This window comes from Pseudomonas sp. Van50 (assembly GCF_055390755.1).
On record NZ_AP024343.1, the window covers coordinates 6,009,766 to 6,067,436 of the forward strand.

42 protein-coding genes, 2 tRNA genes, 3 rRNA genes and 3 pseudogenes (1 of these 50 running past the window's edge) are annotated in these 57,671 nt (G+C 60.4%); 25 read left to right on the forward strand and 25 right to left on the reverse strand.

Features of this window, described 5'->3' with window-relative positions; genetic code table 11:
- The first annotated feature begins 92 nt into the window (after positions 1-92).
- The 3 genes from mksB to mksF are packed head-to-tail and all read left to right on the forward strand — an operon-like array spanning position 93 to position 4,901.
- Positions 93-1,373, forward strand: a complete 1,281-nt coding sequence (mksB, locus tag ACZ5M5_RS25950) for an Mks condensin complex protein MksB (RefSeq protein ID WP_060743131.1) — start codon at positions 93-95, stop codon at positions 1,371-1,373.
- Positions 1,363-2,064: an Mks condensin complex protein MksE gene (mksE, locus tag ACZ5M5_RS25955; RefSeq protein ID WP_003205590.1), complete on the forward strand. Its 702-nt coding sequence runs from the start codon at positions 1,363-1,365 to the stop codon at positions 2,062-2,064. Before mksB ends, mksE begins: the two co-directional genes overlap by 11 nt.
- Positions 2,061-4,901, forward strand: a complete 2,841-nt coding sequence (mksF, locus tag ACZ5M5_RS25960) for an Mks condensin complex protein MksF (RefSeq protein WP_060740612.1) — start codon at positions 2,061-2,063, stop codon at positions 4,899-4,901. The genes mksE and mksF overlap by 4 nt, the downstream gene beginning before the upstream one ends.
- A 190-nt stretch (positions 4,902-5,091) precedes the next feature.
- Here the strand turns inward: mksF and ACZ5M5_RS25965 are convergent, their stop codons facing one another.
- The 11 genes and pseudogenes from ACZ5M5_RS25965 to pssA form a co-directional block, all read right to left on the reverse strand.
- Positions 5,092-7,395, reverse strand: a complete 2,304-nt coding sequence (locus ACZ5M5_RS25965) for a PqiB family protein (RefSeq protein ID WP_464738172.1) — start codon at positions 7,393-7,395, stop codon at positions 5,092-5,094.
- Positions 7,388-8,011 carry a paraquat-inducible protein A gene (locus ACZ5M5_RS25970; protein ID WP_060740610.1) on the reverse strand — a complete coding sequence of 208 codons (624 nt, stop codon included), beginning with the start codon at positions 8,009-8,011 and terminating at the stop codon, positions 7,388-7,390. Before ACZ5M5_RS25970 ends, ACZ5M5_RS25965 begins: the two co-directional genes overlap by 8 nt.
- Positions 7,998-8,657 carry a paraquat-inducible protein A gene (locus ACZ5M5_RS25975; RefSeq protein WP_060740609.1) on the reverse strand — a complete coding sequence of 220 codons (660 nt, stop codon included), beginning with the start codon at positions 8,655-8,657 and terminating at the stop codon, positions 7,998-8,000. The genes ACZ5M5_RS25970 and ACZ5M5_RS25975 overlap by 14 nt, the downstream gene beginning before the upstream one ends.
- A 148-nt stretch (positions 8,658-8,805) precedes the next feature.
- Positions 8,806-8,921 (reverse strand): 5S ribosomal RNA (gene rrf, locus ACZ5M5_RS25980).
- A gap of 170 nt (positions 8,922-9,091) precedes the next feature.
- Positions 9,092-11,982: ribosomal RNA gene (locus ACZ5M5_RS25985) — 23S ribosomal RNA — on the reverse strand.
- Positions 11,983-12,223: 241 nt separating this feature from the next.
- Positions 12,224-12,299, reverse strand: a tRNA-Ala gene (locus ACZ5M5_RS25990).
- A 10-nt stretch (positions 12,300-12,309) separates the two neighbouring features.
- Positions 12,310-12,386 (reverse strand) — tRNA-Ile (locus tag ACZ5M5_RS25995).
- Positions 12,387-12,509: 123 nt separating this feature from the next.
- Positions 12,510-14,046 (reverse strand): 16S ribosomal RNA (locus ACZ5M5_RS26000).
- Together the 16S, 23S and 5S rRNA genes with 2 tRNA genes alongside form the textbook arrangement of a ribosomal RNA operon.
- Positions 14,047-14,588: 542 nt before the next feature.
- On the reverse strand, positions 14,589-15,209 hold the full coding sequence (msrQ, locus tag ACZ5M5_RS26005; RefSeq protein WP_464738173.1) for a protein-methionine-sulfoxide reductase heme-binding subunit MsrQ: 621 nt from the start codon (positions 15,207-15,209) through the stop codon (positions 14,589-14,591).
- Positions 15,209-16,222 carry a protein-methionine-sulfoxide reductase catalytic subunit MsrP gene (gene msrP, locus ACZ5M5_RS26010; RefSeq protein WP_060740607.1) on the reverse strand — a complete coding sequence of 338 codons (1,014 nt, stop codon included), beginning with the start codon at positions 16,220-16,222 and terminating at the stop codon, positions 15,209-15,211. The genes msrQ and msrP overlap by 1 nt, the downstream gene beginning before the upstream one ends.
- 75 nt (positions 16,223-16,297) lie before the next feature.
- A pseudogene (gene pssA / locus ACZ5M5_RS26015) lies at positions 16,298-17,091 on the reverse strand (CDP-diacylglycerol--serine O-phosphatidyltransferase).
- Between pssA and ACZ5M5_RS26020 the strand changes: the two are divergent.
- Complete coding sequence (locus tag ACZ5M5_RS26020; RefSeq protein WP_464739480.1) at positions 17,032-17,166, forward strand: hypothetical protein; 135 nt, start codon at positions 17,032-17,034, stop codon at positions 17,164-17,166. The pseudogene pssA and the gene ACZ5M5_RS26020 overlap by 60 nt on opposite strands.
- A 121-nt stretch (positions 17,167-17,287) precedes the next feature.
- Here ACZ5M5_RS26020 and ilvC read toward each other — a convergent pair whose 3' ends face one another.
- From ilvC to ACZ5M5_RS26035, 3 genes are read right to left on the reverse strand one after another with little or no spacing between them, the layout of a single operon-like run.
- The gene (gene ilvC, locus ACZ5M5_RS26025) at positions 17,288-18,304 is read right to left on the reverse strand and encodes a ketol-acid reductoisomerase (protein ID WP_003185459.1); all 1,017 of its coding nucleotides are present in this window, start codon (positions 18,302-18,304) and stop codon (positions 17,288-17,290) included.
- A gap of 45 nt (positions 18,305-18,349) precedes the next feature.
- Positions 18,350-18,841, reverse strand: coding sequence for an acetolactate synthase small subunit (ilvN, locus tag ACZ5M5_RS26030; protein ID WP_003176102.1), 492 nt, complete (start codon positions 18,839-18,841; stop codon positions 18,350-18,352).
- 2 nt (positions 18,842-18,843) lie between these two features.
- Entirely contained in the window at positions 18,844-20,568 is a 1,725-nt protein-coding gene (locus tag ACZ5M5_RS26035) for an acetolactate synthase 3 large subunit (RefSeq protein ID WP_464738174.1), read from the reverse strand.
- Between the two features lie 401 nt (positions 20,569-20,969).
- On the opposite strand from ACZ5M5_RS26035, the gene ACZ5M5_RS26040 reads away from it, so the two are divergent.
- The gene (locus ACZ5M5_RS26040; RefSeq protein WP_464738175.1) at positions 20,970-21,392 is read left to right on the forward strand and encodes a DUF4124 domain-containing protein; all 423 of its coding nucleotides are present in this window, start codon (positions 20,970-20,972) and stop codon (positions 21,390-21,392) included.
- 6 nt (positions 21,393-21,398) lie between these two features.
- On the opposite strand, the gene ACZ5M5_RS26045 is transcribed toward ACZ5M5_RS26040, so the two are convergent.
- Genes ACZ5M5_RS26045 through mrcB form a run of 3 tightly spaced genes read right to left on the reverse strand, consistent with a single transcriptional unit; the run spans position 21,399 to position 24,782 of the window.
- Positions 21,399-21,728 carry a YqcC family protein gene (locus tag ACZ5M5_RS26045; protein ID WP_464738176.1) on the reverse strand — a complete coding sequence of 110 codons (330 nt, stop codon included), beginning with the start codon at positions 21,726-21,728 and terminating at the stop codon, positions 21,399-21,401.
- On the reverse strand, positions 21,728-22,447 hold the full coding sequence (locus tag ACZ5M5_RS26050; protein ID WP_060740603.1) for a tetratricopeptide repeat protein: 720 nt from the start codon (positions 22,445-22,447) through the stop codon (positions 21,728-21,730). The genes ACZ5M5_RS26045 and ACZ5M5_RS26050 overlap by 1 nt, the downstream gene beginning before the upstream one ends.
- A gap of 16 nt (positions 22,448-22,463) precedes the next feature.
- Positions 22,464-24,782, reverse strand: coding sequence for a penicillin-binding protein 1B (mrcB, locus tag ACZ5M5_RS26055; RefSeq protein WP_060740602.1), 2,319 nt, complete (start codon positions 24,780-24,782; stop codon positions 22,464-22,466).
- A 119-nt stretch (positions 24,783-24,901) separates the two neighbouring features.
- On the opposite strand from mrcB, the gene ACZ5M5_RS26060 reads away from it, so the two are divergent.
- The 3 genes from ACZ5M5_RS26060 (at position 24,902) to ACZ5M5_RS26070 (ending at position 27,387) form a co-directional block, all read left to right on the forward strand.
- A complete protein-coding gene (locus tag ACZ5M5_RS26060) occupies positions 24,902-26,458 on the forward strand; it encodes a bifunctional aminoglycoside phosphotransferase/ATP-binding protein (RefSeq protein WP_464738177.1) in 1,557 nt (518 codons plus the stop codon).
- A 91-nt stretch (positions 26,459-26,549) separates the two neighbouring features.
- The gene (locus ACZ5M5_RS26065) at positions 26,550-26,891 is read left to right on the forward strand and encodes a pentapeptide repeat-containing protein (RefSeq protein WP_060740600.1); all 342 of its coding nucleotides are present in this window, start codon (positions 26,550-26,552) and stop codon (positions 26,889-26,891) included.
- Between the two features lie 223 nt (positions 26,892-27,114).
- On the forward strand, positions 27,115-27,387 hold the full coding sequence (locus ACZ5M5_RS26070) for a TfoX/Sxy family protein (RefSeq protein WP_003205623.1): 273 nt from the start codon (positions 27,115-27,117) through the stop codon (positions 27,385-27,387).
- Between the two features lie 221 nt (positions 27,388-27,608).
- On the opposite strand, the gene ACZ5M5_RS26075 is transcribed toward ACZ5M5_RS26070, so the two are convergent.
- Genes ACZ5M5_RS26075 through ACZ5M5_RS26090 form a run of 4 tightly spaced genes read right to left on the reverse strand, consistent with a single transcriptional unit; the run spans position 27,609 to position 31,159 of the window.
- Positions 27,609-28,457: a ChaN family lipoprotein gene (locus tag ACZ5M5_RS26075; RefSeq protein ID WP_103310733.1), complete on the reverse strand. Its 849-nt coding sequence runs from the start codon at positions 28,455-28,457 to the stop codon at positions 27,609-27,611.
- A gap of 22 nt (positions 28,458-28,479) precedes the next feature.
- A complete protein-coding gene (locus ACZ5M5_RS26080) occupies positions 28,480-29,247 on the reverse strand; it encodes a heme ABC transporter ATP-binding protein (RefSeq protein ID WP_464738178.1) in 768 nt (255 codons plus the stop codon).
- The gene (locus tag ACZ5M5_RS26085) at positions 29,247-30,230 is read right to left on the reverse strand and encodes a FecCD family ABC transporter permease (protein WP_170842354.1); all 984 of its coding nucleotides are present in this window, start codon (positions 30,228-30,230) and stop codon (positions 29,247-29,249) included. Before ACZ5M5_RS26085 ends, ACZ5M5_RS26080 begins: the two co-directional genes overlap by 1 nt.
- A 50-nt stretch (positions 30,231-30,280) precedes the next feature.
- A complete protein-coding gene (locus ACZ5M5_RS26090) occupies positions 30,281-31,159 on the reverse strand; it encodes a heme/hemin ABC transporter substrate-binding protein (RefSeq protein ID WP_060740596.1) in 879 nt (292 codons plus the stop codon).
- Positions 31,160-31,416: 257 nt separating this feature from the next.
- On the opposite strand from ACZ5M5_RS26090, the gene ACZ5M5_RS26095 reads away from it, so the two are divergent.
- On the forward strand, positions 31,417-31,734 hold the full coding sequence (locus ACZ5M5_RS26095) for a Rieske (2Fe-2S) protein (protein ID WP_060740595.1): 318 nt from the start codon (positions 31,417-31,419) through the stop codon (positions 31,732-31,734).
- Here ACZ5M5_RS26095 and sfsA read toward each other — a convergent pair.
- On the reverse strand, positions 31,690-32,445 hold the full coding sequence (gene sfsA, locus ACZ5M5_RS26100) for a DNA/RNA nuclease SfsA (RefSeq protein ID WP_060740594.1): 756 nt from the start codon (positions 32,443-32,445) through the stop codon (positions 31,690-31,692). The genes ACZ5M5_RS26095 and sfsA overlap by 45 nt on opposite strands.
- The gene (locus ACZ5M5_RS26105; RefSeq protein ID WP_060740593.1) at positions 32,445-33,617 is read right to left on the reverse strand and encodes a pyridoxal phosphate-dependent aminotransferase; all 1,173 of its coding nucleotides are present in this window, start codon (positions 33,615-33,617) and stop codon (positions 32,445-32,447) included. Before ACZ5M5_RS26105 ends, sfsA begins: the two co-directional genes overlap by 1 nt.
- A gap of 338 nt (positions 33,618-33,955) precedes the next feature.
- Here ACZ5M5_RS26105 and dksA point away from each other — a divergent pair, with 338 nt between their 5' ends.
- The 14 genes and pseudogenes from dksA to ACZ5M5_RS26175 all read left to right on the forward strand — a co-directional run bounded on the left by dksA (position 33,956) and on the right by ACZ5M5_RS26175 (position 53,517).
- On the forward strand, positions 33,956-34,399 hold the full coding sequence (gene dksA, locus ACZ5M5_RS26110; protein ID WP_003205639.1) for an RNA polymerase-binding protein DksA: 444 nt from the start codon (positions 33,956-33,958) through the stop codon (positions 34,397-34,399).
- A 233-nt stretch (positions 34,400-34,632) separates the two neighbouring features.
- A complete protein-coding gene (gene gluQRS / locus ACZ5M5_RS26115) occupies positions 34,633-35,514 on the forward strand; it encodes a tRNA glutamyl-Q(34) synthetase GluQRS (RefSeq protein ID WP_060740592.1) in 882 nt (293 codons plus the stop codon).
- Positions 35,515-35,591: 77 nt separating this feature from the next.
- Positions 35,592-35,768, forward strand: coding sequence for a hypothetical protein (locus tag ACZ5M5_RS26120; protein ID WP_003176118.1), 177 nt, complete (start codon positions 35,592-35,594; stop codon positions 35,766-35,768).
- The gene (locus ACZ5M5_RS26125; protein ID WP_162491245.1) at positions 35,752-38,706 is read left to right on the forward strand and encodes a sensor histidine kinase; all 2,955 of its coding nucleotides are present in this window, start codon (positions 35,752-35,754) and stop codon (positions 38,704-38,706) included. Before ACZ5M5_RS26120 ends, ACZ5M5_RS26125 begins: the two co-directional genes overlap by 17 nt.
- A gap of 22 nt (positions 38,707-38,728) precedes the next feature.
- Complete coding sequence (locus ACZ5M5_RS26130; RefSeq protein ID WP_092172359.1) at positions 38,729-40,162, forward strand: sigma-54-dependent transcriptional regulator; 1,434 nt, start codon at positions 38,729-38,731, stop codon at positions 40,160-40,162.
- 789 nt (positions 40,163-40,951) lie between these two features.
- Positions 40,952-42,349 carry a polynucleotide adenylyltransferase PcnB gene (locus tag ACZ5M5_RS26135; RefSeq protein ID WP_464738179.1) on the forward strand — a complete coding sequence of 466 codons (1,398 nt, stop codon included), beginning with the start codon at positions 40,952-40,954 and terminating at the stop codon, positions 42,347-42,349.
- Between the two features lie 3 nt (positions 42,350-42,352).
- On the forward strand, positions 42,353-42,838 hold the full coding sequence (gene folK / locus ACZ5M5_RS26140; RefSeq protein WP_060740588.1) for a 2-amino-4-hydroxy-6-hydroxymethyldihydropteridine diphosphokinase: 486 nt from the start codon (positions 42,353-42,355) through the stop codon (positions 42,836-42,838).
- 365 nt (positions 42,839-43,203) lie between these two features.
- Entirely contained in the window at positions 43,204-44,004 is an 801-nt protein-coding gene (panB, locus tag ACZ5M5_RS26145; RefSeq protein ID WP_060740587.1) for a 3-methyl-2-oxobutanoate hydroxymethyltransferase, read from the forward strand.
- On the forward strand, positions 44,001-44,861 hold the full coding sequence (panC, locus tag ACZ5M5_RS26150; RefSeq protein WP_060740586.1) for a pantoate--beta-alanine ligase: 861 nt from the start codon (positions 44,001-44,003) through the stop codon (positions 44,859-44,861). Before panB ends, panC begins: the two co-directional genes overlap by 4 nt.
- Positions 44,862-45,188: 327 nt before the next feature.
- Positions 45,189-46,853 (forward strand): glucose-6-phosphate isomerase, encoded by a 1,665-nt coding sequence (gene pgi / locus ACZ5M5_RS26155; protein ID WP_060740585.1) that lies wholly within the window; start codon positions 45,189-45,191, stop codon positions 46,851-46,853.
- Between the two features lie 200 nt (positions 46,854-47,053).
- Entirely contained in the window at positions 47,054-48,991 is a 1,938-nt protein-coding gene (gene acs, locus ACZ5M5_RS26160; protein WP_464738180.1) for an acetate--CoA ligase, read from the forward strand.
- A gap of 158 nt (positions 48,992-49,149) precedes the next feature.
- Positions 49,150-50,166 carry a class I SAM-dependent rRNA methyltransferase gene (locus ACZ5M5_RS26165; RefSeq protein WP_060740583.1) on the forward strand — a complete coding sequence of 339 codons (1,017 nt, stop codon included), beginning with the start codon at positions 49,150-49,152 and terminating at the stop codon, positions 50,164-50,166.
- 120 nt (positions 50,167-50,286) lie between these two features.
- Positions 50,287-53,219, forward strand: a pseudogene (locus ACZ5M5_RS26170) (DUF748 domain-containing protein).
- 1 nt (position 53,220) lies between these two features.
- On the forward strand, positions 53,221-53,517 hold the full coding sequence (locus tag ACZ5M5_RS26175) for a DUF2845 domain-containing protein (protein WP_060740581.1): 297 nt from the start codon (positions 53,221-53,223) through the stop codon (positions 53,515-53,517).
- A gap of 330 nt (positions 53,518-53,847) precedes the next feature.
- Here the strand turns inward: ACZ5M5_RS26175 and ACZ5M5_RS26180 are convergent, their stop codons facing one another.
- Together ACZ5M5_RS26180 and ACZ5M5_RS26185 are read right to left on the reverse strand one after the other, a co-directional pair.
- Positions 53,848-54,201, reverse strand: coding sequence for a BON domain-containing protein (locus tag ACZ5M5_RS26180; protein WP_103310593.1), 354 nt, complete (start codon positions 54,199-54,201; stop codon positions 53,848-53,850).
- 269 nt (positions 54,202-54,470) lie between these two features.
- Positions 54,471-54,881 (reverse strand): pilin, encoded by a 411-nt coding sequence (locus tag ACZ5M5_RS26185; RefSeq protein ID WP_060743129.1) that lies wholly within the window; start codon positions 54,879-54,881, stop codon positions 54,471-54,473.
- A 223-nt stretch (positions 54,882-55,104) separates the two neighbouring features.
- On the opposite strand from ACZ5M5_RS26185, the pseudogene pilB reads away from it, so the two are divergent.
- Both pilB and ACZ5M5_RS26195 read left to right on the forward strand, forming a co-directional pair.
- A pseudogene (pilB, locus tag ACZ5M5_RS26190) lies at positions 55,105-56,813 on the forward strand (type IV-A pilus assembly ATPase PilB).
- 2 nt (positions 56,814-56,815) lie between these two features.
- On the forward strand, positions 56,816-57,671 hold the 5' portion of the coding sequence (locus ACZ5M5_RS26195; RefSeq protein ID WP_060740579.1) for a type II secretion system F family protein. The gene runs 362 nt beyond the window's last position; only the first 856 of its 1,218 coding nucleotides appear in the window; its start codon is at positions 56,816-56,818; its stop codon lies beyond the right edge, outside the window.

Sequence of the window (57,671 nt, forward strand, 5' to 3'; positions counted from 1 at the left end):
ATAGCGAACGACAGTCCGTCCAAGGGGTGAATCGCAACCGGCTCGATGCAGTACAATCGCCGCTTTTAATTGCCAACCCGACGGCCATTGCGATGATCGAACCCAAGCGCGTCTTGCGCGCCCTCGCTGAACACTGGGCATTGCTGGAACCTTTGTGCGAGCACTTCGACCAGGGCACCCTGAGCCTCAACGAATTGCGTTCACAGCTGGCCGCCCAACAACTGGACAGCACGCCCCAGGACATCACCAACCTGCTGGACGTGTGGATCCGCCTGGACATCCTCGTACCGGTGGCGAAAAGCCCGAACCGCTTCGAGCTCAACGCCCAGATCCACGACTTCCTCGCCTACCTGCGCCGCGAACACCGCCTGGGCCTGTGCCTGGAAATCGAAGCCTACCTGCGCCACCTCGAGCGCCTGGCCGGTTATATCCAGGACGCCTTCGACATTCGCGACGGCAACGACCTGGCACGCCAGTTGCGCCTGCTGGACATGCGCGTGCGCGACGTCCTCAAGAAACTCGCCAACGACGAACAGGCCCTGGTGGCCGTGGCCGAACGGGCCAAGACCAGCGACCGACAGATCCCGCTACGTCAACGCTACGCCGAAGTGTTGGCGACCTGGGACGAATACGTCGAGCCGATGATCCAATTGGTGAACGCCGACGGCGCCTTCGAGCAAGGCGTACGCAAGGTCGAGAACGTGCTGTTGCGCATGCTCACCGAACAGCAGCGCCTCGGGCACCTGGTGGACGATGACATGCTGCTGCGCACCCACGCGCGCATCCTCGAGATGCAGACCAGCGCCCAGCTGACCTTGCGCCATGCCCGCGAACTGCTGCTGCCATTGCGCGAAGAAGCCCGCCGCCACAACGCCGTGACCCGTGGCGCCGCACTGGCCCTGGCCGCCATTCGCCGCAAAGGCATCGATGCCGTGCCGCAAGCCGCCATGCCGCTGTTCACCCGGCCGCAAAGCACCTTCCTGGGCAGTGCCAGCCAGGTCGAAGCCTATGTCTATGCCCTGGCCCGCTTCGAACCGAAACCGGCGCGCTTCCCCAAGTCCCACAAGACCCACAAGGGTGGCGAAGCACCACGCGCGCCACGCACCGTGCGCGAGATGGTCGAGCGTTGCGAAGACGCCCTGCCGATGCCGGACCTGATGACCTGGTTGCTGGAACAGGAACCGGACGGCGCCACCGACGAATTGCTGTACTGGTTCTCGCGCCTGTCGCGGGAAAAACGCTTCAAGCGCGAGCGCCTGGAGCGCCGCGACTACCACACTCACGAGCATCAGGTCAGCCTGCGCTCCTTCGCCCTGCTCTCGGCCGGCGACACCGCCGCCGAGGATTCTGCGAGCATCCCCCATGCATCTTGATCTATCCGAACTGTCCCAGCTGGCGCCGATCTTCCGCGAGCTGTTCAAGGGTTACCACGTCAGCCGCCGCGACCCGGAGCTGTACGCCCAGCTGTCGAACTTCCAGGACCAGTACCGCACGCTGTTCAAGGCCCTGGGCTTCGAGCTGGTGTGCGACACCCGTGGCTTCTACTACTTCGTGCCGGACCTGGCCGCCGCGGCGGTGAACAAGACCGCCCAGCGCCTGGCCCTGTTCACCTTCATCCTGGTCGAGCACCTGGCCGACCAGGGCCGCGACCCGATTGCCGTGCTCGACGGCGGCAGCCTGGGCCGCGATGAGCTGCCTTCGCTGCTGGAAAAATACCGCGACCTGTTCATCCAGGCCGAAGTACAGACCCAGGAAGAGCTGGAAGAAAAAATCATGCGCCGCATGACCCAACTGGGTTTTGCCAGCGAAGAAAACGGCGTGTACCGCTTCCTGCCGCCGATGCACCGCTTCCTCGACGTCTGCCTTTCGGTCCAGCAGGACCGCGACCTGGCCGCCAGCCTGCACAGCGTGCTGCCGTTGCCAGTACCGGTATTGATCGACGAAGACAGCGACGAAAAACTGCTGCAGACCGATGATCCGCTGGACCTCAGCGAATTCGAAGGTGAAAGCGAAGAAGACGCCCTGGCCCGCGCCATTGCCGAAGAACAGGAGACCGACGCATGAGCAAGGAACGCTACGGCATCCGCCGCTTTGCCCTTTTGAACACCGCCGGCTACAGCCTTGGCTTGTTCCCGCTGGAAGAACCGCTGTCGGTTTACGGTGCGAACAACCTGGGTAAATCCGCCTCGATCAACGCCTTGCAGTTCCCGATCCTGGCGCGCATGTCGGACATGAGCTTCGGCAAGTACAGCCTGGAGCAGTCCCGGCGTTTCTACTTCGCCTCGGACACCAGCTACATCCTGGTGGAAGTCGCCCTGCCCCACGGCCCGCACGTCATTGGCGTGGTCGGTCGAGGTCCCGGCGGCGGTTTCGGGCACCAGTTCTTTGCCTATGCCGGTAAACTGGACCTGGCCCACTATCAGAAAAATGACACCTGCCTGCGGCAGAAAGAGCTGTTCACCAACCTGGAGCGCGAAGGCCTGAAAGCCTACGAACTCAAGCCGGATGAACTGCGACGCCTGCTGGTGGGTGGTCACACCTCGATCCCGCTGGACCTGACGCTGATCCCGCTGCGTTCCACCAGCGAACAAAGCCTCAAGACCTTCCGCGCCCTGTTCATCAACCTGCTGCACATGCGGGAAATCACCGCGGCCAAGCTCAAGCAATTGTTCCTCGATGCGTTCGAGCACAGCCTGCGTTCCGGCAGCGTGGACTACATCGCCGCGTGCGAAGAAGCCTTCCGCGACGTACGCCGCATGGAACAGGACTACAACTCCCTCGTGGCCGCCGGCCCGCTGGTGGAAGCCCTGGCCAATGGCGTGAAGCAGCGCGATGTCCTGCGCGGCAAATTGCATCGCCTCTCGCCATTGCTCGATTCGTTGCTGGGCACCTGGTCGGACTACGCCAGTGCGCGCAAGGAAGAGCTGACTATCCAGGCCGAACACTACCGCAACGAGCAGGACTCGCTGCAGAACGATCAGCGCGGTGGCACCCAGGAGCTGATGCGCCTGGAACGGGAAATCAGCGGCATCCAGCGCTGGCTCGGCGAGCTGTCGGTGCTCAAGCATCGCTTTGCCCTGGTGGATGACGTCAAGGTCCTGGAACAGCAACTACTCGCCGCCAAGGACGCCCACGACGAACTGGCCGGCGCCCTGGCCCAGTCCCGGCAATTCAGCGCCGAAGACCTGGAAGAGCGCCTGCGGGACCTGGAAAAACGCCTGAAGTCGGTCAAGCAGCAACTCGATCACGCCGACAACAACAGCTATGCCCGCCTGCGTGAAGAATTCTCCCAGCAGGATGTCGAACGCCTGATGCGCTTGTTCAACAGCGCCCTGTTCAGCCTGCCCCTGGGCGAACACGGCATCGCGCTGGACGAGAACGGCGATTGGGTCAAATCCATGGAGCTGATCCTCGACGGCTTCAAGGGTGAGCGCTTCGAAGTGCCGGGGCTGTCCATCGACCTGTCCCACATCGAGCCACCCGCCCTGCAAGCCCTGGCCGACCGTGCCGCGCTGCGGGACCAGAAGGAGCGTCTGGAAAAAGAACTCAAGCAGCTCAAGACCCAACAAGCCGTGGCCGCCGACCGCGCCGCGAGCAAGACCCAGACCGAGGCGCTGTACCAGCAGGTACTGGATGCGCAAAAAGCCTTGGAAGACTTCCGTCGCAGCCAGACCCTGAGCGCCGAGGAAGGCGAGAAGCTCGAGCAACTGGCGCAAATGGAAGCCGCCCAGGACGAACTCAAGCGCTCCAGCGATGCCTTCACCGAACGCGTCCAGCAATTGTCCGCCAAGTTGCAACTGGTGGGCCGACAGATCGCCGACATGGAAGCCAAGCAACGCACCCTCGACGACGCCCTGCGCCGTCGTCAATTGCTCCCGGCGGACCTGCCGTTCGGCACGCCGTTCATGGACCCGGTCGACGATTCCATGGACAACCTGCTGCCGCTGCTCAACGACTACCAGGACAGCTGGCAAGGGCTGCTGCGGGTCGATGGCCAGATCGAAGCGTTGTATGCCCAGGTGCGCCTCAAGGGCGTGGCCAAGTTCGACAGCGAAGATGACATGGAGCGGCGCCTGCAACTGCTGATCAACGCCTATGCCCACCGCACCGACGAGGCCCTGACCCTGGGCAAGGCACGCCGTGCGGCCGTGACCGACATCGCCCGGACCCTGCGCAACATCCGCAGCGACTACGATAGCCTTGAGCATCAACTGGCGCTGTTCAACCGCGAGATCAACAAGCGCCAGGTGTCCAACCTGCAGAGCTTCCGCATCGTCCTGGCGCCGAACAAGGAAGCGCTCAAGCACATCGACCAGATCATCCACAGCGCCGGTCAGTACGAGGAAGGCGAGACGCTGTCGGTGTTCGACCTCAGCCAGAGCGCCGAGCAGGACAACAAGAACGAAGAAGCCAAGGAGTACCTGGCGCGGCTGGTGGCGGCGAATCACAACCAGCTCGGCCTCAAGGACCTGTTCGAACTGGCGTTCGAGATCACCAAGGTCAACGGCCAGCCTGTGATCCACACCGACATCGACGGCGCGGCGTCCAACGGCACCACCATGACCATCAAGGCACTGACCAACATGTACTTGTTGCTGCACCTGATGGACCGCGAACAAGCCGGCCGCGTGCGCCTGCCTTACTACCTGGACGAAGCGGCGGACATCGACGAGAAAAACCAGGCGGCACTGCTGGAAACCAGCCTGCAACTGGGCTTCGTGCCGATCCTCGCCAGTGTGAAACCGCAAGTCTGCGCCAGTGTCGCCATCGACCTGGAAGGCGGCAGCGGCCCGAACGGCATCTACATCGACGAAGCGGACTGGAAATACATCCGTCGTCACGATGCGGTGAAGGCCACGGTGAATGTGCAGGCCGACGAGCCGGAGCTGGATCCGGTGTGAAGTGAATAGCCGGGCATGAAAAAGGCCGCGGTCCATTTGGACCGCGGCCTTTTTTATTGCGCCAGTTTTTAGTCTTCAGTGCAACGGATGGCCTCATCGCGAGCAAGCTCGCTCCCACATTGGACTGCTGCTTCTGGATGAACGATCCTGCATCCCTGTGGGAGCGAGCTTGCTCGCGATAGCGCCACAACTACTTGCCAAGACTGATCTTCGGCGCCCAGGTCAGCCATTCGTCTTCAAACTTATCGAACAACGGGAAGGTCTGCTCCGCTCGGGCCGGATTGCCCATACGTTCACCGTCCGGCGTTGCGAACGCGATACCGCCCTGGATCAGCGTTTCAAGCGACTCGGTTCGCACCGTCGCACCCTTGAACAGACCGAAGTCCAAACCGAAGCCACTGCTGTTCCAGAAGCGTGTGCCGCTGCGCACCAGTGGCGCATATTTGGGCTCGATCAGGATATGGATCAACACCCGGTCCGCCGTCTGGCCCAGTTCATAACCGGTGACCTTGCCCACCGTGATCTCGCGATAGGTGACCGGCACGCCGATCTTCAACGAACCACGGCGGGCCGCACTCAGCACCAGGCTCAGACCCGCTTCGGGTATAGCGCTTTCCGGTGGGTTGGCCAAGGCCACGAAGCTTTTTTGTGGCCCGAGGTTTTTCGCCGAAGGCTGCACTTCAATGTATTGGCCTGTGACCAGCGTCTCCAGGTTGGAGGTCTTCATCAACCCCAACTCAGGCTTGACCACCCAGAACTGAGACCCGACCCGGGCGATACGCTCCGGCACTTCGGTGATACGCGCAGTGAGCAACACCGATTGCATGTCGGCGCTGAGATCGACCTCTTCGATCTTGCCCACATCCAGCCCTTTGAAACGGATCGGCGTACCGCTGCGCAAGCCATCGGCGCGGTCGACCTTGATCGTCACGACCGTGCCCCTCTGCTGTGCGGCTTCGCGGTCTTCAAACAGACGGAACCGTGGAACGCGCCTTTTCAACGGCACATTGGGTTCTGGCGTCTCAAAGGAAATGCCACCGGCCATCAGGCTTTGCAAGGACTCACTCTTGACCTGGATCCCGCCTGTCAAACCACCGGTGAGGGTAATGCCACTGGCGTTCCAGAATCGCGTCGAACCGTTGACCAGCCCTTCATATTCCTTCTCGATGTGCACACCGATGATCAGTTGCTTTTTCTTGCGGGAGAACTGATAGCTCTGCACCGAGCCGACCTTGACCTGCTTATAGAGAATCGGACTGCCGACCTCCAGCGATCCGAGGTTTTCGGTCAGCAAGACCAGGTGCAGCCCCGGCGAGCGCAAGTCCAGTGGCGGTGCCTTCGCCCTGGCTTCGAATTCCCGTTGCGGCGCACCGCCCTTATCGCCTGGACGTATGGCAATGTAGTTACCCTTGACCAACGCTTCCAGGCCGGTGATACCTGCCAGGGAGATCGATGGCTTGACGACCCAGAACTGTGTGCCGGTGACTAGGTAATCTTCGGCCAAGGGGTCCAGGGTCAGTTCAGCCGTCGCGCTGGCCAGGTCCGGATCGACCTTGAGGTTCTTCAGGCTGCCGACCTGGATGCCTTTGTACATCACCGGCGTACGCCCGGCCTGCAATCCCTCGAAGTCGCTGAGTTTGACTTTCACCCGGATTCCCGCAGCGGCCGCATCAAAGTCTTCGTAGAGACGAAACGGCAGGCTCGGATCCGTTGGAGGACTGTCCTTGCGGCTTTCCGGTGTGGCGAATGCAATACCGCCGGCCACGATGCTGGCCAGGGACTCGCTGCGCACTTTCACACCCGACAGGTTGGCATCGATGCTGATGCCGCTGGCGTTCCAGAAACGCGTGTGTTTACGAACCAGGCTGGCATAGGTCGGCTCGATGAAGACTTTGACCTCGACTTTGCTCTGATCCTCGGACAGCAGGTAACTTTTCACCTGGCCGACCTGGATCTGTTTGTAGAACACGGGGCTGCCGCGGTTCAGCGAACCCAGTCGGTCAGCCTTGAGGGTCAGGTGCAAACCCGGTTTGGCGTCCGACAGCGGCGGCTCTTCGGCCAGGGCCTTGAATTTACGGGTCGACTCCCCCTCACCCGGGTTGATCGCCACATAGTTACCCGACACCAGGGTTTCCAAACCGGTGATCCCAGCCAGGCTCACGCTCGGCTTGACCAGCCAGAAACGTGTGCCGGTCTTGAGATACTGATCGACGTCCTTGTTCATCTCGACCGTCGCGACCACGCCCTTGGAACTGCCTTCGTCATCGAGTGTGAGCGCCGTCACCTTACCGACCGTCATCCCTTTGTAGACGACTTCGGTTTTGTTGACCTGGATGCCTTCACCACTCTCAAAGCGCACAGTGATCTCGATTCCGGTCTCGGTATAAGCCCGCCAGCCGAGCCAGCCGCCGATGATCAAGGCGATCAGCGGCAAGACCCAGATGGCTGACCAGTTCGAGGCCGGTCGGGTTTTAGCGGTAGGCAAATCAGTCATGGTCGTTATCCGACTCCGTGTTATCCCAAATCAGTCGGGGATCGAAGGTTACTGCGGCAATCATTGTCAAAATCACTACGCTGGCGAAAGCAATCGCGCCGAGACCGGCTTCGACACTGGCGAGCCGCCCAAAATTCACCACCGCCACCAGAATGGCGATCACGAATATATCCAGCATCGACCAACGACCAATGAACTCGATGAAACGGTACATAAGAATGCGCTGCCGCGCCGACATGGGCTGGTGCCGCTGCACGGAAAACAATAACAAAGCGATGCCCACCAGCTTGAAGGTCGGCACAAGGATACTGGCGATGAACACCACGGAGGCGATAGGAATCATGCCGTGGTGAACCAACTCGATGACGCCGGCCATGATGGTGCTCGGGGCGCCCTGGCCCAGTGAGTTGATGGTCATGATCGGCAGCATATTGGCCGGGATATAAAGAATCGCGGCCGTGATCAACAATGCCCAGGTTCGCATCAAGCTGTTCGGGCGACGGGGATGGATCAGCGCGCCGCAGCGAGTACAGGTTTGTTTGTCGGCCTCAGCGTCCTGCCGATTCAATTCATGGCATTCCGTACAAACCAGAATGCCGGCATCAATCGCCCGCATGGGCATCTTCTCCTGATAACGCCTGCCAGATCTGATGCGGTGACATCACCACCTCCAGCCAGACCTGGACCAGCAACAAACTGATGAAACACACCAAGCCAAGGCCTACGGTGATGGCTGCCATGTCTGCCAACTTGACGATGGCCACCAGCACGCCCATGAGGTAAACCTCGAGCATTCCCCAGTCCCGTAGATGGTGATAAATGCGGTACAGCAACAAACCGTAGCTACGGCCAACGTCCAGGCGAATGGTCAGCAGCACAGCCAACTGACAAAGCAACTTGAGTAACGGAATGCCCATGCTGCACAGGAACACGACTACCGAGACGCCTTGCATGCCGGTATCGAACAGACCCACTACGCCACTCCAGACGGTGTCCTGGGAGGACTGCCCAAGCAGATTGAGTTGCATGATGGGTAAAAAGTTGGCCGGCACATATAACAGCAGGGCGGCGATCACCAACGCAAGACTGCGTTCGACTACATTGTGCCGGTGAGCATAAAGCTCATAACCGCAGCGGGGGCACTCGGCTTTTTCGCCATGGGCCAGTTGGGGCTTGCGCATCAACAAGTCGCACTCATGACACGCAACCAAATCGCCCAGGGGGAGATCTGGCAACCTATCAGCGTCTGACGGATCGGGCATAAACAGCTCTGGCTCAGCTAAGGTGGGGCTATTCTAGTGCTCCAGCTCGAAAATAACTGTGCAAATTTATTACGAGCGTTCGCAGACTTTTATGACGGGCAAAACAAAACCCCTACCTGCGTCAGCAGATAGGGGTTTCGGAATTTAATCTTGACGATGACCTACTCTCACATGGGGAAACCCCACACTACCATCGGCGATGCATCGTTTCACTTCTGAGTTCGGGATGGGATCAGGTGGTTCCAATGCTCTATGGTCGTCAAGAAATTCGGTAGCCAGCGCGTGCCTTGCGGTCACGTTCCAGCGAATGGGTATGCGATAGTTTGTGTGTTGCGATCAAGCGTCGCGAACTTTCGGTTCGTTTCGTCTTCACACACCGCAATCTGGTCTCGTTCGCCCTGGGGCTTGGAGTTTACAAATTGCTTGGGTGTTATATGGTCAAGCCTCACGGGCAATTAGTACAGGTTAGCTCAACGCCTCACAGCGCTTACACACCCTGCCTATCAACGTCGTAGTCTTCGACGGCCCTTCAGGGGACTCAAGGTCCCAGTGAGATCTCATCTTGAGGCAAGTTTCCCGCTTAGATGCTTTCAGCGGTTATCTTTTCCGAACATAGCTACCCGGCAATGCCACTGGCGTGACAACCGGAACACCAGAGGTTCGTCCACTCCGGTCCTCTCGTACTAGGAGCAGCCCCTCTCAAATCTCAAACGTCCACGGCAGATAGGGACCGAACTGTCTCACGACGTTCTAAACCCAGCTCGCGTACCACTTTAAATGGCGAACAGCCATACCCTTGGGACCGGCTTCAGCCCCAGGATGTGATGAGCCGACATCGAGGTGCCAAACACCGCCGTCGATATGAACTCTTGGGCGGTATCAGCCTGTTATCCCCGGAGTACCTTTTATCCGTTGAGCGATGGCCCTTCCATACAGAACCACCGGATCACTAAGACCTACTTTCGTACCTGCTCGACGTGTCTGTCTCGCAGTCAAGCGCGCTTTTGCCTTTATACTCTACGACCGATTTCCGACCGGTCTGAGCGCACCTTCGTACTCCTCCGTTACTCTTTAGGAGGAGACCGCCCCAGTCAAACTACCCACCATACACTGTCCTCGATCCGGATAACGGACCTGAGTTAGAACCTCAAAGTTGCCAGGGTGGTATTTCAAGGATGGCTCCACGCGAACTGGCGTCCACGCTTCAAAGCCTCCCACCTATCCTACACAAGCAAATTCAAAGTCCAGTGCAAAGCTATAGTAAAGGTTCACGGGGTCTTTCCGTCTAGCCGCGGATACACTGCATCTTCACAGCGATTTCAATTTCACTGAGTCTCGGGTGGAGACAGCGCCGCCATCGTTACGCCATTCGTGCAGGTCGGAACTTACCCGACAAGGAATTTCGCTACCTTAGGACCGTTATAGTTACGGCCGCCGTTTACCGGGGCTTCGATCAAGAGCTTCGCGTTAGCTAACCCCATCAATTAACCTTCCGGCACCGGGCAGGCGTCACACCCTATACGTCCACTTTCGTGTTTGCAGAGTGCTGTGTTTTTAATAAACAGTCGCAGCGGCCTGGTATCTTCGACCGGCGTGGGCTTACGCAGCAAGTGCTTCACCCTCACCGGCGCACCTTCTCCCGAAGTTACGGTGCCATTTTGCCTAGTTCCTTCACCCGAGTTCTCTCAAGCGCCTTGGTATTCTCTACCCAACCACCTGTGTCGGTTTGGGGTACGGTTCCTGGTTACCTGAAGCTTAGAAGCTTTTCTTGGAAGCATGGCATCAACCACTTCGTCACCCAAAGGGTAACTCGTCATCAGCTCTCGGCCTTAGAATCCCGGATTTACCTAAGATTCCAGCCTACCACCTTAAACTTGGACAACCAACGCCAAGCTGGCCTAGCCTTCTCCGTCCCTCCATCGCAATAACCAGAAGTACAGGAATATTAACCTGTTTTCCATCGACTACGCTTTTCAGCCTCGCCTTAGGGACCGACTAACCCTGCGTCGATTAACGTTGCGCAGGAAACCTTGGTCTTTCGGCGTGGGTGTTTTTCACACCCATTGTCGTTACTCATGTCAGCATTCGCACTTCTGATACCTCCAGCAAGCTTCTCAACTCACCTTCACAGGCTTACAGAACGCTCCTCTACCGCATCACTTGCGTGATACCCGTAGCTTCGGTGTATGGTTTGAGCCCCGTTACATCTTCCGCGCAGGCCGACTCGACTAGTGAGCTATTACGCTTTCTTTAAAGGGTGGCTGCTTCTAAGCCAACCTCCTAGCTGTCTAAGCCTTCCCACATCGTTTCCCACTTAACCATAACTTTGGGACCTTAGCTGACGGTCTGGGTTGTTTCCCTTTTCACGACGGACGTTAGCACCCGCCGTGTGTCTCCCATGCTCGGCACTTGTAGGTATTCGGAGTTTGCATCGGTTTGGTAAGTCGGGATGACCCCCTAGCCGAAACAGTGCTCTACCCCCTACAGTGATACATGAGGCGCTACCTAAATAGCTTTCGAGGAGAACCAGCTATCTCCGAGCTTGATTAGCCTTTCACTCCGATCCACAGGTCATCCGCTAACTTTTCAACGGTAGTCGGTTCGGTCCTCCAGTCAGTGTTACCTAACCTTCAACCTGCCCATGGATAGATCGCCCGGTTTCGGGTCTATTCCCAGCGACTAGACGCCCTATTAAGACTCGCTTTCGCTACGCCTCCCCTATTCGGTTAAGCTCGCCACTGAAAATAAGTCGCTGACCCATTATACAAAAGGTACGCAGTCACCCAACAAAGTGGGCTCCCACTGCTTGTACGCATACGGTTTCAGGATCTATTTCACTCCCCTCTCCGGGGTTCTTTTCGCCTTTCCCTCACGGTACTAGTTCACTATCGGTCAGTCAGTAGTATTTAGCCTTGGAGGATGGTCCCCCATATTCAGACAAAGTTTCTCGTGCTCCGTCCTACTCGATTTCACTTCTAAGATCCTTTCGCGTACAGGGCTATCACCCACTATGGCCGCACTTTCCAGAGCGTTCCGCTAAAATCAAAGAAGCTTAAGGGCTAGTCCCCGTTCGCTCGCCACTACTAAGGGAATCTCGGTTGATTTCTTTTCCTCAGGGTACTTAGATGTTTCAGTTCCCCTGGTTCGCCTCTTGCACCTATGTATTCAGTACAAGATAACCATCTTATGATGGCTGGGTTCCCCCATTCAGACATCTCCGGATCACAGTCTGTTTGCCGACTCCCCGAAGCTTTTCGCAGGCTACCACGTCTTTCATCGCCTCTGACTGCCAAGGCATCCACCGTATGCGCTTCTTCACTTGACCATATAACCCCAAGCAATCTGGTTATACTGTGAAGACGACATTCGCCGAAAATTCGATCTTGCTCAAAGAGCAACTCACAAATTTTACCTTAGCCTGATCCGTTACCAGTGAAAGTAACGTTCAGTCTATCTTTCTATCACATACCCAAATTTTTAAAGAACGATCTAATCAAAAGACTAGAAATCAACATTCACCATCACCTTGATGGAATGCTCATTTCTAAGCTTTCAGAAGCAGTTTATGGTGGAGCCAAGCGGGATCGAACCGCTGACCTCCTGCGTGCAAGGCAGGCGCTCTCCCAGCTGAGCTATGGCCCCATTACAAAATTGGTGGGTCTGGGCAGATTCGAACTGCCGACCTCACCCTTATCAGGGGTGCGCTCTAACCAACTGAGCTACAGACCCAATTTCGAGCTTGTAACTGTTAGCTGTGAGCTATCAGCTTGGAGCTTAAAGCTGCTTCTATCGTCTTCTTCAATGAATCAAGCAATTCGTGTGGGAGCTCATGAAGCAGCTGCGGTCGTCGATTAAGGAGGTGATCCAGCCGCAGGTTCCCCTACGGCTACCTTGTTACGACTTCACCCCAGTCATGAATCACACCGTGGTAACCGTCCCCCCGAAGGTTAGACTAGCTACTTCTGGTGCAACCCACTCCCATGGTGTGACGGGCGGTGTGTACAAGGCCCGGGAACGTATTCACCGCGACATTCTGATTCGCGATTACTAGCGATTCCGACTTCACGCAGTCGAGTTGCAGACTGCGATCCGGACTACGATCGGTTTTGTGGGATTAGCTCCACCTCGCGGCTTGGCAACCCTCTGTACCGACCATTGTAGCACGTGTGTAGCCCAGGCCGTAAGGGCCATGATGACTTGACGTCATCCCCACCTTCCTCCGGTTTGTCACCGGCAGTCTCCTTAGAGTGCCCACCATAACGTGCTGGTAACTAAGGACAAGGGTTGCGCTCGTTACGGGACTTAACCCAACATCTCACGACACGAGCTGACGACAGCCATGCAGCACCTGTCTCAATGCTCCCGAAGGCACCAATCCATCTCTGGAAAGTTCATTGGATGTCAAGGCCTGGTAAGGTTCTTCGCGTTGCTTCGAATTAAACCACATGCTCCACCGCTTGTGCGGGCCCCCGTCAATTCATTTGAGTTTTAACCTTGCGGCCGTACTCCCCAGGCGGTCAACTTAATGCGTTAGCTGCGCCACTAAGAGCTCAAGGCTCCCAACGGCTAGTTGACATCGTTTACGGCGTGGACTACCAGGGTATCTAATCCTGTTTGCTCCCCACGCTTTCGCACCTCAGTGTCAGTATCAGTCCAGGTGGTCGCCTTCGCCACTGGTGTTCCTTCCTATATCTACGCATTTCACCGCTACACAGGAAATTCCACCACCCTCTACCATACTCTAGCTCGACAGTTTTGAATGCAGTTCCCAGGTTGAGCCCGGGGCTTTCACATCCAACTTAACGAACCACCTACGCGCGCTTTACGCCCAGTAATTCCGATTAACGCTTGCACCCTCTGTATTACCGCGGCTGCTGGCACAGAGTTAGCCGGTGCTTATTCTGTCGGTAACGTCAAAACACTAACGTATTAGGTTAATGCCCTTCCTCCCAACTTAAAGTGCTTTACAATCCGAAGACCTTCTTCACACACGCGGCATGGCTGGATCAGGCTTTCGCCCATTGTCCAATATTCCCCACTGCTGCCTCCCGTAGGAGTCTGGACCGTGTCTCAGTTCCAGTGTGACTGATCATCCTCTCAGACCAGTTACGGATCGTCGCCTTGGTGAGCCATTACCTCACCAACTAGCTAATCCGACCTAGGCTCATCTGATAGCGCAAGGCCCGAAGGTCCCCTGCTTTCTCCCGTAGGACGTATGCGGTATTAGCGTCCGTTTCCGAGCGTTATCCCCCACTACCAGGCAGATTCCTAGGCATTACTCACCCGTCCGCCGCTCTCAAGAGGTGCAAGCACCTCTCTACCGCTCGACTTGCATGTGTTAGGCCTGCCGCCAGCGTTCAATCTGAGCCATGATCAAACTCTTCAGTTCAAACATCTTTGGGTTTTGAGAAAACCCTAAACTTGGCTCAGCAATCGTTGGTTACATCTTTGATTTCTCGCGGAGTAACTTGTGATGCTGATAATCTGTTGACTAGCAGTCTGACTCCACAAGCACCCACACGAATTGCTTGATTCAGTTGTTAAAGAGCGGTTGGCTGAGTCTTTCGTCTCAACCGAGGCGCGCATTCTACAGCGCCCCGTGCATCTGTCAAGCGGTTATTTTCAGAAGTTTTCAAAGTTTCCTTTTCAACTTCAACCACTTGCGCTTCCGATCTCTCGTTAGCGGGAGGCGAATTCTACAGCGTTACTCGCTGCTGTCAACACCTCTTTTTCACCGCTTTCGACCGAGAAGATCGAACCGCATATAGAGCCAAACAACACCGCTCTACCTGCTCCTTCCGGGCTTCGATGAACTGAAGCCCCGCACCTTCGAAACCTGCTTAACTCGTTGAATCTCAAGGAGTTTTCCGTTTCGACTGCGCCGGAATTGGGGCGAATTATAGACTTCCAGAATCTGCCGTCAACCCTTAATTACGCTTTTGTTGCAGAAGGGACTTTCCTACCCAGCAAACGCGGGATCCGACGCATAACCGGCGGGATTCTCAGCATCAACAGTACGGCCCCAATAAAGGCGTATATCGACCACTCCTTCAAATCTGCCCGCACGATCCACAGCATATGCAGCAGCCCAAGCCCCAGAATCAGATACACCAGGCGATGCAATTTCTTCCAGCGCACGCCCAGTCGCCGCTGGCTGTAGCGATTGGACGTGACAGCCAGCGCCAGCAGGCCGAGAAACCCAAGCGCCCCAACAATAATGTAAGGCCGCTTGCTCAACTCGACGCCCAACTGCGACCAGTCGAACCCCAGTATGAACGCCGCATACCCGCTTAAATGCAGCACCACATAAGCAAAGCACCACAACCCCAACTGGCGCCTGACCGCAATCCACCCCGCCCACCCCGTCATTTTTTGCAACGGCGTCATGCTCAAGGTGATCAACAGCAAAATCAGCGTCCCCAACCCGAGCCGATCCACCAGCACCTTGCCCGGGTCGGGGCCCAACGCATTCATCAAGGCTTCGTAAAGCCAGAGCAACGGCCAGACTGCCGCGGCGATGAAGACGCTCATTCGCCAGACTGGAAAACGCATCAGTAGTCCTTCCTCAGGTCCATCCCTGCATATAAAGAAGCGACCTCATCCTGATAGCCGTTGAACATCAGCGTATCCCGTACATTGGGACTGAACAGCCCGCTCGGCAAACGACGTTCACGTGCCTGGGTCCAGCGCGGATGATCGACCGTTGGATTGACGTTGGCATAAAAGCCGTACTCGTCAGACGCGATGCTTTGCCAGGTGGTCTTTGGCTGCTCGCTCACCAGGCTGATGCGCACGATGGACTTCACACTTTTGAAACCGTACTTCCACGGAACGACCAAACGCAGCGGCGCGCCGTTCTGATTCGGCAACTCCCGCCCGTACATCCCAACCGCGAGGATGGCCAACGGGTTCATCGCCTCGTCCAATCGCAAGCCTTCCACATACGGCCAGTCGATCAAGGCGAAACCGGAACGCTGCCCCGGCATGACCTTGGGGTCCTGCAAGGTTTCGAAGCGGATGTACTTGGCCTTGGAGGTCGGCTCGACCTGCTTGAGCAATGCCGAGATGGGAAAACCGATCCACGGAATGACCATCGACCAGGCCTCGACACAGCGCAGTCGATAAATCCGCTCTTCCAGCTGATAAGGCTTCATGAAGTCTTCCAACCCATAGCGCCCCGGCTTACCCACCTCCCCGTCCACTACCACGCTCCAGGGTTCAGTCTTCAAGGAGCCGGCATTGGCTGCCGGGTCCCCTTTGTCGGTCCCGAACTCATAGAAGTTGTTGTAATGGGTCGCGTCCTTGAACGGTGTGATGGACTCGTTCTTGACCGTGACCGCCTCCCATTGGACGGAGGGCAATTTCTCGGCAAACCAGGACGGCGCCTTGCCCGGCTCGACCTCGGCATAACGCGCCGCGTCGGCAGCGCTGGCCCATCGCGGCAAGCCGCTCACGGCGAGACCCGCCATGGTTGCACCGAGCATCTGACGACGGGATAGATAGAGGGATTCGGGCGTGACGTCCGATTCACGGCAGTCGGACGACTTGGGGATCTTGATCAGCATGACAACTCCGCAGTATTGGAGGGCAGATGCACCAATAGACTGCGGAGTATGGGGGAAATTACATTAAGGCAACGTTTAGCGTCGGCGAAGACGCAACAAGTATTGCACCGGGCCCGAAGCGGCATAGGCGAGGAATACCAGCAGCAGGATACGGGGCGGATCACTGAACACCACCGCGAATACCAGCACCACTGCCAAAATCGCCACAAATGGCACACGGCCCTTCAGATCCAGCTCCTTGAAGCTGTTGTACTTGATGTTGCTGACCATCAGCATCCCGGCCGCGGCAACCAGCAGCGCTACCAGGAACGACATTTTCGAACCCTGGATGCCGTAGTCGCTGAATGCCCAGACCACACCGGCCACGACACCCGCCGCCGCCGGACTGGCCAGACCGATGAAGTAACGTTTGTCTGCCTTGCCGACCTGGGTGTTGAAACGAGCCAGGCGCAACGCCGCACCCGCCACATAGATGAAGGCAACCATCCAGCCGACCTTGCCCATGTCCCCAGCGCCCAGCCGAACGCCAGCAAGGCGGGAGCCACGCCAAAAGCGACCATGTCGGACAGTGAATCGTACTCGGCGCCGAACGCGCTCTGGGTATTGGTCATGCGGGCGACGCGCCCGTCCAGGCCATCGAGCACCATGGCGACGAAGATGGCAATGGCGGCGGAGGCGAAGTAACGGCTCGCCCCTGCGCTATCACCGGCGCTCAAGGCAGCCTGGGCACTCATGGAGCTGATGATGGAATAGAAACCGGCGAACAGGTTCGCGGTGGTGAACAGATTCGGCAGCAGATAGATGCCACGATGCCGGACCTTACGGCCTTCAGCGTCATGGCCTTCTTCGACGTGCTCATCGATGGGCAACAGGCTTTCGGCGTCAGGAGCCTGGTTTGGCTCGTCGGGACGTTCGCTCATGGACAATACCTTGCAACGGTGTGAAAAAATTCGACAGATGTCTGGGACGACGGTTCGGCCGCAAACGATGCAGCTTTATACCAGAAGCCATCGCCCAAACGAAAAAACGCGGCCAAGGCCGCGTTTTTCGACTCAAGTTCGCGACTTAGTTCTTGGCTTTGTCGACGATCTTGTTGGCACCGATCCACGGCATCATCGAGCGCAGCTGCTCGCCGATGATTTCGATACCGTGGGCGGCGTTGTTGCGACGCTTGGCGGTCATCGAAGGATAGCCGGTGGCGCCTTCGCTGATGAACATCTTGGCGTATTCGCCGTCCTGAATACGTTTCAGGGCGTTGCGCATGGCCTGACGGGACTCGGCGTTGATGACTTCCGGACCGGTCACGTACTCGCCGTATTCGGCGTTGTTGGAGATCGAGTAGTTCATGTTGGCGATACCGCCTTCGTACATGAGGTCAACGATCAGCTTCAGTTCGTGCAGGCACTCGAAGTAGGCCATTTCTGGCGCGTAGCCGGCTTCAACCAGGGTTTCGAAACCGGCCTTGACCAGCTCGACGGTACCGCCACACAGAACGGCTTGCTCGCCGAACAGGTCGGTTTCGGTCTCGTCCTTGAAAGTAGTTTCGATGATGCCGGTACGACCGCCACCCACGCCAGCAGCGTAGGACAGGGCCACGTTCTTGGCGTTGCCGGACGCATCCTGGTAGATCGCGATCAGGTCAGGGATACCGCCGCCCTTCACGAACTCGGAACGCACGGTGTGGCCCGGGGCTTTCGGCGCGATCATGATCACGTCGAGGTCGGCACGTGGCACAACCTGGTTGTAGTGGATCGCGAAGCCGTGGGAGAAGGCCAGGGTGGCGCCTTTCTTGATGTTCGGCTCGATTTCGTTCTTGTACAGCGCCGATTGGAACTCGTCTGGAGTCAGGATCATGACCAGGTCGGCTGCGGCAACGGCAGAAGCCACGTCGGTCACTTTCAGGCCGTGGGCCTCGGCCTTGGCAACGGTGGCCGAGCCTTTACGCAGGCCGACAGTCACGTCAACGCCGGAATCTTTCAGGTTGCACGCCTGGGCGTGACCTTGGGAACCGTAACCGATGATGGCGACTTTCTTGCCCTGGATGATCGACAGGTCGCAGTCTTTATCGTAGAAAACTTTCATGAATTTCCCCTATATCCGGCCATTCAGGCCATTCGCTAATTTGGTTTAAATGCTGAGTACTTTGTCGCCACGGGCAATCCCGGTGACGCCACTGCGTACGGTTTCCAGAATCGAGGCAGTGCCGATCGATTGAATGAAGCTGTCGAGCTTGTCGCTGGTACCGGTCAACTGAACGGTATAGACGCTGGCGCTGACATCGACGATCTGCCCACGATAAATATCGGTAGTACGTTTGATCTCGGCGCGCTGGGCGCCGGTGGCCTTGACCTTGACCAGCATCAGTTCACGCTCGATGTGAGCGCTTTCCGACAGGTCCACCAGCTTGACCACCTCGATCAGCTTGTTCAGGTTCTTGGTGATCTGCTCGATGACTTCATCGTGCCCCACGGTAGTCAGCGTCAGACGCGACAGGGTCGGGTCTTCGGTTGGCGCCACGGTCAGGCTTTCAATGTTGTAGTTGCGCTGCGAGAACAGGCCTACAACACGAGACAGCGCACCCGGTTCGTTTTCCAGAAGCAAGGAAATAATGTGTCGCATGATTAGGTACGCTCCGTCTTGCTCAGCCACATATCGCGCATGGAGCCGTCTTTGATCTGCATCGGGTAGACGTGCTCGCTGGTGTCGACCGCAATATCGATCACCACCAGGCGATCCTTCATGGCGAACGCTTCCTCCATCTTCGACTTCAGATCCTTCGATTCGGTGATGCGCACGCCAACGTGACCGTAGGCCTCCGCCAGCTTGACGAAATCAGGCAGCGATTCCATGTAGGAGTGCGAGTGACGGCTGCCGTAGCTCATATCCTGCCACTGGCGAACCATCCCCAACACACCGTTGTTCAGGATCACGATCTTCACCGGCAAACCGTATTGCAGGCAGGTGGACAGCTCCTGGATGTTCATCTGGATGCTGCCTTCGCCGGTGACGCAGGCGACGTCGGCATTCGGGAAGCTCAACTTGATACCCATGGCCGCCGGGAAACCGAAGCCCATGGTGCCCAGGCCACCGGAGTTGATCCAGCGGTTGGGTTTGTCGAACTTGTAGTACTGCGCCGCGAACATCTGGTGCTGACCCACGTCGGAGGTCACAAAGGCATCGCCCTTGGTCACTTCGCACAGGGTTTCGATCACGGTCTGCGGCTTGATCACACTGCCGTCGCCCTTGTCATAAGGGAACAGGCCGCGATCGCCGCGCCATTCATCGACCTGCTTCCACCAGCTGGCCACGGACTCCTTGTTCGGAACCTCGCCGATTTCCTTGAGAATGGCGACCATTTCGGTCAGCACGCTCTCGACAGGACCGACGATCGGCACGTCTGCCTTGATGGTCTTGGAGATGGACGCCGGGTCGATGTCGATATGGATGATCTTGGCGTTCGGGCAGAACTTCGCCGGGCCGTTGATCACACGGTCGTCGAAACGCGCGCCGACCGCCAGGATCACATCGGCGTGGTGCATCGCCAGGTTGGCGGTGTAGCTGCCGTGCATGCCGAGCATGCCGATGAACTGACGGTCGGTGCCTGGGAACGCGCCCAGGCCCATCAGTGTATTGGTGACCGGCAGGTTGAGCATTTTCGCCAGTTCGGTCAGCGGCGCGGAGCCACCGCCGAGGATCACGCCACCACCGGAGTACAACACAGGGCGCTTGGCCGCCAGCAGCATTTCGGCTGCCTTGCGGATTTGCCCGGAGTGACCACGGACCGCCGGGCTGTAGGAACGCAGCTTGGCTTTTTTCGGGAAGATGTATTCGAACTTCTCGGCCGGGTTGGTCATGTCTTTCGGGACATCGACCACGACCGGGCCCGGACGACCGGATTCAGCCAGGTAGAAGGCCTTCTTCATGACTTCCGGGATTTCCGACGCGTGCTTGATCATGAAGCTGTGCTTCACGATCGGCCGGGAGATACCGATCATGTCGGTTTCCTGGAACGCATCGGTGCCTACCATGGTGCTGGGCACCTGGCCGGAGATGATCACCATCGGGATGGAGTCCATGTACGCGGTGGCGATACCGGTGATGGCGTTCGTGGCGCCAGGACCGGAAGTCACCAGGACCACGCCGGCCTTGCCGGTAGCACGGGCATAACCATCAGCCATATGGGTGGCCGCCTGCTCGTGACGAACCAGGATGTGGGTCACTTCCGGTTCTTTGAACAGGGCATCGTAGACATGAAGAAGAGCACCACCGGGGTACCCGTAGATATATTTGACGCCTTCGTCACGCAAAAAGCGGACGAGCATCTCACCGCCAGATAAAAGCTCCACGTTGTTCACCTCTAAAACGCCAGAATACCGACCCACAAAAAGGGGACGGGTCTTAATAGGTTTACTTCTCGGCAGAGCATGAGCGACGGTGGTCGCCGACTACGTCAGCACTGACTGAGCAAGTATTGGGATCGTCCCAAGTGTTGCGGGCCTTTCCCACCCAGCGCGAGGTAACGCGTTGCGGGTGTAACAGGTCGGCGCGGATGTGCGCCTCATGATCTGCCGAGTGGGTCTGCTTCTGGCAGTCCCTCTACAGCGGACTTTGGATTCTTCTGTTTCGCCTCCTTCAAGTCAAGTCGTCTATGTGCTTTATTCGAAGTAAGCGCATGAGAACGCAAGAAAAAACCCTTAAACGGCAACTGTGTTAGCTTCAATTGCGCAACCCAAGACAAGGAAACAGCATGCGAATGTTCTTCTTGACGGCCAGCCTGATGGTTGGCCTGAGCCCGATGTGCATGGCCGCCCAGGTCTACAAATGGGTGGATGCCCAAGGTGTCACCCACTTCGGATCCCAGCCGCCCCAGGACGCAGAGGCCACGACCGTGATCAAGTCCTCGCCATCCGTCGCCAAACCGCCCGCGCCGCCTTCCGGCGGCGTCATTGGCGACCAGAAGGCGATCGATAAAGAGGTCAAGAAGCAGGTGGCCGAGCAGGAAGCCCAGCTCAAGGCATTTTGCGAGCAGGCCAGGACCAACCTGGCGCAGTTGCAGAACAACCCGCGGGTACGTGAGGACGTAGAAGGGGAAATGCGCCGCCTCAATGACGAAGAGCGGCGCCAGCGCATCGAGGAAACCCGCAAGCAGATCGATGAGCACTGCCAGTAACGTCGGTCAGCCGACGTTACTGATCATCTGATCGAACTGCGCCAACAGCCGCTGCAATCCCACGCCCTGCCCGGGTCGCTGGGCATAGACCATCTCGGCCATGGCCAGGATGCCCGAGGCGTTGGGCAGCGGCAGGTCGTTTTCCAGGATGGCTTTCATCCTGGGCAGGAACATCCATTGCAGCCACTGCTCGAAATCCAGGGTATCGACCGCGAACGGCTCTACGCTGGCCAGCGCCTCGGCCGAAGGCGATACCTCGCTCCACCAACCCTGGACCCGCAGCTCCCGCTCGATCAGCAGCAACTGATCGGCGATTTGGGGAAAACGCGTATCCATCAGAGCGAAACCTTGGCCTTCTGACGGGCCAACGCCGCGCCAGCGGAGTCGCCTTGTTTCTCACGGGCCTGGGCGATCAATTCCCACAGGCTGGCCTGAAGTGCCGGGCGACCATTGGAGAATGTCAGGCCACGGCGAGCCAGTTGTTCAGCTTGCGGCGCATCGCCCTGGGCCATGCGCACCTGGGCCAGGCGATAAAGCACCTGCGGTTCGCGCGGCGCGACACGCTGGGCACGCTCCAGGCTGGAGGAAGCACCGTTGAGGTCACCACCAGCCTGTTGCTGTTGTGCCGTGGTCAGCAGGGCCAGCACTGGGCCGTCCAGTTGTTCATCGGCGGACAAACCGCCGGAACTTGCCGACGGGACGCTGCTCGGCGTCGAAGGCATGCTGTAGCTGCCCTGATCGATCGGCGAAGTTTCGATAGGCCCTGGCGTGATCGGGCCCGGCGTGATCGGCGTGCTGCTGATCGGCGCCGAGGTTGTCGCACCACCGCCGGGCACCATCACGACGACACCGGTGTCGCCCTGCGGGATGGCCTGGACCTGGCCCTGCGCCGGCCGCTTCACCGTCGTTTGACGGAAACCGCCGTTGGCCGAAACCCGCTCGCTGTTGGACACAGCCGTGCCGGAGTCGACGACCGGAATCGAACCGCGTTGTACGGTAGAGCAACCACTGAGCAAAGCCACGGCCGTTACCGCTGGAATCAACCACTTGTTCACTTGAAACCCTCTTTGCTTAATTCATCCAGTCCTTGACCCAATCCATCACCGATTCGGCGGGATTCGTGCCGCCACAGGCTGCACCGGGTGGCGGTTCGCTGCCGCGAATATACGGCATCTGTACGGCACCCGGGCAATTGGCGTCGGAGCCTTGGCCAGTACGCGAATCGACCCAGGCCTGGACGATGTTGTCCGGTTGCGGCATGTCCAGCGGCAAAGGGTCGGCCTTGCGCATGAAACTGGTCCAGACCTGCAACGCGCCAGTGGCGCCGGTGAACGGAGTCTTGCCGTTGTCATCACGTCCGAGCCAGACCACCGCCAACAAGTCCTGGCTGAAACCGGCGAACCAGCTATCGCGCGAGTCGTTACTGGTCCCGGTCTTGCCCGCCAGGGTCAGGGTCCGGGGCAGCACGTTATAAACCGAACTGCCGGTGCCTTCACGCATGACCCGCTGCATCGCGCTCTGGATCAGATAAATGGAGGCCGGATCGAAGCGCTGCTGGATCTGGAACGGATAACGCTTGAGCGGCTCGCCATCGGCGGTCAGCACGCTGCGGATTCCGCGCATCGGCGTGTTGAAGCCGCCGTTGGCCAGCGTCTGGTACATGGCGGCCACCTCGATCGGCGTCAGGCCACCAGCCCCCAGCAACATCGATGGGAAGGCCGGGAACTCGCGACTCACCCCCAGCCGCGCCAGGGTCTTGAGTACGTTCGGCACGCCGACTTCCAGCCCGAGGCGAGCCGTCGACAGGTTGTAGGAATGCGCCAACCCCTGATAGAGGAACACCGTGCCGTGGGAACGACGATCATAGTTCTGCGGTTTCCAGACCTGGCCATCCGCGCCCTTGACCGAGAACGTCTCGTCCGACAGCCAACTGGTCAGCGTGTACTGGCTCGGTTTTTCCAAGGCGGTGAGGTACACCGCCGGCTTGATCAGCGAACCAATCGGACGCACCGCATCCAGGGCCCGGTTGAAGCCGGCGAAACTGGCCTGGCGGCTGCCGATCATGGCTTGGACTTCACCGGTTTCCGGGTTGGTCACCACCATGGCCGCTTCGACTTCGTCGGCGCCCTTGCGTCCGCCCAGCCGTTTGAAGGTGTCCTCGACCGAGGCTTCGGCCTTCATCTGCAGGATCGGGTCGAAACTGGTGAAGATGCGCAGGCCTTCTTCGGTCAAGTCTTCGTCGCGGTAGTCTTCCCGTAGCTGACGCTTGACCAGGTCCATGAAGCCGGGGAACGAACTGTCCGCCAGGCTGCCACGCTTGGTCACGCCCAACGGCATCTTTTTCGCGGCTTCAACTTGCTCGGCCGTCGCCACACCTTGTTGTTGCAGCAGGTCGAGCACCAGGTTGCGCCGTTCGAGGGCACGTTCCGGATTACGACGCGGGTTGTAGGAAGACGGTCCCTTGACCATGCCCACCAGCAACGCCACCTGATGCAGCTTGAGCTCGGACAGCGGCTGGCTGAAGAAGAACTGGCTGGCAAGGCCGAAACCGTGCACCGCCCGCTGGCCGTCCTGGCCGACGAAGACCTCGTTGAGGTACGCCTCCAGAATCTCCTGCTTGTCGTAGTGCAGCTCCAGCAACAGCGCCATCATCGCTTCAGTGAGCTTGCGGGTCAGGCTGCGCTCATTGGTCAGGTAGAAGTTCTTGACCAACTGCTGGGTCAGGGTACTGCCGCCCTGGCGCATATGCCCGGAGGACGTGTTGACCCAGATAGCCCGGGCGATCGACTTGGGCGAGACGCCGAAGTGATGATAGAAGTCGCGGTCTTCGACGGCGATCAGCGTGTCGAGCAGGAACGGCGGTACCTGGTCGATCTTGATCAGGATCCGGTCTTCGAGGTTCTTGGGGTACAGGCCACCAATGAGCAGCGGCTCAAGGCGCACCACCGACAGGCTCGCGTTGTTGGCGCCGGTCAGCGCTGCCACATAGTCACCGGAAAAACGCACCCGCACCGGTTGCGCCTGTTCCATGCCTTCATAGAACTGGAAACCACGGGTGTTGAGGTCGATGGTATTGCCATTGACCGAGGCCGCACCCGGACCATTGGCCACGCTTTCACGGCGATAACCCAAGGCGTCGAGTTCGGTCAGGAAGTCGTCCTTGCTCAGCTTTTGTCCGACGAACAGCTCCAACGGCCGGGCATAGACCTTGGCCGGGATGGTCCAGCGCTTGCCGGAGAATTTCTCCTGGACCACGGCATCGAGATAGACCGCAAAACCGGCGAGCACGACGAGGCCCACCAGGCTGAGTTTAAGGGCCCAGCCCAGCCAGGGCCGCAGGCGACTGGCGGGTGGTTTCTTGGGGGTACGGGGGGATCGGGTACGAGTCATGGCGGCAGATTATACGCACTTTGCCGCGGTTCAACATGAGCCCGCCACGCGGTTTGCGTTAGCGCGGCTTGCCGCCATAATGACGGCCTTGAATTTTCTCAGACTCTGAAGGACCGCCCGTGAGCCAATCCCTGATCGCCGCCTTGCAAAACCCGGCCCTCTACCCGCATCCCGTCGAAGCGTTCCAGGTCATCGAAACCCACATTTCCTGGGTATTGCTCACTGGGCCATACGCCTACAAATTCAAAAAGCCGGTCAACTTCGGCTTCCTCGATTTCACCAGCCTCGAGGCGCGCCAGCATTTCTGCAGAGAAGAGTTGCGCCTGAACCAGCGCCTGACCCAAGACCTGTACCTGGACGTCCTGCCGATTACCGGTAGCGTCGAAGCGCCACAACTGGGTGGCGACGGCCCGGCCATCGAATACGCCCTGAAGATGCGTCAGTTCCCACAGAGCCAATTGCTCAGCACGTTGCAAGCCAACGGCGAACTGACCACCGCGCACATCGACGAGATGGCCGCCCAGATCGCCCAGTTCCACCTCTCCACGCCCAAGGTGCCCGCCGAAAACGACGCCGGTACTCCGCAAAGCGTGATGGCACCGGTGCTGCAGAACTTCGAACAGATCCGTCCATTCCTCAACGACAAGGCCGACCTGCTGCAACTCGAAGCGTTGCAAGCCTGGGCCGAAAGCAGTTTCGAACGCCTCAAGCCGCTGCTCACCCAGCGCAAGGCCGAAGGCTTCATCCGTGAATGCCACGGTGATATCCACCTGGGCAACGCCACCGTGATCGACGGCAAGGTGGTGATTTTCGACTGCATCGAATTCAACGAACCGTTCCGTTTCACCGACGTCTACGCCGACACCGGCTTCCTGGCGATGGACCTGGAGGACCGTGGTCTCAAGTCCCTGGCGCGGCGTTTCGTCAGCCAGTACCTGGAACTGACCGGCGACTACCAGGGCCTGGAACTGCTGAACTTCTATAAAGCCTACCGCGCCCTCGTCCGGGCAAAAGTCGCGCTGTTCAGCATGCCGGCCGAAGCCGATCCGGTGCAGCGCGCCACCACCCTGCGCCAATACCGCAACTACGCCAACCTGGCCGAAAGCTACAGCACCATTCCTTCGCCTTTCCTGGCCATCACCCACGGTGTTTCGGCCGTTGGCAAAAGCCATGTCGCGATGCGCCTGGTAGAGGCACTGGGCGCCATTCGCCTGCGTTCGGACGTGGAGCGCAAGCGCCTGTTCGGCCAGCAACAGGTCCCCAACGATCCACAAGCCGGCATCTACAGCAGCGACGCCAGCAGCGCCACCTACGCCCGCCTGCATGAAGTCGCCGCGGCGATCCTGCGCGCCGGATTCCCAGTAGTGATCGACGCCACCTACCTCAAACACGATCAGCGCGACGCCGCGGCAAAAGTCGCCGAGGCCACTGGCGCTCCGTTCCTGATCCTCGATTGCGACGCGCCGCAAGCGGTCATCGAAAGCCGGCTGGCACAGCGCCAGGCCGATCAACAAGACCCCTCCGATGCGAACCTGGCAGTCATCGCCGCACAACAGTCCAGCCGTGAAGCCCTGACCCCGACGGAAATTCTCTGCAGCAAGCGGGTCCAAACCAACGAAAGCGGTACGCTCGACATCGTGGTCGCGCAGATCCGCCAGCGCCTGCCAGGCCTGTAGATCACTATTTCGGCCGTGAAGCGATGTCCGGCTTCACGGCCGCCAAATAGTGGCACTATACTGGCGTCATAAAACCATCAGGTGATATGAAATGAGCCTTCCCAAACTTCTCGGTACCCCGCTTTATGCCTTGCTGCGCAAAGATGATATCGCCGGGTTCAACAGCGAACGCCCACAAGGTCCGGTCGACATGCGCGGCGGCGATTTTCGAGGGCTTGATCTGCGGGAACTGAACGCGGACGACGTTGACTTCAGCGACGCCTACTTCCGCTCCGCCGATTTGCGCGGCATCGATTTTCGCAAGTCGTCACTAGAGGGCGCGAGCCTGGCCCATGCGCAGATATCCGGCGCCTACTTTCCGCCCGAGCTGTCTGCGGATGAAATCTTGATGTCGATGAACTTCGGCACCCGGCTGCGCTACCGCACCCGCTGACAGTGCCTGAACCGCGCCGGCCAACGCGCGGACCTGCCACGACCGAACGGACCTCCAGCGCCCCCGCTTGCGCTGGAGAATGCAGTCTTTTCCCTCCTCATCGTGCGTAATGCATTAGAAGCTTTTGCATCTAATCCCACCAAAGAATCACGCTTTTCCTACTGACCGCTACACTGCTCAGAAGCTTGCCCACCGCACCAGTCGGCCGTCGCAAGGAGGCTCGATGAATGATGAACTGCAACACCTGAAGAATCTGGGCAAGACATCGGCCCAGTGGCTGCACGCCGTGGGTATCCACAGCGCTTCCGATTTACGCCGGCTCGGGGCGGTAGACGCCTATCGCGCCGTGCGCACGCGCGGCTTCCGGGCGTCCAAGGTGTTGCTGTACGCCATTGAGGGGGCGTTGATGGATGTGCATTGGAACGACATTCCCGCTGAACGCAAGGAAGCCCTGAATAAACAGCTGGACGCCATTTCGACGCGTCACAAAGCCTGATGCCCTTTCTTTTCCAGTGCGAACCCTGGCCGCGAGATTATTTCGAGGAATCGCAAAAACAATGTTTGACATGGTAATGAGAATCGCTATGATTACCACATCCAGTCGCGAGACTGGTCGATATTTGAACAGCCCTTGGTTCGGACTCTCAGATATCTCCTCATCAGGCTAATCACGGTTATTTGACCCGGCTCTTGCCGGGTCTTTTTTTGCCTGCGATATCACTTACCGATGTGTTCACGCATCTGCGCGCAATAATCCTGGGGCGGCATGGCCGGGGTGTACCACACGTAGTCCGCCATGGCCGACGTCACGTCACTGCCCTCCTCGGCCAACATCAGGACGATCGGTGCCTCGCTGGCGCCAAGGTCCAACGCATGCAGCGGCACGCCGACATCTTTTCGCCCATGCCAGGCGCCTGCGAACAACAATGCCGGTGTCGGCGCTTGCAGCAGGCGTTCGGCCATGCGCCGGTCACGCTGTTGCTGCACGGCCAGCATCGGCGGCATTTGCGACTCCGGCAGCAAACCACAGTGGGATTCACGGATCTGCCCCAACAACGCGTCCTTCACCGTGGCGGCATTGGTGCGAGCGCCCGTCAAGCTGGGCGCTTGCCGATAGAAACGCTGGATCTCGGCGGCGTCCAGATTGGCGGCCAGCAACGGATAGCGTTGCGCCAGGGCAAACTCGACAACGGGCCCATACAGGCTCCAATCCCAGCCGGGGGACCAGGCCAACGCGTCGGGCAGGTCCTTGGGCAAGGCGGGCAGTTGGCGGACCGAATCAACGCGTGGCTGTTGGGAGGGGGTGAGCATTTCCAGCAACAGGCTGCCCTGGGCCCGCTGGCCGGCCAATGCCTGGAGCAGCCATAGCTGCAGCGCATGGTGGTCAGGATTGTCGTGCCGCTCCCCTACCACCACCCGAGGCGCCTTTGCCAGGCGCTCGACCAGTGCCTGTGGCGTCACGGCCTGGCCGTTGTGCAAATCACGGATCCGTCCGTCGAGCGGGGGCGGAGCGATGCTCTGGCACGCCGTCAGTACACTCAATGCCAGAATCAGGAGCAGGCGCACGTCCGTATCCTCCAGGGCGCCCTCAGCGGGCAATGATCAATGGATGCCCGCGCTCCGGATGGTCTTGCACCAGCACATCCAGGCCAAACACCGCCTTGAGCGGTTCCGGGCGCAGTACGTGCCGGGGCGTGTCCAGGGCCACCGGCCGACCGGACGCGAGCAGCAACAGGCGATCACAGTAACGCGCCGCCAGGTTCAGGTCATGCAGGATAACCAGCACGGCGGCGCCGCGACCGGCGAATTCACGCACCGCCTGGAGAATGGTGTGCTGATGCAGCGGATCGAGCATCGAGGTTGGCTCGTCCAGTAACAGGGTCTGCCCCGCTTCACCCGGCCACAACTGCGCCAACACCCGCGCCAGATGCACCCGCTGGCGTTCGCCGCCGGACAACGCCAGGTAACTGCGACCGTGCAGATGCGCGGCGTCTGCCGCTTGCAGCGCCGCGACGACGACTTGCTCGTCGCGCAGCCGACCACTCTGATGCGGCAGGCGCCCCATGCCGACGACTTCCTCGACGCGAAAGGCAAAATCCAGGGTCGAGGACTGCGGCAAGACCGCCAGGCGACGGGCGCGCTCGGCACCCTGCCATTGGGCCAGTGGACGGTCTTCGAGCCAGACCTGCCCCTGGCTCGGCCGCAACTCACCACACAGGCCCGCCAGCAAGGTACTTTTGCCCGCACCGTTGGGCCCGAGCACGCCGAGCACTTCGCCGGGGTTGAGCAGCAGATCGATGTCCGCCAGCACGGTATTGCGGCCACGCTGAATGTGCAGGTTTTGTGCTCGCAACATCAGGCGCGCCCTCGTACCAATAGATAGAGGAAGAACGGCGCGCCGATGAAGGCCGTGACGATGCCGATCGGCAATTCCGCAGGGGCCAGCGCCAAGCGTGCCACCAGGTCGGCGAGCAGCAAAAGACTTGCTCCCGCCAGCACTGAAGCGGGCAGCAACACACGGTGGTCGGGGCCGGCCACCAGGCGCACCAGATGCGGCACCACCAGCCCGACGAAACCGATCATGCCCGCCGCCGCCACCGCCGCGCCAACCCCCAGGGCCGTACAAAACACCAGCTCACGCTTGAGGGCTTCGACGTTGACGCCCAAATGGGCTGCCTCGGACTCGCCCAGCAACAGCGCATTGAGCTCCCGGGCTCGGCGTGGCAGCCAGAGCGCCACGCCGGCGCTGACCAGTAACAACGGCCACAACCTCGCGTAGCTGGCGCCGTTGAGACTGCCCAGGTTCCAGAACGTCAGGGTGCGCAGGGTCGCGTCGTCCGCCAGGTAGGTGAACAGGCCGACGGCGGAACCGGACAGCGCGGTCAGGGCGATGCCCGCCAGGAGCATGGTCGCGACATGGGTCTGGCCATTGCGGCGACCGAGACGATAGACCAGCGCCGTAACGCCGAGCCCGCCAAGGAACGCACACAACGACAACACGTAAGGGCCGAAGGCTTCGGGCAACCCACCCAACGCCGAGCCACCGACAATGGCGACGGCTGCGCCCAACGCCGCACCGCTGGACACGCCCACCAACCCCGGGTCTGCCAGCGGGTTACGGAACAGCCCCTGCATCGCCACGCCGGACAACGCCAACACCCCGCCCACCGCCAAGCCCAGCAGGGTGCGTGGCAAACGGATCTGGCCGAGGATCAGTTCGGCCTGTTCCAGGCCATCGGCGGCCACCGGCAGGCCCAACAGGCGTAAAGCGGCGCGCAAGGTGTCCAGCAGTGGCAGGCTCACCGGCCCCAGGGCCAGGGACAGCCAGGTTGCCAGCAAACACAGCAGGCCCAGGCCGATAAACAAGGTGCGAGGCTTGACCAACGAAGTCATGGCGCCGCGGCCGGCTCAGCCGGATAAAAGCCTGCCGTCAGTTTCACCAGGCCTTGCGGCAACCGCGGGCCCAATCCGCCCACCAACAGCGTGGGGTCAAGCTCCATGATGCGCCCGTCCCTGGCGGCCCGGGTCGAGGAAAGAATCGGATTTTCCCTGAACAGCGCCGCACGGGCTTCTTCACCACTCAAGACACGGTCGGCGAAGACCAGCACGTCAGGATTCAGGCTGGCCAGGGTTTCCACTGAAAAGGATTTATAGCCGCTGTGGGTTGCCAGGTTGCGACCTCCGGCCTGCTGTAACAGCCAATCGGCGGCCGTACCCAGACCAGCGACCAGCGGCTTGCCGCCGGAACTGCCCACCAACAACAATACGCCGGGAGCCTTTTGCTTGAGCTGGGCCTCGGTCACCCGGGCATGTTGCTGGGCGAGCTGTTCCTGGTAACGGTCGAACAGCCGTGCCGCCATGGCCTGCGCCCCCAGCAACTGCCCCAGGTGCTGCAAATTGCCTTGCAGGGTTGGCAGGTCTGGCGTGGTCGAGAACAATTCGACCTTTACGCCGGCGCTGCGGATTTGCGCCAGCACAGGTGGCGGCCCCATTTCCTCGGTGCCCACCAGGATCTGCGGACGCAGGCTCAATACGCCCTCTGCGGACAGTTGTCGCTGATAGCCAATGCTGGGCAGGGCCCGCAAGGATTCAGGATGCTGGCTGGTGGTGTCCACGCCCACCAGTTTCGATTCGCCCCCCAGTGCACTGACCCACTCCGACAAGGCGCCGCCGGCGCTGACCCAACGCTGCGGCGATTCAGCCGCGCTGGCCCCCTGGTTGACCAACAGAGCGACACAGAGCGCAACAACGCGGATGTTCAGGCGCATCGGGCAGCTTCCTCAAAGAAGTTTTTCGCAGGACCGGGCCGGGCCAAGTATCCTCAACCACCTGCGAAGGAGGCGCCATTTGATAATTGTTTTCATTTGACCGTCAAGCGTGGATCTTTTGCTACATGAAGCCCCTGTGGGAGCGAGCTTGCTCGCGATAGCGGTGTACCAGTCACCTTAATGTTGGCTGATCGACCACTATCGCGAGCAAGCTCGCTCCCACAGACGCTCACTCCGACAGACATATAGAGACACACATGAAGTTTCTTTGCACCGCCGCCGAACTGCCCGACAACGGCAGTCGCGGTTTCGACCTCGATGGGCGCAAGGTGCTGGCCGTGCGACGCGCCGGCCAGGTATATGCCTATATCAACCGCTGCCCGCACCGGGGCGTGCCGCTGGAATGGCAACCCGACCAGTTCCTCGACCCCAGCGCCAGCCTGATCCAGTGCGCCACTCACGGCGCGCTGTTCCTGATCGAGAGCGGTGAATGCGTGGCCGGCCCCTGCGCCGGTCAGTTCCTGGCCGCGCTAGACAGCCGGGAGGACGAGCAAGGCATCTGGGTCGAACAGTAGCGGTTCGAGCAACACTGGCAACGCACGGTCCACCCACATCTGCTCGGGCGTCAACGTCACTCCGTAGGCCAACACTTCCACCCCCGCCGCCACCGCATCACGCAGGGCTGCGGCGTATACCGGGTCGATCTCGTGTGCCGGGCGCACGGCCTCGATGCCACTCAGGTTCACGCAATACAGCTGCACCGCCCGCACACCTTCCCGGGCCAGGCCGGCGAGCTCCCTCAGGTGTTTGGCTCCGCGCAGCGTGACCGCATCGGGAAACGCCGCCACCTGGGTGCCATCGAAACCCAACGTGACACTTTTGACTTCGACCCAGGCCGAGCCTTGGGCGTAGTCCAGGCGAAAATCTATGCGGCTGTTTTCCACGCCATAAGCCACTTCACGCTTGAGCCCGGTGAACCCGTTCAGTTCACTGATGACTCCGGCGCGCAAGGCTTCTTCGACCAAAGCGTTGGCCCTCGCGGTATTGATGCAGGCCAGCCGCCCTTGAGGGGTTTCGCCGATTTCCCAGGTGCCGGGCAACTTGCGCTTGGGGTCGCTGGAGCGACTGAACCAGACGCGCGCGCCTTCAGCCATGCAGTTGAGCATCGAGCCGGTGTTGGGGCAGTGAATAGTGAGGAGTTCGCCGTGAACGGTCTCGATATCAGCGAGAAAACGCTTGTAACGTCGAATCAGACGACCTTCTTCCAACGCAGGGGAAAAACGCATCAGCCTTGCCAGCTCCGCAGTCCACGTTCGATTCGCGCCACCGCTTCCTGTAGCCGCGGCAAGCTCTGTGTATAGGCGAAGCGCACATGGTGGCTGGCCTGATGACGGCCGAAATCCAGACCCGGGGTGAAGGCCACGTGTTCGGTTTCCAGGAAATGCTGGCAGAACGCAAAGGCATCGCCGCCGAAGGTGCTGATATCGGCATAGAGGTAAAACGCCCCTTGCGGCTCCACCGCGATACCAAAGCCCAGTTCACGCAAGGCCGGCAGCAGAAAGTCGCGGCGCAGCGCGAACTCGGCCCGCCGCTGCTCGAAGATTTCGATGGTGGCGGGCTCGAAACAGGCCAGGGCGGCGTACTGGGCCATGCTCGGCGCACTGATGTAGAGGTTCTGCGCAAGTTTTTCCAGCTCGCCGATGGCCGCCGAAGGGGCCACCAACCAGCCCAGCCGCCAGCCGGTCATGCCGAAATACTTGGAAAAACTATTAAGGACAAAGGCGTCGTCGTCGACTTCCAGCACACTGGCGGCGTCGGTGCCATAGGTCAGGCCGTGATAGATCTCGTCCACCACCAGATGGCCGTTGTGGCCCTTGATGGCCTTGGACAACCCTGCCAACTCGTCCCGGGTGAGAATCGTCCCGGTCGGGTTGGCTGGCGAGGCCACCAACGCACCGACGCTGTCCTGGTCCCAATGACGATCCACCAGGTCCGGCGTCAATTGATAGCGCACATCCGCCCCCACAGGCACCAATTGCGCCGCGCCTTCCACCAGGCGCAGGAAATGACGGTTGCACGGATAGCCGGGGTCGGCCAACAGCCAATGCTTGCCCGGGTCCACCAGCAAGGCGCTGGTCAGCAGCAACGCGCCGGAACCGCCCGGCGTGATCATGATCCGTCGAGGATCGATGTCCACCCCGTAGCGCTGGCCATAGAAACCCGAGATGGCTTCGCGCAGCTCAGGAATGCCACGGGCCGCGGTGTAACGGGTCTTGCCCGCCGCCAGCGCGGCCTGGCCGGCCTGGATGATCGGTTCGGCGGTGGTGAAGTCCGGCTCGCCGATCTCCAGGTGGATGACGTCATGCCCGGCGGCTTGCAGTTCGTTGGCGCGAGCCAACAGCGCCATCACATGGAAAGGTTCGATGGCGCGGCTGCGCGCACTGTAGGGCTGAGCCATTGGCCTTCCTTCAAGGGAAAAAGAACCGATTCTACCCAACTCGGGAACAACTGCGGGAACACGCGCGAGACCAAAGCGGTCTGAGCCCTCGAATTGCAGGAAATGACTCCCGCGATTGGCCCAGGCTTGACTAGAATCAAGCATTGAGCAGGTTTAGATCCCCACCGAAGCGAACCCGGCCACGCTTTACAGCCCCCGGCCGCCGCAGGCTCGACAACCGGGAGTAGCGCGGCCCGATTTGATCTGGTAAGTTCGCCCGCTTGCAGCCGCAGGGCCGGCAGGTGTCGGTGATGGAGCAATCCTGCGTAGTGGATTACAAGAGTAGAGGCGGTCCATTCATGCCCACCCAAGCAAAGCAAAATCAAAATCAGTCGCTCAGCGGGTTTGAGCCTTACGTCCCGCAAGCTGGCGAAGAGTATATGGGCGCCCCCATGCGCGCGCACTTCACCAAGATCCTGAACAAGTGGAAACAGGACTTGATGCAGGAAGTCGACCGCACCGTGGACCACATGAAAGACGAAGCGGCCAACTTCCCCGACCCGGCCGACCGTGCCAGTCAGGAAGAAGAGTTCAGCCTCGAACTGCGCGCCCGTGACCGTGAGCGCAAGCTCATCAAGAAAATCGACAAGACCCTGCAACTGATCGAAGACGAAGAATACGGTTGGTGCGAGTCCTGCGGCATCGAGATCGGCATTCGTCGCCTGGAAGCCCGACCGACCGCCGACCTGTGCATCGACTGCAAGACCCTGGCGGAAATCAAGGAAAAACAGGTCGGCAAGTAATCGCCGGGGCTGTTACCGAAACGGAGCGTTCATACGCTCCGTTTTTTGTTTCCGATATTTTCTCCAAGCTTCGATGCCCCCCTGTGGGAGCGAGCTTGCTCGCGATAGCAGTGGATCAGCCAGCAGTGATGTGGCTGACAGGTCGCTATCGCGAGCAAGCTCGCTCCCACAAGGGGATATGTTTTGTTGTCGAGATTGCATGCCCACCGCCCGGACCCAGTAACATTCACCCTATGACTGCCTACATCGGACGCTTCGCCCCCACCCCCAGCGGCCACCTGCATTTCGGTTCGCTGGTCGCCGCACTGGCATCGTACCTGGATGCCCGGGCCGTGGACGGGCGCTGGTTGCTGCGCATGGAAGACCTCGACCCGCCCCGGGAAGAACCGGGCGCGCAAGCGGCGATTCTCAAGGCGCTGGAAAGCTACGGGTTTGAATGGGACGGCGAAATGGTTCGCCAAAGCGAGCGCCATGACGCCTACGACCAAGTCATCAACCGGCTGTTCAGCCAAGGCCTGGCCTATGCCTGCACCTGTTCGCGCAAGCAACTGGAGGCGTACCAGGGCATTTATCCGGGCCTGTGCCGCAATGCCGGGCACGGCACCGAAGACGCCGCCATCCGCCTGCGCGTCCCCGAGCTCGAGTACCACTTCACCGACCGGGTCCAGGGCGAGTTCCGCCAGCACCTGGGCCGTGAAGTCGGTGACTTCGTGATCCGCCGCCGCGACGGACTCTATGCCTATCAATTGGGCGTGGTCCTGGACGACGCCTGGCAAGGGGTAACCGATATCGTGCGCGGCGCCGACCTGTTGGACTCCACGCCGCGCCAGCTCTACCTGCAAGAACTGCTCGGGTTGCCACAACCGCGTTACCTGCACGTGCCGTTGATCACCCAGCCCGACGGGCACAAGCTCGGCAAGTCCTACCGTTCACCGCCACTGGCGGCCGACCAGGCCACACCGCTGCTGCTACGGGCGTTGCGCGCGCTGGGCCAGCAACCGGGCCTCGAACTGGACGACGCCAGCCCACGGGAACTGCTGGCCTGGGGCATTCGCCACTGGGACGCGGGCAAGATCCCGCGCACACTGAGCCTGCCCGAAGCGCAAATACGTTGACGGCCCTTGCAGCTTGGCGCCCATCCGTTACCATCGCCGCACGTTTTCGGGCACGCGCATAAATTAGAGAGGCCGGGATGTATATCTATCGCTTGGTCCTGCTCCTGGTAGTGGGGATTTACTTGTTCTCCCCGGCCATCATGGATTGGTGGATCGATGCCACGGGTGCCTGGTATCGGCCGTATCTGCTCTGGCTGATCCTGATTGTCGTGACCTTCATCCTGCAGAGCCAAAAAGATGCCGATGAGCTTTAGCCTGACCCAGATGATCCTGATCAGCGCCGCCTACCTGGCGGTGCTGTTCGGCGTGGCCTGGATCAGCGAACGGGGCATGATTCCCCGGGCGATCATCCGCCACCCGCTGACCTACACCCTGTCGCTGGGTGTCTATGCCAGTGCGTGGGCGTTCTATGGCACGGTCGGGCTGGCCTATCAGTACGGCTATGGTTTCCTCTCCAGTTACCTCGGTGTATCGGGCGCGTTCCTGCTGGCGCCGGTGTTGCTCTACCCGATCCTGAAAATCACCCGCACCTACCAACTGTCCTCCCTGGCCGACCTGTTCGCCTTTCGCTTTCGCAGCACCTGGGCCGGCGCCCTGACCACGATTTTCATGCTGGTCGGGGTGTTACCGTTGCTGGCCCTGCAAATACAGGCCGTGGCCGACTCCATCAGCATCCTGACCCGCGAACCGGTGCAGCACCGGGTGGCATTGAGTTTCTGTGTGCTGATCATCCTGTTCACGATTTTCTTCGGTTCCCGGCACATCGCCACGCGGGAGAAACACGAAGGCCTGGTGTTCGCGATCGCCTTCGAGTCGGTGATCAAGCTGATCGCCATCGGCGGCGTCGGTCTCTATGCCCTGTACGGCGTGTTCGACGGCCCGCAACAGCTGGAAGTGTGGCTGCTGCAGAACCAGACCGCCCTCGCCGCCTTGCACACGCCCTTGCAGGAAGGCCCGTGGCGCACGCTGTTGCTGGTGTTCTTCGCCTCGGCCATCGTGATGCCGCACATGTACCACATGACCTTTACCGAGAACCTCAACCCGCGCTCGCTGGTGAGCGCCAGCTGGGGCCTGCCGCTGTTCCTGCTGCTGATGAGCCTGGCGGTGCCGCTGATCCTCTGGGCCGGCCTGAAGCTGGGCGCCAGCACCAACCCGGAATATTTCACCCTGGGCATCGGCATCGCCGCCAACAGCAAGGCCCTGGCGTTGCTGGCCTACGTCGGCGGCCTGTCGGCGGCCAGCGGCCTGATCATCGTCACCACGCTGGCCTTGTCGGGCATGGCCCTCAACCACCTGGTGCTGCCGCTCTACCAGCCACCGGCCGAAGGCAACATCTACCGCTGGCTGAAATGGACCCGGCGAGCGCTGATCGTCGCGATCATCATGGCCGGCTACGGTTTCTACCTGATGCTGGGCGACGGGCAGGACCTGGCCAACCTGGGCATCGTCGCCTTCGTCGCCACCTTGCAGTTCCTGCCCGGCGTGCTGTCGGTACTGTATTGGCCGACCGCCAACCGCCGCGGCTTCATCGCCGGCCTGCTGGCGGGGATCCTGGTGTGGCTGGTGGCGATGCTGCTGCCGCTGATGGGTAACTTGCAGGGTTTCTATATTCCGCTGCTGAACATGATCTACGTGCTCGACGACACCAGTTGGCATATGGCGGCCATCGCTTCCCTGGCAGCGAACGTGCTGATGTTCACCCTGATCTCGCTGTTCACCAACGCCAGCAGCGAAGAGGCCAGCGCCGCCGAAGCCTGTGCGGTCGACAATGTTCGTCGTCCGCAGCGCCGTGAACTCCACGCCGCCTCGCCCCAGGAGTTCGCCACCCAACTGGCCAAGCCCCTGGGCGCCAAAGCCGCGCAAAAGGAAGTCGAACAGGCCCTGCGTGACCTTTACCTGCCCTTCGATGAACGCCGCCCGTATGCCTTGCGTCGCCTGCGGGACCGGATCGAGGCCAACCTGTCCGGCCTGATGGGCCCCAGCGTGGCCCAGGACATGGTCGAGACGTTCCTGCCCTACAAGGCCGGCGGCGAGAACTATGTCACCGAAGACATCCACTTCATCGAAAGCCGCCTCGAGGATTACCACTCGCGCCTCACCGGCCTGGCCGCCGAACTGGACGCCTTGCGCCGTTACCACCGCCAGACCCTGCAGGAACTGCCGATGGGCGTGTGTTCCCTGGCCAAGGACCAGGAAATCCTGATGTGGAACAAGGCCATGGAAGAACTGACCGGAATCGCCGCCCAGCGCGTGGTCGGTTCCCGCCTGAGCACCCTGGGCGAGCCATGGAAAGGCTTGCTGCAAGGCTTCATCGACCTGCCTGACGAGCACCTGCACAAACAGCACCTGGCCCTCGACGGCCAGACCCGTTGGCTGAACCTGCACAAGGCGGCGATCGACGAGCCGTTGGCACCGGGCAACAGCGGCCTGGTGCTGCTGGTGGAAGACCTGACCGACACCCAGATGCTCGAAGACAAGCTGGTCCACTCCGAACGACTGGCAAGCATTGGCCGGCTGGCCGCCGGGGTGGCCCACGAAATCGGCAACCCGATCACCGGCATCGCCTGCCTGGCGCAGAACCTGCGCGAAGAGCGCGAGGACGATGGTGAGTTGACGGAAATCAGCGGCCAGATCCTCGAACAGACCAAGCGCGTGTCGCGCATCGTCCAATCGCTGATGAGCTTCGCCCATGCCGGCGGTCACCAGCACAATGACGAGCCCGTCTGCCTGGCCGAAGTGGCCCAGGATGCCATTGGTCTGCTGGCCCTCAACCGGCGCAATTTCGAGGTGCAATTTTTCAACCTGTGCGACCCGGACCATTGGGTCGACGGCGACCCCCAGCGGCTCGCCCAGGTGTTGATCAACCTGCTCTCCAACGCGCGGGACGCCTCACCGGCCGGCAGCGCGGTGCGGGTCAAGAGCGAAGCTTTCGAACACACGGTCGACCTGATCGTCGAAGACGAAGGCAGCGGTATCCCACAGAACATCATGGACCGATTGTTCGAACCCTTCTTCACCACCAAGGATCCTGGCGAAGGCACCGGTCTGGGCCTCGCACTGGTCTATTCCATCGTTGAAGAGCATTATGGACAAATCACCATCGACAGCCCGGCCGATGTTCAGAGCCAGCGCGGCACCCGTATCCGGGTGACCTTGCCGCGTCATGTCGAAGCGACGTCCGCTGTGAACTGAGACCGTCGAGAGAATCGAATCAATGCCGCACATTTTGATCGTCGAAGACGAAACAATTATCCGCTCCGCCTTGCGCCGCCTGCTGGAACGCAACCAGTACCAGGTCAGCGAAGCCGGTTCAGTGCAGGAAGCACAAGAACGTTTCAGCATCCCCACGTTCGACCTGATTGTCAGCGACCTGCGCCTGCCTGGCGCCCCAGGGACCGAGTTGATCAAGCTCGGCCAGGGCACGCCGGTGCTGATCATGACCAGCTACGCCAGCCTGCGCTCGGCGGTCGACTCCATGAAAATGGGCGCCGTGGACTACATCGCCAAACCGTTCGACCACGACGAGATGCTCCAGGCCGTGGCCCGCATCCTGCGTGACCGACAGGCGGCGACCAGCAACCCGGCGGAACCCGTCGGCAAGGCCAGCGCCTCCGCGAAAGTCGGGGCCAGCAACAGCAATGGCGAGATCGGCATCATCGGTTCCTGCCCGCCCATGCAGGACCTTTACAGCAAGATCCGCAAAGTGGCGCCGACCGACTCCAATGTCCTGGTCCAGGGCGAGTCCGGCACCGGCAAGGAACTGGTGGCCCGTGCCCTGCACAACCTGTCACGCCGAGCCAAGGCACCGATGATCTCGGTGAACTGCGCGGCAATTCCGGAGAGCCTGATCGAGTCCGAACTGTTCGGTCACGAGAAAGGTGCGTTCACCGGCGCCAGCGCCGGGCGTGCCGGGCTGGTGGAAGCGGCGGACGGCGGCACGTTGTTCCTCGATGAAATCGGCGAGCTGCCACTGGAGGCCCAGGCGCGCTTGCTGCGGGTACTTCAGGAAGGCGAGATCCGCCGGGTCGGCTCGGTGCAGTCGCAGAAGGTCGATGTCCGCCTGATCGCGGCCACCCACCGTGATCTCAAGAGCCTGGCGAAAATCGGCCAGTTTCGCGAAGACTTGTATTACCGCTTGCACGTGATCGCCTTGAAGCTCCCTGCCCTGCGCGAGCGCGGCGCGGACGTCAATGAAATCGCCCAGGCGTTTTTGGCCCGCCAGAGCGCGCGGGTCAACCGCACCGACCTCAAGTTCGCCCCGGACGCCGAACAGGCCATTCGTCATTACGCCTGGCCGGGTAACGTTCGGGAGCTGGAAAACGCGGTCGAGCGGGCGGTGATCCTGTGCGAGAGCCCGGAAATCTCTGCCGACCTGTTGGGCATCGACATCGAACTGAGTGACCTGGACGACGAAGAGTTCATCGGCCTGGCCCCGCAACAGGGCGGCGCTGCCAACAACACCAGCCACGAACCCACCGAAGACCTGTCCCTGGAGGACTACTTCCAGCATTTCGTCCTCGAGCACCAGGACCACATGACCGAGACCGAACTGGCACGCAAGCTGGGCGTCAGCCGCAAGTGCCTGTGGGAACGGCGCCAGCGCCTGGGCATTCCACGGCGCAAGACCGGGGCGACCAGCGAAAGCTGACTGTGTGGGAGCGAGCTTGCTCGCGATAGCGGTGTGTCAGTCGCGCCATAGGCAAGCTGATCCCCCATCGCGAGCAAGCTCGCACCCACAGAGAATGTGAAAAAACTGTTACCTCAGTCCTTTTCACGTAACAGAAGCCGGGGTTTACGGTAACGAAACCCCGGCTTTTTTTCGCCTCGGAAAAATGGCTATAACCATAGAACCCCCGGTTTATCTGGGGTTCGCAAAAGTTGGCACGCACCCTGCTATAGCTTTGGTACAAGAACAATAACAAGCAATGCAAAAGACAATAAAAATAAGACGAATCGACTCACGCACAATAAAAACAAGACGGCGAGAGGCGCAGCTAACTGATTCTTTTGGAGAGGCGTTGTATTTGGGGCTTGCCCCACAACCAGGCCGAGAACAATAAAAACTGTCTCAAGACAGGTGCCTGAACTGGTTGGATCGATTGATCACTGCAACACAGCGACCAAAGCAATCCGTTTGCTCTTGGCTCCCGACTGGGAGGGTCACGAAGGGAAAACCTCGTGGCGCGGGCACTCAACAAAAACAAGAAGCCCGAAACCAATAATAAAAACAGAGCACGCAACTAATTCTGGGGGAGCTTCGGCTCCCCTTGTGGTTTCTGTCATTTCCCTTCCTTGAAGCCTACAAAGCTTGTCGCTTGCAGCTTGCAGCTCAAAACTGCTGCGTCCTACACCATCCCTCGACTAAATGCTAGAATCCCCGCCCATCATGCGGTCATTCTTCGTTTTTGGCCGAATATTCCTTCAAACAGTGCATCCCATGCTGAAGAAGCTGTTCCAGTCATTCCGTTCTCCCTTGCGTCGTACGCAACACATTCGCAGCACGCCTGAAGTGCTCAACAGCGGCCAGCATTCGCTGCAAAAGGCCCAGTTCAGCCGTTATGCGGTGAACATCGTCGAACGTTTGCAGAACGCCGGCTACCAGGCCTACCTGGTCGGTGGCTGCGTGCGCGACATGCTGCTCAACATCACCCCCAAGGATTTCGACGTCGCCACCAGCGCCACGCCGGAACAGATACGGGCCGAGTTTCGCAATGCGCGGATCATTGGCCGGCGCTTCAAGCTGGTCCATATCCACTTCGGCCGCGAGATCATCGAAGTGGCAACCTTCCGCGCCAATCATCCGCAAAACGATGAAGAGGAAGACAGCAACCAGTCTTCCCGCAACGAGAGCGGACGTATCCTGCGCGATAACGTCTACGGCACGTTGGAAGAAGACGCGCAACGCCGCGACTTCACCATCAACGCCCTGTATTACGATCCGGTCAGCGAACGCATCCTCGATTACGCCAACGGCGTACACGACATTCGCAATCGTCTGATCCGCCTGATCGGCGATCCGAAGCAGCGCTACCAGGAAGACCCGGTGCGGATGCTGCGAGCCGTGCGTTTCGCCGCCAAGCTGGATTTCGGCATCGAAAAACACAGCGCCGTGCCGATTCGCGAACTGGCGCCCATGCTGCGGGAAATCCCCTCGGCGCGCCTGTTCGAGGAAGTGCTCAAACTGTTCCTGTCAGGCAACGCGGCAGACACCTTCGAGATGCTGGTGGACCTGCAGCTGTTCGATCCGCTGTTCCCCGCCAGCGCCGAGGCCCTGGAGCACAACCCGACCTACACCCACACCTTGATCAGCGAAGCACTGATCAACACCGACCTGCGCATCAAGCAGAACAAGCCGGTGACCCCGGCGTTCCTGTTCGCCGCCTTGCTCTGGCCTGCCCTGCCGGCCCGGGTGCTGCGCCTGCAAGACCGTGGCATGCCGCCGATCCCGGCGATGCAGGAAGCCGCCCACGAGCTGATCGCCGAACAGTGCCAGCGCATCGCCATTCCAAAACGCTTCACGATGCCGATCCGCGAGATCTGGGACATGCAGGAGCGCCTGCCACGGCGCAGCGGCAAACGTGCCGACCTGCTGCTGGACAACCCGCGTTTCCGCGCCGGCTACGATTTCCTGCTGCTGCGTGAAAGCGCGGGCGAGCAGACCGATGGCCTGGGCGAATGGTGGACCGATTACCAGGACGCCAACGACAGCGAGCGCCGCGATATGATTCGCGAGCTCAGCGGCAAGGATGACGGTGCCAGCGGCCCACGCAAGCGTCGCCGCAGCAGCGGTGCCAAGCGCAACCGTGCCGGTGTACCGAGCGCATCGGGCGAGTAATCGATGGAACGTATCTACATCGGCATGGGCAGCAACCTGGCCGAACCCGCCGAACAATTGCGCAGTGCCGTCCAGGCACTGGCGCAATTGCCCGATACCCAACTGGTGGGTGTCTCGGCATTTTATCAAAGCGATTCCCTTCTACCCGGCCAGCCGCGCTACACCAATGCGGTGGCGGCGCTGGACAGCCACCTGGCACCGCTGGACCTGCTCGATGCGCTGCAAGCCATCGAAACCGGACAGGGTCGCGAACGCCTCGAACGCTGGGGGCCGCGCACCCTGGACCTGGACATCCTGCTGTTCGGCGAGCGCCTGATCGACGAGCCCCGCCTCAAGGTCCCCCACTACCACATGCAGGCCCGGGCCTTTGTCCTGTACCCACTGGCCGAACTGGCCCCCGCCGACCTGCGCCTGGCCGATGGGCGCTTGCTCAAGGACCTGCTTGCCGCGTGCCCGTTTGCCGGCCTGGAACGCCTGCCCGCCCACTGACGAAGACCATCCCCCTGTGGAGCGAGCTTGCTCGCGATAGCGTCGGCACATCCAGCATCCGGGGTGACTGACACACCGCCATCGCGAGCAAGCTCGCTCCCACAGGTTTCGGGACCCGGCAGTCAGATCCGAAACACGCCTCTACGCTGAAACGCATCAGTAACCCCGGTAACACCCGCCGGTAACACATCCAATTGACTTCCCGATTGCTCCTCACGACTATAGGCGTCCCGCTGCCGCCAACGCGGCACTAAAGGGCGCAATCCAGGCCTTACAAGCACCACGCATAGAAGGTGCGCCTGTATAGATAACGAATCATGCGCGTTACTCGCAGTCATTCACGAGCGCCTAATGAGGACTTTTTCATGCCAGCTATTACCCTGACCACGCTGCAAGGTCTCAAGCAAAAAGGTGAGAAAATCACCATGCTGACCTGCTATGACGCAACCTTCGCCCATGCCTGCAATGAGGCCGGTGTCGAAGTGCTGCTGGTGGGCGATTCCCTCGGCATGGTGCTGCAAGGTCACGACAGCACGCTGCCGGTGACCACCGCCGAGATGGCCTACCATGTGGCCGCCGTCAAACGCGGTAACACCGATGCGCTGATCCTCGCCGACCTGCCGTTCATGGCCTACGCCACCCTCGAACAAACCATGACCAACAGCGCCATGCTGATGCAGGCCGGTGCCCACATGATCAAGGTCGAAGGCGCGTTGTGGCTGGCCGATTCGATTCGGCTGCTGGCCGAACGGGGCATTCCAGTGTGCGCGCACCTGGGCCTGACCCCTCAAGCGGTGAATATTCTCGGCGGCTACAAGGTCCAGGGCCGCAATGAGAACCAGGCACGGCAGATGCGTGCCGATGCGATTGCGCTGGAGCAGGCGGGCGCGGCGATGCTGCTGCTCGAATGCGTACCCAGCGAGCTGGCTGAAGAAATCACCCAGGCGGTGAAGATCCCGGTGATCGGGATCGGCGCCGGCAACGCCACCGATGGCCAGGTGCTGGTGCTCCACGACATGCTCGGGCTGTCGATTACCGGTCGCGTGCCCAAGTTCGTGAAGAACTTCATGGCCGGGCAAACCTCCATCCAGGGCGCCTTGAGCACCTACGTCGCTGAAGTCAAGGCCGCGACGTTCCCGGGTGCCGAACACGGATTTTCTGCATGAACACCGTCAAAACCGTACGCGAACTGCGCGCCGCCGTGGCCCGTGCCCGCGGCGAAGGCAAACGCATCGCCTTCGTGCCGACCATGGGCAACCTGCACAGCGGTCATGTGGCGCTGGTCACCAAGGCCGCACAACGGGCCGACTTCGTGGTGGCGAGCATTTTCGTCAATCCGCTGCAATTCGGCGCCGGCGAAGACCTGGACAAATACCCCCGCACCCTGGCAGCCGACCAGGAAAAACTGCTCCAGGCCGGCTGCCATCTGCTGTTCGCCCCCAGCGTCGAAGAAATGTACCCCGACGGCATGGCCGGACAGACCCGGGTCAGCGTCCCGCAATTGTCCGAAGGCTTGTGCGGCGCCAGCCGTCCAGGGCATTTCGAGGGTGTGGCGACAGTGGTCAGCAAGCTGTTCAACATGGTCCAGCCTGACCTGGCGGTGTTTGGCCAGAAAGACTTCCAGCAACTGGCGGTGATCCGCGCCCTGGTCCATGACTTGAACATGCCGATCCAGATCATCGGCGAGCCGACCGTCCGCGCCGAGGATGGCCTGGCGCTGTCGTCGCGCAATGGCTTCCTCAGCCCGGATCAACGTGCCGTCGCGCCCGTGGTCTATCGCGTCCTGAGCCAGATCGCCGAGTCAATCAAACAGGGCCAGCGGGATTTCCCGGCGCTGATCGGCGAACAACTCAAGCAACTGGAAGCTGCCGGCCTGCGTCCCGATTACCTGGAAATCCGTCACGCCAAGACCCTGCGCCCGGCGTTGAGCGAGGACCGCGACCTGGTGATTCTGGTGGCCGCCTTCCTCGGCACCACGCGCCTGATCGACAACCTGCATCTGGACCTCGACACCCCCGCCTGAACATCACAAAACCCCTGTGGGAGCGAGCTTGCTCGCGATAGCGATACATCAGTCGACATCGATGTCGGCTGACCTGACGCCATCGCGAGCAAGCTCGCTCCCACAGAGAGTCATCTGCGTTCCGTCTGTCGGACCCTTCCCATCCCGTTGTATAAAAAAGTACCGGGAACCGGTCAGACAAAGTCAAGACAGATTGCAACGCGAGGTTTACTGTAGTCGCCCTGCGTCTGGCGATCATGTCGATGCAGTGTCCGGATGCCCACCTCAAGCCGCGCCGGAATTTTTAGTGTACAAAAGGTCGTTCAAGTAAAAAGGAAACCCGCAGCGATGGCGTATTACCGAACCCCTCATGACGTGACCGCTCTGCCAGCCTGGCAAGCGCTGAATGACCACCGCAAAGCCATGCAGGATTTCAGCATGCGCGAAGCGTTCAATGCCGATCCGCAGCGTTTCACTCAATTCACCCTGTCGAGCTGCGGCCTGTTTCTCGACTACTCGAAAAACCTGATCAACGCCCAGACCCGCGACCTGCTGGTGGGCCTGGCCAACGAAGTCGACCTCAAGGGCGCGATCAAGTCGCTGTTCGAGGGCGAAATCGTCAACGCCTCGGAAAATCGCCCGGCCTTGCACACTGCCCTGCGTCGGCCGGTGGGCGACAAGTTGCTGGTCAACGGCGTCAACGTGATGCCGGACGTGCATAAAGTGCTGAACCAGATCACTGACCTGGTCGGCCGCATTCACGACGGCCTGTGGCGCGGCTACACCGAAAAGCCCATCACCGACGTGGTGAACATCGGCATCGGTGGCTCTTTCCTCGGCCCGGAACTGGTGTCCGAAGCGCTGTTGTCCTACGCGCAAAAAGGCGTTCGCTGCCACTATCTGGCGAACATCGACGGCAGCGAGTTCCATGAACTGACCATGAAGCTGCGCGCCGAGACCACGCTGTTCATCGTCTCGTCGAAATCCTTCAACACCCTTGAAACCCTGAAGAACGCCCAGGCCGCCCGTGCCTGGTACCTGGCCCAGGGTGGTTCCGAAGCGGAGCTGTATCGCCACTTCATCGCCGTGTCGAGCAACAACGCCGCCGCCGTGGCCTTCGGCATCCGTGAAGAGAACATCTTCCCGATGTGGGACTGGGTCGGCGGGCGTTACTCGCTGTGGTCGGCCATCGGCCTGCCGATCGCCCTGGCCATCGGCATGTCGAACTTCAAGGAATTGCTCTCCGGCGCCTATTCCATGGACCAGCACTTCCAGAGCGCCCCGTTCGAGCAGAACATGCCGGTGCTGCTGGCGCTGCTGGGCGTGTGGTACGGCAACTTCTGGGGTGCGCAGAGCCATGCGATCCTGCCGTACGACCACTACCTGCGTAACATCACCAAGCATTTGCAGCAATTGGACATGGAATCCAACGGCAAGAGCGTGCGCCAGGACGGTACCCCGGTGTCGACCGACACGGGCCCGGTGATCTGGGGCGGCGTCGGCTGCAACGGCCAGCACGCCTACCACCAGTTGCTGCACCAGGGCACCCAGTTGATCCCGGCCGACTTCATCGTGCCGATCGTCAGCTTCAACCCGGTTTCCGACCATCACCAGTGGCTGTACGCCAACTGCCTGTCCCAGAGCCAGGCGCTGATGCTGGGCAAGACCCGCGCCGAGGCCGAAGCCGAGCTGCGGGACAAGGGCGCCAGCGAAGAAGAGGTGCAGAAACTGGCGTCCCACAAGGTGATCCCGGGCAACCGTCCGAGCAACACCCTGGTGGTCGAACGCATCAGCCCACGGCGCCTCGGCGCACTGGTGGCGTTGTATGAGCACAAAGTGTTCGTGCAGAGCGTGGTCTGGGGCATCAACGCCTTCGACCAATGGGGCGTGGAGCTGGGCAAGGAACTGGGCAAGGGCGTCTACAACCGCCTGGTGGGCAGCGAAGAGAACCCGGCCGAAGATGCCTCGACCCAAGGCTTGATCAACTACTTCCGCGGGCGTCACCGCGGCTGATCGTAGGTCGCACTCCAAGTACTGACCTTTGTGGGAGCGAGCGTGCTCGCGATGGCGGTGGATCAGTTGACACTCATGTTGACTGACACACCGCCATCGCGAGCAAGCTCGCTCCCACAGTTGTTTGTGCATGACTTGAACCCTCCCGCTACTCGGCGCATCTTTATGACTTGTCGCAAAAACAAGAATAAGGAACCGTCATGTTCGATATCAGCCAGTACCCCCACGCCGATGCCGTCCGCCGGGCTGCGCAACTGAGTCAGGACGAGTACAAGCGGCTCTACAAAGAATCCATCGAACACCCCAGCGCCTTCTGGGCCGAGCAGGCCACACGCTTTCTCGACTGGATGACGCCCTGGCAAACCGTCCAGCGCTATGACCTCAAGAACGGCGACGCGACCTGGTTCGCCGGCGGCAAGCTGAACGTCAGCGCCAATTGCATCGACCGTCACCTGGACACTCGTGGCGAACAGGTCGCGATCATCTGGGAAGGCGACAACCCCGCCGAATCGGCGCAAATCACCTACAAGAAACTGCACAACCATGTGTGCCGCCTGGCCAACGTGCTGAAAAGCCGCGGCGTGAAGAAAGGCGACCGGGTCTGCATCTACATGCCGATGATTCCCGAGGCCGCCTACGCCATGCTCGCCTGCACCCGCATCGGCGCGGTGCATTCGGTGGTGTTCGGCGGTTTCTCGCCGGACTCCCTGCGCGACCGGATTCTCGATGCCGATTGCCGCACCGTGATCACGGCTGACGAAGGCGTGCGTGGCGGGCGCTTCATACCACTCAAGCGCAACGTCGACAAGGCCCTGGAAAGCTGCCCGAACGTCAGCACCGTGCTGGTGGTCGAGCGCACCCAGGGTGAGGTGGGCTGGGTTGAAGGCCGTGATCTCTGGTATCACCAGGCCATGCACGACATGAGCGACGACTGCCCACCCGAACCGATGGAAGCCGAAGACCCGCTGTTCATCCTCTACACCTCCGGCAGCACCGGCAAACCCAAGGGCGTGCTGCACACCACGGGCGGTTACCTGCTGCAAGCGGCGATGACATTCAAGTACGTGCTGGACTACCGCGACAACGAAGTGTTCTGGTGCACCGCCGACGTCGGTTGGGTCACCGGCCATAGCTATATCGTCTACGGCCCGCTGGCCAACGGCGCCACCACGCTGATCTTCGAGGGCGTGCCGAGCCACCCCAGCAGTTCGCGCTTCTGGCAGGTGATCGACAAGCATCAGGTCAACATCTTCTACACCGCACCGACCGCCCTGCGCGCGTTGATGCGCGAAGGGGCCGGACCGTTGCAGGAAACGTCCCGCAAAAGCCTGCGATTGCTCGGCAGCGTCGGTGAGCCGATCAACCCGGAGGCGTGGGAATGGTATTTCAACGTGGTAGGCGAACAGCGCTGCCCGATTGTCGATACCTGGTGGCAGACCGAAACCGGCGGCATCATGCTCAGCCCGTTGGTCAGTGCCCCACGGCTCAAACCGGGCTGCGCCACCCGGCCGATGTTCGGTGTACAACCGGTCTTGCTGGATGAGGTGGGCAAGGAAATCAGCGGCGCCGGCAGCGGTGTACTGGCGATCAAATCCAGTTGGCCTGGGCAGATTCGCAGTGTTTATGGCGACCACCAACGCATGGTGGACACATACTTCAAGCCCTACCCCGGCTATTACTTCACCGGCGACGGCGCGCGCCGCGACGAAGACGGCGATTACTGGATCACCGGGCGCATCGACGATGTAATCAACGTCTCCGGGCATCGCATCGGCACCGCCGAGGTGGAGAGCGCCCTGGTGCTGCACGACAACATCGCCGAAGCGGCCGTTGTCGGCTATCCCCACGACCTCAAGGGCCAGGGTATCTATGCCTTTGTCACGCCGATGAACGGTGTGGAGGCCAATGACGAGTTGAAGAAGGAATTGCTGGCCCACGTCAGCAAGGAAATCGGCAGCTTCGCCAAGCCGGAACTGATCCAGTGGGCGCCCGCGCTGCCCAAGACCCGTTCGGGCAAGATCATGCGGCGCATCCTGCGCAAGATCGCCTGCAACGAACTCGACAGCCTCGGCGACACCTCGACCCTGGCCGATCCGAGCGTGGTGGAGGGGCTGATCGACAAGCGCCTGAATCGCTGATGTTTCCTGTGGGAGCGAGCTTGCTCGCGATGGGGCCCTGTCAGTCTGCATCGATGTTGAATGCAAGACCACCATCGCGAGCAAGCTCGCTCCCACAGGGACCACGCCAGCCATAACTGCTAAACTCCCGCGCCTCATTTCTCTAAGGCGCGCCCGGCATGTCTTCCTTGAATCAGGCGCTGCGCGCCGCCCTCGACCAGCGTCAGGAGCTGCTCGGCCAATTGCATCAACAAGGCACCGACTGCTATCGCCTGTTCCACGGCAGCCAGGAAGGCGCGCCCGGACTGACCCTCGACCGCTACGGCCCGCAACTGCTGGTGCAGAGCTTCCATCAGTCACTGGAGCGGGACGACCTGCTGCAACTGCACGGTATCGTCAACGAACGGCTGGGCCTGGAAACCCTGTTGGTCTACAACGACCGCGCCCGGGGCAATTCGCGCGTCGACCGCCAGGACACGGTCTATCAGGCTGACGAAGCCGCCCTGCAAGACCTGGTCGGGCATGAATGGGGCTTGAATTATCGCGTTCGCGGCCGCCATGCCGGGCAGGATCCACTGCTGTTTCTCGACCTGCGCAACGCCCGGGGCTGGGTCAAGGCACACAGCCGCGGCAAAAGCGTGTTGAACCTGTTCGCCTACACCTGCGGCGTCGGCCTGAGCGCAGCGGCCGGTGGCGCGCGGGAGGTGTGCAACCTGGACTTCGCCGAAGGCAACCTGGCGGTGGGTCGCGAAAACGGCCTGCTCAACCCCGATTTGCCGCCGATGGCGTTCGTGCAGTCGGATTACTTCCCGGCGATTCGCCAACTGGCCGGCCTGCCCATCAGCCAGCGCCGTGGGCAAAAACTGCCCAGCTACGTGCGCCTGGAACAACGCCAGTACGACCTGGTGCTGCTCGATCCACCGGCCTGGGCCAAAAGCGCGTTCGGCACCGTCGACCTGTTGCGCGACTACCAAAGCCTGCTGAAGCCGGCATTGCTCACCACCGCCGACAACGGCGTGCTGATCTGCTGCAACAACCTGGCAAAAGTGTCCATGGACGACTGGCGCGATCAGGTCTTGCGTTGCGCGGAAAAAGCCGGCCGCCCGGTGCGCGAGTGGAGCGTGCTGACGCCCGGCAGCGATTTCCCTTCCCTGGACCGGCAGCCACCGCTCAAGACGTTGATCCTCCAGTTCTAGGCCCGTGTCGGAATTTTCACCGAGAAAACCAGACAATTCTCATAAATCACAGTGGCTTCGGAACCGTAAACGCATGCCATACTCCAAGGCACTCCGAATTCACACTAGATGAAGCCGCACATGCCCAAAGGATTGATTCGCGCTTTCGGCGCCCTGTTGACCGCACTGGCCCTCTACAGCCTGTTGGGTTTTCTGATTTTGCCAGGCATCGCCTTGCGCATCGCCAACCAGCAATTGGCCGCCCATGCGACAGTGCCGGCGCAGATCCAGCGTGTGGAACTCAATCCCTTCAGCCTTGAAGTCACCCTCTGGGGCCTGAATATCGGCGAGCCAGGCAAGGAGCAGCTCGGCTTCGAACGGCTGTACGCCAATTTGCAACTCGACAGCTTGTGGTCTGGCGCCCTGCACCTGGTCGACATCGAGATGGACAAGCCCAAGACCGAAGTGGTGTTCGCCAAGGACGGCCAGTTGAACCTGCTGGGCCTGTTCAAGCTGCCGGCCAGCGAGCCGACGCCCGCCGATCCCGAGGCCAAGCCGTTCCCCCTGCGGGTCGATCGAATCAAGTTGGCCGGCGGCTACGTGCATTTCCAGGACCTGCGGCCCAGTGAGCCCATCGAGTTTCTCTACGACACCCTCGATTTCGAGCTGAAGAACCTCAGCACCCTGCCCGACGACAATGCCGACATGACCCTGGTGGCCGCTGGTCCCGAAGGCGGACAGGTCGACTGGACCGGTAATTTCAGTCTCACACCGATTGCCTCCCAAGGCACGCTCAAAGTCACTGGCGGCCAGATGAAAGCCTGGTGGCCCTATGTGCGCGACGCCGTACCGCTGGTGCTGGAGAACGGTGTCCTGAACCTCAGCACCGACTACAAGCTCAACCTGGCCAAGGGCACCGAACTGCTGCTCAACAACGTCGCGCTCAGCGTCGCGCCCTTTGCCATCAAGGCCCCCGATGGCCGCCCACTGGTGAAACTCGAACGCCTGGACGTGAGCGAAACCACGGTGGACCTGGCCAAGCAGCAAGTGGTGGTCGGCAAGATCCGCAGCCAGAAGCTGGAAACCTGGGCCGCTCGCGAGGCGGACGGGCAACTGGACTGGCAGAAGCTCTTCGCCAGCCAGCCAGCCAAACCGCAGGTCAAGGCGGAACCGGCATCCGCCCCGGCGGCGGCCGACTCGCCAAAACCTGAACCGACACCGCCCAGCAAACCGTGGCAAGTGATCTTGAAGGACGTGCAACTGCGCGACTACCAGGTGCATCTGGCCGACCGCCAGGCGCAGCCCGCCGTGGCCCTGGAGGTCGGCCCGCTGAACCTCGACCTGCAGAACTACGACACCCTCAACGGCTCGCCCTTTACCCTCAAGCTGGACACCGGGTTGGGCAAACAGGGCAAGATCCTGGCCGATGGCGAGGTCAACCTGAACCCGATCAGCGCCAGGCTCAAGGTCAAGACCCAGGACATCGACCTGCGCGTCGCCCAGTCGTATATCAACCCGTTCATTCGCCTGGAGCTGCGCTCCGGGATGCTCGGCAGTGACCTGGCGGTCGACCTCAAGAGCACCGAGCCACTGGCATTCGCCGTCACCGGCCGCGCCCAGGTCGAGCAGTTGCACACCCTCGACACCCTCAAGACCCGTGATTTCCTCAAATGGCAGAAACTGATCCTCGAAGGCCTGAACTATCAGCACGGTGACAGCCTGTCCATCGACAAGGTCAACCTGTTCCAGCCTTACGCGCGCTTCATGATCAACGACGACCGCACCACCAACGTCGATGACCTGCTGATCCCGCAACCGGCCGACAGCGGCACGAAGAGCACCGCGACAAAACCGAAGTCCCAGGAAAAACCGCTGGGCATCCACATCGGCGGCATCGCCATCAACGACGGTTCGGCCAACTTCGCCGACTTCAGCCTGACGCCCAATTTCGCCACGGCCATCCAACAGCTCAATGGCCAGATCGGCACCATCGACAGCCGCCAGGCCCAACCGGCCAGCGTGGACGTCAAGGGCAAGGTCGACCGTTACGCACCGGTCACCATCAAAGGGGCGGTAAACCCCTTCGATCCGATGGCCAGCCTCGACATCGCCACCAGTTTCAAACGGGTCGAGCTGACGACCCTGACGCCCTACTCCGGCAAGTTCGCCGGCTATCGCATCCGCAAGGGCCGGCTCAATCTCGACCTGCATTACCGAATCACCAAGGGCCAGCTCCAGGCGGAGAACAAGGTGGTGGTCGAACAATTGCAGCTGGGAGAAAAAGTCGACAGCCCGGACGCCGTCAGCCTGCCGCTGAAGCTGGCCGTCGCCTTGCTCAAGGACTCCGAGGGCAGGATTTCCATCGAACTGCCAGTCAGCGGCAACCTCAACGACCCGCAGTTCAGTGTCATGCCGATCGTCTGGCAGACCCTGCGCAACCTGGTGGTCCGCGCGGCCCAGGCGCCCTTCAAGCTCATCGGCGGGCTGGTGGCCGGGGGCGGCTCGGAAGACCTGGGCAGCGTGGCGTTTGCGCCAGGCTCCAGCGACCTGAGCAAGGACAACGAAAGCACGCTGCTCAAACTCTCCGAAGCCCTGGGCAAACGACCGGAGCTGCGCCTGGAGATCGAAGGCACCGCCGCCGAAAGCAGCGACGGTCCATTGCTCGCCGCCCAGCGCCTGGAACGCGAATACCAGTACAACTACTACAAGATGCTGCAACGCCGGGGCGACAAAGTACCGGCCCAGGCCTCGCTGATACAGGTGCCCGAGGATGAAAAGCCCCCCTGCTCGAAGGCATCTACCGCACGCGCCTCAAGACTCAACCGCCTGCCGAATGGACGCAACTGGATAAAAAGGCGCGCATCGAGAAACTGCGCGAAAGCGTGATCAAGTTCTGGAGCGGCAGCGACGTGCTATTGCGTCAACTGGGGCAGGAACGGGCCAGCAGCATCAAGGACTTCCTGGTGGACAAAGGCCAATTGGCCGACGACCGCGTGTATTTCATCGACGCCAGCCTCGGCCAGGCCGAAAGCGACGGTCGCGTAATCACTCCTCTGCACCTGGATGCTGAATGACATGAAGTGTGTGTACGGGCTCAGCCTGGGTCTATTGCTCGCCGCCGGCCAAGCGTCGGCGGCCGATACGCTGCGCTGCGGCAGCCAGTTGATCAGCGTCGGCGACCGCTCCAGCGAAGTGCTGCAAAAGTGCGGGCAGCCTGTGGCGCGGGATGACCTGGGCTACAAACGCAGTGTCAATCGCCGGGAAGAATACCCGGTGGAGGAATGGACCTACGGGCCCAACAGCGGCATGTATCAGTACCTGCGCTTCGAGGGGAATCGGCTGGTGCAGATCACCAGCAAGCGGGGACGGTGAATGTGCCGCCGCCATCGCGAGCAAGCTCGCTCCCACATTTGACCGCATTCCTTCTGGCAGAACTCGATCCCTGTGGAACAGCTTGATCACTTTTTCTGAAGGAACTCGATCCCTGTGGGAGCGAGCTTGCTCGCGATAAGGGCAACTCGATTTCCCCGGCCGGACCGCACATTTTTTCTCCCCAGAATAGAACAGGCCCCTGGCACGAATGCCGGGGGCCTGTAATGGCCACGTCCCTGTGGCCTTTCGCATGAACTCCAAAGCAACGGCAAGCGTATGACTCAGCCCGCTTGCCGTGCCCTCTCCCAGTCCAGGCGAGAAGTCTTAGCCTTACTCGGCTTTCAGGCCGTCAGCCGATACGGCCTTGACGCCTTTGATTTTCTTGGCGATTGCCACGGCGGTGGTTTTCTGGGCGTCGGTCACGGCAACAGTGGACGACAGCGACACAACGCCTTTGTTGGTTTCGACTTTGATGTCGGTACCTGGAATGCCTTTTTCGGTGACCAGGTCAGCTTTGACTTTGGTGGTGATCCAGGTATCGGAGGTGGCTTCCTTGGCCTCTGTCACCTCGCCTGCGGCCAGCATCATAGGAGCCTGAGTTGCTTGAGTGGTCTCGGCGAATGCGCTAGCCATGGTCAGGGTCAGTGCGGTAGCAGCGGCGGCAGTGATAGCGAACTTCTTCATACGAGTAACTCCTGTTTTTCTCAGAAACTGCCGGAGGTGCATCCCGGCAGGGTTAACAGGAGTAGTGCGAAGGCTGTGCCAGTTTTGAAAAATTTATAAATTTCTTATAAATCAGCAAGTTAAGCGAAGCGGTATTTTTCATGATCATGCAAAATGCACGAAGCGTTGATTCTGGACATGCAACTTGCGGGTTTTGAGCGGTTGCTAAGCTTATGAATTTCGGAGGATTTATGTGGAGAGGGCACGCGCCCCCCTCCCAATACTGAAAATCAGACGCCAGGGCAGCCAGCCGGCAGGAATTCCTTGGCAGCGTTAGATGCGCATGTCCAGACGCCGGCGGCATCACGACTAAGGGTGATTGTCTTACCCGCTACGGCAGCAGGAGCATTCGAGAGGGTACAAACGATGGTCCCCGTGCCTGCCGCGGCAGTGCCCGTGACTGCGATTGCGCAGTTGCTGGTAGGTGTCGTGATGTTCATGTTGGCCGCCGTCGGGCTGGTCCCCTGATTCATCATGTCCTCGTACGGTACCTTCAACGCAGAAATTTCCCCCAGCCCGGCCGTAGCCTTGGCCCGTGCCTGATATTTGGAATATTGCGGCAACGCAAAGGTCGCCAGAATGCCAATGATCGCCACGACGATCAGCAGCTCGATCAGCGTAAAGCCCGTTTGCTTATTCATAGACATCTCCCATGCATGAGTCGAAATCTCATGACCTGAAACAGCCATTGCAGGGCACATGCCAACCCTGAAGCGCCATCGATAAAGGGGTTGAGCCCGCACAACGGCGACGTCCTACCTCAACAACCGCACTATCTGACGTTTTTTGTCACCCTGGCTCGCTGGTTTGGCGTCGATGCTTGACTAGGCTATAAGTCATGAACTGTCCGCCGCCGGAATCCCCATGAATGACATCGCCCTCAGCGGCCTGACCAAGCAATTGGTGCTGGCTGAACTGCTCACCGAGCAAAGTGCGCAACAGGCGTATCAACAGGCCCAACGCAGTCGCATCCCCCTGGTCAGCTACCTGGTGCAGAACAAACTGGTCCAGAGCCGCCAGGTCGCGGAGATCGCCTCGGAGCATTTCGGCGTCGCCCTGCTGGACCTCAACAGCCTGGACAAGGACACCCAACCCACGGGCCTGGTCAGCGAAAAACTGGTGCGCCAACATCACGTCCTGCCGCTGTGGCGACGCGGCAACAAGTTGTTCGTGGGCATCTCCGACCCCACCAATCACCAAGCCATCAATGACATTCAATTCAGTACCGGCCTGACCACCGAAGCCATCCTGGTAGAAGACGACAAGCTCAGCGACGCCATCGAAAAGTTTTTCGAATCCAATAGCACGGGCCTGGAAGGCATGGGCGATGTCGACCTGGACGGTCTGGACGGTCTGGACATCGAATCGATCGACGACACCAAGCAGGATTCCATCGGCAACCAGGACGCCGACGACGCGCCCGTGGTGCGTTTCGTCAACAAGATGCTGCTGGACGCGATCAAGGGCGGCTCTTCCGACCTGCACTTCGAGCCTTACGAAAAAATCTACCGGGTGCGGGTGCGCACCGACGGCATGCTGCGGGAAGTGGCCCGGCCGCCGATCCAACTGGCGACCCGTATCGCCGCCCGCCTGAAAGTCATGGCCAGCCTCGATATTTCCGAACGGCGCAAACCCCAGGACGGCCGGCTGAAAATGCGCCTGTCGAAAACCAAGTCCATCGACTTCCGGGTCAACACCCTGCCGACGCTCTGGGGCGAAAAAGTGGTGATCCGGATCCTCGACCCCTCCAGTGCGCAAATGGGCATCGATGCCCTGGGCTACGAGCCGGATCAGAAAGACCTGTACATGGCCGCCCTCAAACAGCCACAAGGGCTGATCCTGGTCACCGGCCCGACCGGCTCGGGCAAGACCGTGTCGCTGTACACCGGGCTGAATATCCTCAATACCGTGGACATCAACATCTCCACCGCCGAAGACCCGGTGGAGATCAACATGGAAGGCATCAACCAGGTCAACGTGAACCCGCGCCAGGGGCTGGACTTCGCCCAGGCCCTGCGCTCATTCCTGCGCCAGGACCCGGACGTGATCATGGTCGGCGAGATCCGCGACCTGGAAACCGCCGAAATCGCCATCAAGGCCGCCCAGACCGGCCACCTGGTGCTCTCCACACTGCACACCAACAGCGCCGCCGAAACCCTGATCCGCTTGCAGAACATGGGCATTCCAGGGTTCAACATCGCCACCGCCGTGCACCTGATCATCGCCCAGCGGTTGGCGCGCAAGCTCTGCGCCCACTGCAAGAAAGCCATCGAGATTCCCGAGGAAACCCTGCTCAAGGAAGGTTTCCCCGGGAACGCATCGGCACATTCACGATCTATGAGCCGGTCGGTTGCCAACAGTGCAACCACGGTTACAAAGGGCGCGTGGGGGTTTACGAAGTGGTCAAGAACACGCCCGAGCTGCAACGGTTGATCATGGCCGAGGGCAACTCGCTGGAAATCGATCTGCAAATGCGCAAGGACGGCTTCAATGACCTGCGCACATCGGGGCTGCTCAAAGTGATGCAGGGCGTCACCAGCCTCGAGGAAATCAACCGGGTCACCAAGGATTGAGCATGGCGGTCAAGGCAGTAAAAACCGACGTCTATACGTGGGAAGGCAAAGACCGCAAAGGCGCGAAAATGACCGGCGAGCTGACGGGACAGAGCCCGGCCCTGGTCAAGGCACAACTGCGCAAACAAGGCATCAACCCGGAGAAGGTGCGCAAGAAATCCACCTCGATATTCAGCAAGGGCAAGCGCATCAAGCCGCTGGATATCGCCCTCTTCACCCGCCAGATGGCAACGATGCTCAAGGCTGGCGTGCCGCTGTTGCAGGCGTTCGACATCATCGGCGAAGGCTTCGACAACGCCAACATGCGCAAGCTGGTGGACCAGGTGAAACAGGAAGTCGCCGCCGGCAACAGCTTCGCCGCCTCGCTGCGCAAATGCCCGCAGTACTTCGACGATTTGTACTGCAACCTGGTGGATGCCGGTGAACAGGCCGGTGCCCTGGATACGCTGCTGGATCGGGTCGCGACCTACAAGGAAAAGAGCGAAGCGCTCAAGGCCAAGATCAAGAAAGCCATGACCTACCCGACGGCGGTGATACTCGTCGCTGCGGTGGTCACCGGCATCCTGCTGGTCAAGGTGGTGCCGCAGTTCGAATCGGTCTTTTCAGGGTTCGGTGCACAGCTACCGGCCTTCACGGTAATGGTCATCGGCCTGTCGGAATTCTTGCAGGATTGGTGGTGGGTGGTGCTTGGCGGGCTTGTAGGGACATTTTTTGGCGTGAAATACGCCCTCAGGCGTTCCGAGCGCTTTCGTGACTGGCGCGATAAATGGCTACTCAAACTACCGCTGATAGGCGCCTTGATGTACAAGTCCGCCGTGGCCCGCTACGCCCGCACGCTCTCGACGACATTCGCCGCCG

What these genes read in the sequence shown, in the direction of transcription:
- mksB (WP_060743131.1), top strand. Translation starts at nt 93, where the DNA reads ATGATCGAACCCAAGCGCGTCTTGCGCGCCCTCGCTGAACACTGGGCA.
- mksE (WP_003205590.1), top strand. Translation starts at nt 1,363, where the DNA reads ATGCATCTTGATCTATCCGAACTGTCCCAGCTGGCGCCGATCTTCCGC.
- mksF (WP_060740612.1), top strand. Translation starts at nt 2,061, where the DNA reads ATGAGCAAGGAACGCTACGGCATCCGCCGCTTTGCCCTTTTGAACACC.
- ACZ5M5_RS25965 (WP_464738172.1), bottom strand. Translation starts at nt 7,395, where the DNA reads ATGACTGATTTGCCTACCGCTAAAACCCGACCGGCCTCGAACTGGTCA.
- ACZ5M5_RS25970 (WP_060740610.1), bottom strand. Translation starts at nt 8,011, where the DNA reads ATGCGGGCGATTGATGCCGGCATTCTGGTTTGTACGGAATGCCATGAA.
- ACZ5M5_RS25975 (WP_060740609.1), bottom strand. Translation starts at nt 8,657, where the DNA reads ATGCCCGATCCGTCAGACGCTGATAGGTTGCCAGATCTCCCCCTGGGC.
- msrQ (WP_464738173.1), bottom strand. Translation starts at nt 15,209, where the DNA reads ATGCGTTTTCCAGTCTGGCGAATGAGCGTCTTCATCGCCGCGGCAGTC.
- msrP (WP_060740607.1), bottom strand. Translation starts at nt 16,222, where the DNA reads ATGCTGATCAAGATCCCCAAGTCGTCCGACTGCCGTGAATCGGACGTC.
- ACZ5M5_RS26020 (WP_464739480.1), top strand. Translation starts at nt 17,032, where the DNA reads ATGCCGGACCTTACGGCCTTCAGCGTCATGGCCTTCTTCGACGTGCTC.
- ilvC (WP_003185459.1), bottom strand. Translation starts at nt 18,304, where the DNA reads ATGAAAGTTTTCTACGATAAAGACTGCGACCTGTCGATCATCCAGGGC.
- ilvN (WP_003176102.1), bottom strand. Translation starts at nt 18,841, where the DNA reads ATGCGACACATTATTTCCTTGCTTCTGGAAAACGAACCGGGTGCGCTG.
- ACZ5M5_RS26040 (WP_464738175.1), top strand. Translation starts at nt 20,970, where the DNA reads ATGCGAATGTTCTTCTTGACGGCCAGCCTGATGGTTGGCCTGAGCCCG.
- ACZ5M5_RS26045 (WP_464738176.1), bottom strand. Translation starts at nt 21,728, where the DNA reads ATGGATACGCGTTTTCCCCAAATCGCCGATCAGTTGCTGCTGATCGAG.
- mrcB (WP_060740602.1), bottom strand. Translation starts at nt 24,782, where the DNA reads ATGACTCGTACCCGATCCCCCCGTACCCCCAAGAAACCACCCGCCAGT.
- ACZ5M5_RS26065 (WP_060740600.1), top strand. Translation starts at nt 26,550, where the DNA reads ATGAGCCTTCCCAAACTTCTCGGTACCCCGCTTTATGCCTTGCTGCGC.
- ACZ5M5_RS26070 (WP_003205623.1), top strand. Translation starts at nt 27,115, where the DNA reads ATGAATGATGAACTGCAACACCTGAAGAATCTGGGCAAGACATCGGCC.
- ACZ5M5_RS26080 (WP_464738178.1), bottom strand. Translation starts at nt 29,247, where the DNA reads ATGTTGCGAGCACAAAACCTGCACATTCAGCGTGGCCGCAATACCGTG.
- ACZ5M5_RS26090 (WP_060740596.1), bottom strand. Translation starts at nt 31,159, where the DNA reads ATGCGCCTGAACATCCGCGTTGTTGCGCTCTGTGTCGCTCTGTTGGTC.
- ACZ5M5_RS26095 (WP_060740595.1), top strand. Translation starts at nt 31,417, where the DNA reads ATGAAGTTTCTTTGCACCGCCGCCGAACTGCCCGACAACGGCAGTCGC.
- sfsA (WP_060740594.1), bottom strand. Translation starts at nt 32,445, where the DNA reads ATGCGTTTTTCCCCTGCGTTGGAAGAAGGTCGTCTGATTCGACGTTAC.
- ACZ5M5_RS26105 (WP_060740593.1), bottom strand. Translation starts at nt 33,617, where the DNA reads ATGGCTCAGCCCTACAGTGCGCGCAGCCGCGCCATCGAACCTTTCCAT.
- dksA (WP_003205639.1), top strand. Translation starts at nt 33,956, where the DNA reads ATGCCCACCCAAGCAAAGCAAAATCAAAATCAGTCGCTCAGCGGGTTT.
- gluQRS (WP_060740592.1), top strand. Translation starts at nt 34,633, where the DNA reads ATGACTGCCTACATCGGACGCTTCGCCCCCACCCCCAGCGGCCACCTG.
- ACZ5M5_RS26120 (WP_003176118.1), top strand. Translation starts at nt 35,592, where the DNA reads ATGTATATCTATCGCTTGGTCCTGCTCCTGGTAGTGGGGATTTACTTG.
- ACZ5M5_RS26125 (WP_162491245.1), top strand. Translation starts at nt 35,752, where the DNA reads ATGCCGATGAGCTTTAGCCTGACCCAGATGATCCTGATCAGCGCCGCC.
- ACZ5M5_RS26130 (WP_092172359.1), top strand. Translation starts at nt 38,729, where the DNA reads ATGCCGCACATTTTGATCGTCGAAGACGAAACAATTATCCGCTCCGCC.
- ACZ5M5_RS26135 (WP_464738179.1), top strand. Translation starts at nt 40,952, where the DNA reads ATGCTGAAGAAGCTGTTCCAGTCATTCCGTTCTCCCTTGCGTCGTACG.
- folK (WP_060740588.1), top strand. Translation starts at nt 42,353, where the DNA reads ATGGAACGTATCTACATCGGCATGGGCAGCAACCTGGCCGAACCCGCC.
- panB (WP_060740587.1), top strand. Translation starts at nt 43,204, where the DNA reads ATGCCAGCTATTACCCTGACCACGCTGCAAGGTCTCAAGCAAAAAGGT.
- panC (WP_060740586.1), top strand. Translation starts at nt 44,001, where the DNA reads ATGAACACCGTCAAAACCGTACGCGAACTGCGCGCCGCCGTGGCCCGT.
- pgi (WP_060740585.1), top strand. Translation starts at nt 45,189, where the DNA reads ATGGCGTATTACCGAACCCCTCATGACGTGACCGCTCTGCCAGCCTGG.
- acs (WP_464738180.1), top strand. Translation starts at nt 47,054, where the DNA reads ATGTTCGATATCAGCCAGTACCCCCACGCCGATGCCGTCCGCCGGGCT.
- ACZ5M5_RS26165 (WP_060740583.1), top strand. Translation starts at nt 49,150, where the DNA reads ATGTCTTCCTTGAATCAGGCGCTGCGCGCCGCCCTCGACCAGCGTCAG.
- ACZ5M5_RS26175 (WP_060740581.1), top strand. Translation starts at nt 53,221, where the DNA reads ATGAAGTGTGTGTACGGGCTCAGCCTGGGTCTATTGCTCGCCGCCGGC.
- ACZ5M5_RS26180 (WP_103310593.1), bottom strand. Translation starts at nt 54,201, where the DNA reads ATGAAGAAGTTCGCTATCACTGCCGCCGCTGCTACCGCACTGACCCTG.
- ACZ5M5_RS26185 (WP_060743129.1), bottom strand. Translation starts at nt 54,881, where the DNA reads ATGAATAAGCAAACGGGCTTTACGCTGATCGAGCTGCTGATCGTCGTG.